Annotated in this window: 38 protein-coding genes (1 of these 38 running past the window's edge); 21 read left to right on the forward strand and 17 right to left on the reverse strand. The window is 61.3% G+C overall.

Annotation, left to right across the window (positions count from 1 at the left end):
• Nucleotides 1–1,070: the 5' portion of a cardiolipin synthase ClsB gene (clsB, locus tag HB675_RS22495; RefSeq protein WP_345945794.1), read on the reverse strand. Its footprint begins 199 nt before the window's first position; only the first 1,070 of its 1,269 coding nucleotides appear in the window; its start codon is at nucleotides 1,068–1,070; its stop codon lies off the left edge, out of view.
• Entirely contained in the window at nucleotides 1,067–1,849 is a 783-nt protein-coding gene (locus HB675_RS22500; protein ID WP_213881352.1) for an endonuclease/exonuclease/phosphatase family protein, read from the reverse strand. The genes clsB and HB675_RS22500 overlap by 4 nt, the downstream gene beginning before the upstream one ends.
• Nucleotides 1,850–1,995: 146 nt before the next feature.
• Between HB675_RS22500 and HB675_RS22505 the strand changes: the two genes are divergently transcribed.
• Nucleotides 1,996–2,595 (forward strand): flavin reductase family protein, encoded by a 600-nt coding sequence (locus HB675_RS22505; RefSeq protein WP_213881391.1) that lies wholly within the window; start codon nucleotides 1,996–1,998, stop codon nucleotides 2,593–2,595.
• 57 nt (nucleotides 2,596–2,652) lie between these two features.
• On the opposite strand, the gene HB675_RS22510 is transcribed toward HB675_RS22505, so the two are convergent.
• The 4 genes from HB675_RS22510 to HB675_RS22525 form a co-directional block, all read right to left on the reverse strand.
• Complete coding sequence (locus tag HB675_RS22510; protein WP_213881353.1) at nucleotides 2,653–3,879, reverse strand: dihydrolipoamide acetyltransferase family protein; 1,227 nt, start codon at nucleotides 3,877–3,879, stop codon at nucleotides 2,653–2,655.
• The gene (locus HB675_RS22515; RefSeq protein WP_213881354.1) at nucleotides 3,880–4,932 is read right to left on the reverse strand and encodes an alpha-ketoacid dehydrogenase subunit beta; all 1,053 of its coding nucleotides are present in this window, start codon (nucleotides 4,930–4,932) and stop codon (nucleotides 3,880–3,882) included.
• A complete protein-coding gene (locus HB675_RS22520) occupies nucleotides 4,929–6,173 on the reverse strand; it encodes a thiamine pyrophosphate-dependent enzyme (protein ID WP_213881355.1) in 1,245 nt (414 codons plus the stop codon). Before HB675_RS22520 ends, HB675_RS22515 begins: the two co-directional genes overlap by 4 nt.
• Nucleotides 6,174–6,344: 171 nt before the next feature.
• Entirely contained in the window at nucleotides 6,345–7,292 is a 948-nt protein-coding gene (locus tag HB675_RS22525) for a site-specific integrase (RefSeq protein WP_213881356.1), read from the reverse strand.
• Between the two features lie 154 nt (nucleotides 7,293–7,446).
• On the opposite strand from HB675_RS22525, the gene HB675_RS22530 reads away from it, so the two are divergent.
• Both HB675_RS22530 and HB675_RS22535 read left to right on the forward strand, forming a co-directional pair.
• Nucleotides 7,447–7,812 carry a GtrA family protein gene (locus HB675_RS22530; RefSeq protein ID WP_213881357.1) on the forward strand — a complete coding sequence of 122 codons (366 nt, stop codon included), beginning with the start codon at nucleotides 7,447–7,449 and terminating at the stop codon, nucleotides 7,810–7,812.
• A complete protein-coding gene (locus tag HB675_RS22535) occupies nucleotides 7,809–8,747 on the forward strand; it encodes a glycosyltransferase family 2 protein (RefSeq protein ID WP_213881358.1) in 939 nt (312 codons plus the stop codon). Before HB675_RS22530 ends, HB675_RS22535 begins: the two co-directional genes overlap by 4 nt.
• A gap of 45 nt (nucleotides 8,748–8,792) precedes the next feature.
• Here HB675_RS22535 and msrA read toward each other — a convergent pair whose 3' ends face one another.
• Nucleotides 8,793–9,296 (reverse strand): peptide-methionine (S)-S-oxide reductase MsrA, encoded by a 504-nt coding sequence (gene msrA, locus HB675_RS22540; RefSeq protein ID WP_213881359.1) that lies wholly within the window; start codon nucleotides 9,294–9,296, stop codon nucleotides 8,793–8,795.
• A gap of 189 nt (nucleotides 9,297–9,485) precedes the next feature.
• On the opposite strand from msrA, the gene HB675_RS22545 reads away from it, so the two are divergent.
• The 4 genes from HB675_RS22545 (at nucleotide 9,486) to HB675_RS22560 (ending at nucleotide 14,540) form a co-directional block, all read left to right on the forward strand.
• Complete coding sequence (locus HB675_RS22545) at nucleotides 9,486–10,493, forward strand: DNA-binding protein (protein WP_213881360.1); 1,008 nt, start codon at nucleotides 9,486–9,488, stop codon at nucleotides 10,491–10,493.
• Nucleotides 10,494–10,641: 148 nt separating this feature from the next.
• Nucleotides 10,642–11,340, forward strand: coding sequence for a response regulator transcription factor (locus tag HB675_RS22550; RefSeq protein ID WP_256737652.1), 699 nt, complete (start codon nucleotides 10,642–10,644; stop codon nucleotides 11,338–11,340).
• On the forward strand, nucleotides 11,337–12,947 hold the full coding sequence (locus HB675_RS22555; protein ID WP_213881361.1) for an ATP-binding protein: 1,611 nt from the start codon (nucleotides 11,337–11,339) through the stop codon (nucleotides 12,945–12,947). Before HB675_RS22550 ends, HB675_RS22555 begins: the two co-directional genes overlap by 4 nt.
• Before the next feature lie 78 nt (nucleotides 12,948–13,025).
• The gene (locus tag HB675_RS22560; protein WP_213881362.1) at nucleotides 13,026–14,540 is read left to right on the forward strand and encodes a nucleobase:cation symporter-2 family protein; all 1,515 of its coding nucleotides are present in this window, start codon (nucleotides 13,026–13,028) and stop codon (nucleotides 14,538–14,540) included.
• 78 nt (nucleotides 14,541–14,618) lie between these two features.
• Here the strand turns inward: HB675_RS22560 and HB675_RS22565 are convergent, their stop codons facing one another.
• Nucleotides 14,619–15,311 carry a murein L,D-transpeptidase catalytic domain family protein gene (locus HB675_RS22565; RefSeq protein WP_213881363.1) on the reverse strand — a complete coding sequence of 231 codons (693 nt, stop codon included), beginning with the start codon at nucleotides 15,309–15,311 and terminating at the stop codon, nucleotides 14,619–14,621.
• 62 nt (nucleotides 15,312–15,373) lie between these two features.
• Here HB675_RS22565 and HB675_RS22570 point away from each other — a divergent pair, with 62 nt between their 5' ends.
• The 3 genes from HB675_RS22570 (at nucleotide 15,374) to HB675_RS22580 (ending at nucleotide 18,661) form a co-directional block, all read left to right on the forward strand.
• The gene (locus tag HB675_RS22570; protein WP_256737653.1) at nucleotides 15,374–17,101 is read left to right on the forward strand and encodes a L,D-transpeptidase family protein; all 1,728 of its coding nucleotides are present in this window, start codon (nucleotides 15,374–15,376) and stop codon (nucleotides 17,099–17,101) included.
• A gap of 30 nt (nucleotides 17,102–17,131) precedes the next feature.
• Nucleotides 17,132–18,133, forward strand: a complete 1,002-nt coding sequence (locus tag HB675_RS22575; protein WP_213881364.1) for a cation diffusion facilitator family transporter — start codon at nucleotides 17,132–17,134, stop codon at nucleotides 18,131–18,133.
• A gap of 114 nt (nucleotides 18,134–18,247) precedes the next feature.
• Complete coding sequence (locus HB675_RS22580; protein ID WP_213881365.1) at nucleotides 18,248–18,661, forward strand: DoxX family protein; 414 nt, start codon at nucleotides 18,248–18,250, stop codon at nucleotides 18,659–18,661.
• Here the strand turns inward: HB675_RS22580 and HB675_RS22585 are convergent.
• The gene (locus HB675_RS22585) at nucleotides 18,658–19,998 is read right to left on the reverse strand and encodes an MFS transporter (RefSeq protein WP_213881366.1); all 1,341 of its coding nucleotides are present in this window, start codon (nucleotides 19,996–19,998) and stop codon (nucleotides 18,658–18,660) included. The genes HB675_RS22580 and HB675_RS22585 overlap by 4 nt on opposite strands.
• Before the next feature lie 175 nt (nucleotides 19,999–20,173).
• On the opposite strand from HB675_RS22585, the gene HB675_RS22590 reads away from it, so the two are divergent.
• From HB675_RS22590 to HB675_RS22600, 3 genes are read left to right on the forward strand one after another with little or no spacing between them, the layout of a single operon-like run.
• The gene (locus tag HB675_RS22590) at nucleotides 20,174–21,328 is read left to right on the forward strand and encodes an L-dopachrome tautomerase-related protein (RefSeq protein ID WP_213881367.1); all 1,155 of its coding nucleotides are present in this window, start codon (nucleotides 20,174–20,176) and stop codon (nucleotides 21,326–21,328) included.
• A 17-nt stretch (nucleotides 21,329–21,345) separates the two neighbouring features.
• A complete protein-coding gene (locus HB675_RS22595; protein ID WP_213881368.1) occupies nucleotides 21,346–22,182 on the forward strand; it encodes an aldo/keto reductase in 837 nt (278 codons plus the stop codon).
• On the forward strand, nucleotides 22,169–23,287 hold the full coding sequence (locus tag HB675_RS22600; protein WP_213881369.1) for an L-dopachrome tautomerase-related protein: 1,119 nt from the start codon (nucleotides 22,169–22,171) through the stop codon (nucleotides 23,285–23,287). Before HB675_RS22595 ends, HB675_RS22600 begins: the two co-directional genes overlap by 14 nt.
• A 34-nt stretch (nucleotides 23,288–23,321) precedes the next feature.
• Here the strand turns inward: HB675_RS22600 and HB675_RS22605 are convergent, their stop codons facing one another.
• From HB675_RS22605 to HB675_RS22615, 3 genes are all read right to left on the reverse strand, one after another.
• Complete coding sequence (locus HB675_RS22605) at nucleotides 23,322–25,322, reverse strand: U32 family peptidase (protein WP_213881370.1); 2,001 nt, start codon at nucleotides 25,320–25,322, stop codon at nucleotides 23,322–23,324.
• A 71-nt stretch (nucleotides 25,323–25,393) separates the two neighbouring features.
• Nucleotides 25,394–25,774: a RidA family protein gene (locus HB675_RS22610; RefSeq protein WP_213881371.1), complete on the reverse strand. Its 381-nt coding sequence runs from the start codon at nucleotides 25,772–25,774 to the stop codon at nucleotides 25,394–25,396.
• 49 nt (nucleotides 25,775–25,823) lie between these two features.
• Nucleotides 25,824–27,449 carry a methyl-accepting chemotaxis protein gene (locus tag HB675_RS22615; RefSeq protein WP_213881372.1) on the reverse strand — a complete coding sequence of 542 codons (1,626 nt, stop codon included), beginning with the start codon at nucleotides 27,447–27,449 and terminating at the stop codon, nucleotides 25,824–25,826.
• Between the two features lie 161 nt (nucleotides 27,450–27,610).
• Here HB675_RS22615 and HB675_RS22620 point away from each other — a divergent pair, with 161 nt between their 5' ends.
• From HB675_RS22620 to poxB, 3 genes are all read left to right on the forward strand, one after another.
• Entirely contained in the window at nucleotides 27,611–28,282 is a 672-nt protein-coding gene (locus HB675_RS22620) for a GNAT family N-acetyltransferase (protein WP_213881373.1), read from the forward strand.
• A 4-nt stretch (nucleotides 28,283–28,286) separates the two neighbouring features.
• Nucleotides 28,287–29,087: a sulfite exporter TauE/SafE family protein gene (locus HB675_RS22625; RefSeq protein ID WP_213881374.1), complete on the forward strand. Its 801-nt coding sequence runs from the start codon at nucleotides 28,287–28,289 to the stop codon at nucleotides 29,085–29,087.
• A gap of 203 nt (nucleotides 29,088–29,290) precedes the next feature.
• Nucleotides 29,291–31,015, forward strand: coding sequence for a ubiquinone-dependent pyruvate dehydrogenase (gene poxB, locus HB675_RS22630; protein WP_213881375.1), 1,725 nt, complete (start codon nucleotides 29,291–29,293; stop codon nucleotides 31,013–31,015).
• Between the two features lie 78 nt (nucleotides 31,016–31,093).
• Here the strand turns inward: poxB and HB675_RS22635 are convergent, their stop codons facing one another.
• The 3 genes from HB675_RS22635 to HB675_RS22645 form a co-directional block, all read right to left on the reverse strand.
• Nucleotides 31,094–31,366: a DUF2790 domain-containing protein gene (locus tag HB675_RS22635; RefSeq protein ID WP_213881376.1), complete on the reverse strand. Its 273-nt coding sequence runs from the start codon at nucleotides 31,364–31,366 to the stop codon at nucleotides 31,094–31,096.
• A gap of 269 nt (nucleotides 31,367–31,635) precedes the next feature.
• Entirely contained in the window at nucleotides 31,636–32,259 is a 624-nt protein-coding gene (locus HB675_RS22640; RefSeq protein WP_213881377.1) for a hypothetical protein, read from the reverse strand.
• A gap of 134 nt (nucleotides 32,260–32,393) precedes the next feature.
• On the reverse strand, nucleotides 32,394–33,011 hold the full coding sequence (locus HB675_RS22645; protein WP_213881378.1) for a TetR/AcrR family transcriptional regulator: 618 nt from the start codon (nucleotides 33,009–33,011) through the stop codon (nucleotides 32,394–32,396).
• 108 nt (nucleotides 33,012–33,119) lie between these two features.
• Between HB675_RS22645 and HB675_RS22650 the strand changes: the two genes are divergently transcribed.
• On the forward strand, nucleotides 33,120–34,325 hold the full coding sequence (locus HB675_RS22650) for an MFS transporter (protein ID WP_213881379.1): 1,206 nt from the start codon (nucleotides 33,120–33,122) through the stop codon (nucleotides 34,323–34,325).
• A 285-nt stretch (nucleotides 34,326–34,610) separates the two neighbouring features.
• On the opposite strand, the gene HB675_RS22655 is transcribed toward HB675_RS22650, so the two are convergent.
• The gene (locus HB675_RS22655; RefSeq protein WP_213881380.1) at nucleotides 34,611–35,093 is read right to left on the reverse strand and encodes a cupin domain-containing protein; all 483 of its coding nucleotides are present in this window, start codon (nucleotides 35,091–35,093) and stop codon (nucleotides 34,611–34,613) included.
• A gap of 268 nt (nucleotides 35,094–35,361) precedes the next feature.
• On the opposite strand from HB675_RS22655, the gene HB675_RS22660 reads away from it, so the two are divergent.
• Genes HB675_RS22660 through HB675_RS22670 form a run of 3 tightly spaced genes read left to right on the forward strand, consistent with a single transcriptional unit; the run spans nucleotide 35,362 to nucleotide 40,248 of the window.
• Nucleotides 35,362–36,615, forward strand: coding sequence for a site-specific integrase (locus HB675_RS22660; RefSeq protein WP_213881381.1), 1,254 nt, complete (start codon nucleotides 35,362–35,364; stop codon nucleotides 36,613–36,615).
• Nucleotides 36,616–36,626: 11 nt separating this feature from the next.
• Nucleotides 36,627–38,147 (forward strand): tyrosine-type recombinase/integrase, encoded by a 1,521-nt coding sequence (locus HB675_RS22665; RefSeq protein WP_213881382.1) that lies wholly within the window; start codon nucleotides 36,627–36,629, stop codon nucleotides 38,145–38,147.
• Entirely contained in the window at nucleotides 38,134–40,248 is a 2,115-nt protein-coding gene (locus tag HB675_RS22670) for a hypothetical protein (RefSeq protein ID WP_213881383.1), read from the forward strand. The genes HB675_RS22665 and HB675_RS22670 overlap by 14 nt, the downstream gene beginning before the upstream one ends.
• Before the next feature lie 481 nt (nucleotides 40,249–40,729).
• On the opposite strand, the gene HB675_RS22675 is transcribed toward HB675_RS22670, so the two are convergent.
• Complete coding sequence (locus tag HB675_RS22675) at nucleotides 40,730–40,999, reverse strand: helix-turn-helix transcriptional regulator (protein ID WP_213881384.1); 270 nt, start codon at nucleotides 40,997–40,999, stop codon at nucleotides 40,730–40,732.
• A gap of 83 nt (nucleotides 41,000–41,082) precedes the next feature.
• Here HB675_RS22675 and HB675_RS22680 point away from each other — a divergent pair, with 83 nt between their 5' ends.
• Complete coding sequence (locus HB675_RS22680) at nucleotides 41,083–41,514, forward strand: hypothetical protein (RefSeq protein WP_213881385.1); 432 nt, start codon at nucleotides 41,083–41,085, stop codon at nucleotides 41,512–41,514.
• The last annotated feature ends 151 nt before the right edge of the window (nucleotides 41,515–41,665 follow it).

Consider the following 41,665-nt stretch of genomic DNA (forward strand, 5'->3'; position numbering starts at 1 on the left):
GTGCAGCTGTGGCTGGCCAGCCCATGGAGGTGTTGATACAGGCGCTCATTGAATGCAGCATCGCGAATGACCAGATTGGCTTCCAGGTTCAGCGACAGACTCAGCGGGTCGAGGTTGCTCGACCCCACCGTGGCCCAGTCCCGGTCGACAATGGCGACCTTGCCGTGCAGTGGCCGGTCGCAGTATTCATGGATCTGCACGCCGTCGCGCAACAGGTAGTTGTAGAGCAGCCGCGAACACAGCCTCACCAGCGGCATGTCCGGCATGCCTTGCAAAATCAGGGTGATCTTGACCCCACGCCGCGCCGCATCGCGCAGGGCACGCAGCAGCCGATACCCAGGGAAGAAATAGGCGTTGGCAATGATCACCCGTTCCCGGGCGTTCTCCAGCGCCTGCAAATAGTGTTGTTCGATGTCACGGGTGTGTTCCTGGTTGTCACGGATACTCAGCAACACCCGGGCCTGGGCGCTGTCGGCATCAATGGGCTCGGCGCGGCTACGCCAGGGGGCTCGGGGACGGGGCAGGGAGCTGGACTCATCGAGCAGCGCCAGGGTGGCCCGGTGCAGGTCGCCAACGATCGGCCCGATGACCTTCACGGCGTAGTCCTGCTTGGCCATGGCACCGAAGCTGGCCAGGTGGTCAGCGCTGTAGTTGATGCCGCCGACGTAGCCCACTTCGCCGTCGATCACGACGACTTTGCGGTGCAGGCGGCGAAACAGGTTGGTGCGCATCCCCAAGAACCTGGGTTGCGGGTCGAACGCCTGGACGTGGACCCCGGCGTTCACCAGATGACGCAGGAACGGCATGCTCAGGTCGGCGGTGCCATAGCCGTCCACCAGCATCTCCACCCGTACCCCGCGGCGCGCGGCGGCTACCAGCACCGCCTGCAACTGACGACCCACCTCATCTTCGAAGACGATGAAGGTTTCCAGCAGCACTTCTTCCCGGGCCCGGCCAATGGCCTCGAAGACACTGGGGAAGAAGTCCTCGCCGTTAATCAGCAGTTGCACCTGATTGCCCTCACGCCACTGTTCGGTAAACGGCAGCGCATCGCGGCTGGCCGCGCTCACAGGTGCACCTCCACGGCGAGCGGCACATGGTCGGACAGATGGGACCACGGCTTGCGTGACAAGGCCCGGGGGGCCGTGGCGGTGGCGTTGCGCAGGTAGATCCGGTCCAGGCACAGCAGTGGCCAGCGCGCCGGGAAGCTGCGGGCCGGCTTGCCGAACGCAGCGCTGAACACCTCCTCCAGGCCGCAGCGCGCCATCAGCCCGTCTGCCCGCTGACGCCAGTCGTTGAAATCCCCTGCGACGATCACCGGCACATCGCCGGGCAGGCTGTCGACCAATTCGCCCAGCAGGCCCAACTGCTGGCGCCGATGGTGCTCGCGCAGGCCCAGGTGGGCGCAGACCGTATGCACTTCGGGTTGGCCCGGCACCGCCAGCACCGAGTGCAGCAGGCCACGCTGTTCGGTACCGTGCACCGACACGTCAAGGTTTTCATGGCGGATGATCGGAAACTTGGACAGCAGCGCATTACCGTGATCACCTTCCGGGTACACCGCATTGCGCCCATAGGCAAACTCCGGCCACATGCTGTCGGCGAGAAACTCGTACTGGGGCACATCTGACCAGTTGGGATAGCGCCGGCCGTGCTGGAGGTGTGCCCCGAGCACTTCCTGGAGAAACACCACGTCCGCCTCGAGGGTGCGTACCGCATCGCGCAACTCGGGCAACACGAAACGCCGGTTCAACGGGCTGAAGCCCTTGTGGGTGTTGACCGTCAATATCCGCAGCATGTGAACCGCAGGCGCCTGCTCGGGCAGTGGCCGAAGGTTTGACGTGGTCATGGGCAGTTCCTGGTGGCGACATAAACGGGCCATCATCAGGCCTTTAGTTTCCGACCCGGTCCAGAGCAGGGAGGTTCCACTGGCCATAACGGGTAGAATCAAACGAACCCTTGAACATGCCAACCCTTCAGCGGACCACGCCTGACATGACCGAACATCACCGCCGCCCCGTCCCCCTCGCCAAATGCTACCGCCTGATCACCCACGGCCCGACCATCCTGGTCAGCGCCAGCCACGAGGGCCAACGGGACATCATGGCCGCCGCCTGGAACATGGGCGTCGACTTCGATCCACCCAAGATCTCTGTGGTGCTGGACAAAGCCTCCTGGACCCGCCGCCTGCTCGAAGCCAGCGGCACCTTCGTGGTGCAGGTACCCAGCCTTGCACAAGTGAACATCGTCCAGACAGTCGGCAACACCTCGGGCCAGCAGTTGAGCGAAGAGCAGGGCACCGACAAGTTCAGCCGTTACGACCTGAAGACCTTCGCCGGTGAACAGCTCGATGCGCCCTTGCTGGAAGGGTGCGTGGCATGGCTGGAATGCAAGCTGCTGGTGGACGCAAACAATCAGAACGAACACGACCTGTTTCTCGCCGAGGTGATCAGCGCCCAGGCGGATGACCGGGTGTTCAAGGACGGCCACTGGGATTTCACCGGCCACGATCAACTGCGCACCCTGCACCATGTCGCCGGTGGGCACTATCTGGTGATCGGGGAGGCGGTGCAGGGTGTCGAAATAGAGGTGTGACCCCACGGCGCCATGCTCTACGGGAGCATGGCCGGCCGCCTGAACGTTTGCCGCGCATCAATCCAGAAACAACATCGCCGGCTGCTCCAGCAGCCCGCGCACCGCTTGAATGAACCGAGCCGCATCCATGCCGTCCACCACCCGGTGATCGAACGAACTGCTCAGGTTCATCATGCTGCGCACCACGATCTGGCCGTTGACCACCACGGGCCGCTCGACGATACGGTTCACGCCGATGATAGCCACTTCCGGGCGGTTGATCACCGGCGTCGAGGCGATGCCGCCCAATGCGCCCAGGCTGGTGAGGGTGATGGTCGAGCCGTTGAGCTCGTCGCGCCTCGCGGTGCCGTTGCGGGCTGCCTCGGCCAGCCTGACGATCTCGGCGGCATTGGCCCACAGGTCGCCCCGGTGCGCATCGCGCAGCACCGGTACCATCAGGCCGGTGTCACTTTGGGTCGCAATACCCACATGCACGGCGTGGTGACGAGTGATCATCTGTGCCTGATCGTCATAGTGGGCGTTGAGTTGCGGGAACTCGCGCAAGGCCACCACCAGCGCGCGCACCAGCAGCGGCAACAAAGTCAGGCGCCCGCGCGATTCGGTCCATTTGTTGTTCAAGTGACGGCGTAGCGCTTCGAGCGCCGTGACGTCGATCTCCTCCACGTAACTGAAGTGGGCGACCGTGCGCGTGGCATCCTGCATGCGCTGGGCAATCTGGCGGCGCAGGCCGATGACCGGGATCTGCTCTGGTTCGGCGCTGTCGTGGCCCACGTTCAACGAGGCAGGGGCCGAGCGCTGAAGAAACTGTTCAAGGTCGTCCTGAGTCACCCGTCCCTGGCGGCCGGTGCCGGTCACGAAGCGCAGTTCGATGCCCGCATCCCAGGCTCGTTTGCGGACTGCCGGTGCAGCCAGGGGGCGGCGTACGGAAGAGGACGGCGCCGGGGTTGCCGTGGGCTCCGCCACGGGCTGCATGACCACGGGCGCCGCTGCGGAGGTCGGTCGCGGCGACGCGGGAGCGGCGCTTGCAGCGGCCTCGCCCTCTGCGTCCAGTTCGATGCAGATCAGCTCTGCGCCTACCGCCATCACTTCCCCGGGCGCAGCGCCCAGGGAAATCACCGTGCCCGCCACCGCACTGGGAATCTCCACGGTGGCCTTGTCGGTCATGACATCGGCGAGGATCTGATCCTCACCCACCCGGTCGCCCACCTTGACGAACCATTCCACCAGCTCGACCTGCGCAATGCCCTCGCCGATGTCCGGCATTCTGATCACATGGGTACCCATTCAAACCTCCATGACGCGAACAAGTGCCGCGCCTACTCGCGCCGGTCCGGGGAAATAAGCCCATTCCTGGGCATGGGGGTAGGGCGTGTCCCAGCCGGTGACACGCTCGATGGGCGCCTCCAGAGCGTGAAAGCAGTGCTCCTGCATCAGCGCCACCAGCTCCGCGCCGAAGCCGCAGGTCAAGGTGGCTTCGTGCAAGACCACGCAGCGACCGGTCTTGTGCACCGAATTGACCAAGGTCTCCAGGTCCAATGGCCACAGGCTGCGCAAATCGATGACTTCGGCATCGATTTGCGTTTCAGCGGCTGCCGCCAGGGCCACGTGCACCGTGGTGCCATAGGTCAGCACCGTGACCTCGCGGCCGGGACGGACAATGGCGGCGCTGTCCAGCGGGACCCGGTAATAGCCTTCGGGGACCACACTGGCGGGGTGCTGAGCCCAGGGGGTCACGGGGCGTTGGTGATGACCATCGAACGGGCCGTTGTACAGGCGCTTGGGTTCGAGAAAGATCACGGGGTCGTCGTTTTCGATGGCACTGATCAACAGGCCCTTGGCGTCGTAGGGATTGGACGGCATCACCGTGCGCAAGCCGCAGACCTGGGTGAAAATCGCTTCCGGGCTCTGGCTGTGGGTCTGGCCACCATAGATCCCGCCGCCGCAAGGCATGCGCACGGTGATGGGGGCGCTGAAGTCACCGGCCGAGCGATGACGCAGCCGCGCCGCTTCGGACGCCAGTTGGTCGTAGGCTGGGTAGACGTAGTCGGCAAACTGGATTTCCGCCACCGGGCGCAGGCCGTAGGCACCCATGCCCACCGCGACGCCGACGATGCCGCTTTCGGAAATGGGCGTATCGAACACCCGTGAACGGCCGTATTTGGCCTGCAGGCCTTCGGTGCAGCGAAACACGCCGCCGAAGTAGCCGATGTCTTCGCCAAAGGCCACGACGTCGGGATCACGCTCGAGCATCACGTCCATGGCCGAGCGAATGGCCTGGACCATGGTCATGATGGCTGTTCGGGTCTGAGTCACAGCGGGATCGTGTGGCATGTTCATGGCTTCAGCCCTCCCATCTGCCGCCGCTGCGTGTGCAGGTGCGCCGGCATCTCCTTGTAGACGTCTTCGAAAATGGACGCTGCGCTGGCCACTTGGCCGCTGACCAGTGTGCCGTACTGCTCGGCTTCCTTCTGTGCCGCCATGATCTGTCCCTCGATCTCGCTCGACAGCTGGCTGTGCCGCTCCTCGGACCACTGATCAGTGGCAATGAGGTGCTGTTTGAGCCGGGTAATCGGATCGCCCAAGGGGAAATGGGCCCAGTCGTCTGCCGGACGATACTTGGACGGATCATCGGAGCTCGAGTGCGGCCCGGCGCGGTAGGTGACCCATTCGATCAAGGTCGGACCGAAATTGCGTCGAGCCCGCTCTGCCGCCCAACGTGAGGCGGCGTAGACGGCCAGAAAGTCATTGCCGTCCACCCGTAGCGAGGCGATCCCGCACCCCACGCCCCGCCCCGCGAACGTGGTCGCCTCGCCGCCGGCGATGCCCTGAAAGCTGGAGATGGCCCACTGATTGTTCACCACGTTGAGGATCACCGGCGCCCGGTAGACATGGGCGAAGGTCAGGGCCGTGTGAAAATCCGACTCGGCGGTGGAGCCGTCGCCGATCCAGCCGGATGCGATGCGCGTATCGCCCTTGATCGCCGACGCCATGGCCCAGCCGACTGCCTGGACGAATTGGGTGGCCAGGTTTCCGGAAATACTGAAAAAGCCCATTGCCTTGGAGGAATACATGACAGGCAGCTGGCGGCCCTTCAGCGGATCACGCTCGTTGGACAGCAACTGGCAGATCATTTCCACCAGCGGCAGCTGGCGCGCAAACAAAATGCTCTGCTGGCGGTAGGTAGGGAAGCACATGTCCGTGCGGTTCAGGGCCAGCGCATGGGCGCTACCGATGGCCTCTTCGCCGAGGCTTTGCATGTAGAAGGACATCTTCTTCTGGCGCTGGGCCGTTACCATGCGGCTGTCGAACAGTCGCGTGGTCAGCATCGCCCGCAGCCCATCATGGAGCAGCTGCGGCGGGATGTTGTCGGCCCATGGCCCCTGGGCGTGACCCTCGGCATCCAGCACGCGAACAAGGCTGTCGGCCAGATCGGCTGTCGCGGCCGGTGCGACGTCGATGGCCGGCTTGCGCACGGCACCGGCGTCGCTGAGGTGCAGGTAGGAAAAGTCGGTGGTACAGCCCGGCCGACCGGAGGGCTCGGGGACATGGAGCTGGAGCGGAGCGTAGTCGTCGTTCACCTGTGCATCACCCTGATTTGTTGTTATGGGTAATGGGCTGTCGCTGCGCTCTTACGCAGCAGACCCTGTGCTAATGCTAGCGAGGGCAAGAAGGAAGGTCTTCGCTCTATGGCGGCCAAAGCGGACGCCCGATGAATGATTCATGCACAAAACGCCGCCGCTGCGGTTGAATCATTCCGTGCTCAGGAGAGCGGGCAGAGCGCCGGCTGCAAGCTGGCCGAACGCCATGGCCGGGTCGATGTAGCGCATGGCGGACTTCAGGTCCTTCCAGCCGACGTAGCTCATCAGCGATTTGACATCCCATCCATTGGCCGTGGCCCACGTGGCAAAGCCTCGTCGCAACGAGTGGCTCGACCACCCCTGGGCCGGCAGCCCGGCGTCCTCGAAGAGGCGTCGCAGCAAGGGCGCCAGGCTGTTGCTGTGCAGGCCGCTGTCGCTCAGGTGACCCCAGCGGTCCAGCTTGCGCAACAGCGGCCCACGGACCAGCCCGGACACGCTGAGCCATTGCTGGTACGCCTGCACCGGGCACAACCGCTTGAGGGCCGGCACCCGGTACTGGGTACCCATGTGCTGACGATCGCCCTTGCTGTGGGGCAGGTACAGGGTCATCCCGGTCCCTGCCTCGACCTGGACGTGTTCGATGCGCAACCGCGCCAGCTCATCGGCGCGAAAACCGCGCCAGAAGCCGATCAACAGCAGCGCCAGATCACGTCGGGCTCGCATCAGCCCGGTCAGGTCGTGTCTGGCACTGGCCACTGCAGCCTGGCGCTCAAGGTGATCGACGCACGTCTGCAACTGGGTGATCAGTAGCGGCGCCGCCTGTTTTTCCTGGGTCGGGTGCAGGCTGCGTATGCCCTTGAGCACCTGACGCACCACCGGGGCCTTGGTCGGGTCGGCAAAACCCTGAGTGATGTGCCATTGGGCCAGTGCGGCAAGGCGTTGCTTGAGGGTATTGATCGAGTGCTGTTCGGCGTGATCGGCCAGGTAGCGGGCAATGCTGTCGGCGGTGGCAGGCAGAAAGCCGCCCCACTTGACCTCGAAGTGTTCGACCGCCGCACGGTAGCTGCGTCGGGTGTTTTCCCGGGTGCCCGCCTGGAGGTAGCGGTCGACGGCGCTCATGGGCGATCAGGCCTGCTGGAAGAAGAAGTGCGCAGTATACCCGGCTGACCTTTTCCTGCCGCCACCGCAATACATTTCGTACAGTGACACAAGCCTACGTATACTACGCCCGGGCATTGATGCCCGGACCGATCATGCATTGCGGGCTTTTTTCATGTTTAAACTTTTCGCCAAATACACCACCGTGGGCGTGCTGAACACCGGCCTGCACTGGCTGGTGTTTTCGATGCTGCACTTTGCCGGCGGCGTGGATCAGGCACGCAGCAACCTGGCCGCCTTTTGCGTGGCCGCCACTTTCTCCTTCTATGTCAATGCGCGCTACACCTTCAAGGCCAGCGCCACCGGGCTGCGCTATGTGCTGTTTATCGGCTTCATGGGCCTGTGCAGCTGGCTGGTGGGCTATGTCGGCGACGAGATGCAGTTGCACGCGCTGGTCACGTTGGTGGCTTTTTCCGCCATCAGCCTGATCGTGGGTTTCGGTTATTCTTCTTTCGTTGTCTTCAGGACCCGCAGAACATGAACATTTCCCTGATAGTGCCGCTGTTCAACGAGGCGCTGACCATCGAGCTGTTCTACAAGGCGGTGCGCTCGGAACCGAGCCTGGCCGAGCATCAAGTGGAGATCGTCTTCATCAACGATGGCAGCGTGGACGCCAGCGGCGCCATCCTGCGGCGTCTGGCCGAGCAGGACGAACACGTGGTGGTCGTCACCTTCTCGCGTAATTTCGGCAAGGAGCCCGCTTTGTTTGCGGGGCTGGACTACGCCACCGGCGACGCCATGATCCCCATGGATGTCGACCTTCAGGACCCGGTGGACGTCTTGCCGCGCTTGATTGCCGCCTGGCAGGAAGGCGCCGAAGTGGTGCTGGCCAAGCGCTTCGACCGCTCCGCCGACGGCTTGGCCAAGCGCGGCTTTGCCGCCATGTTCTACTACCTGCATAACCGCATTGCCTCCACCAAGATCGAAGCGAATGTGGGCGACTTTCGCCTGATGGACCGCAAGGTGGTCGAGGCCATCAAGACCTTGCCCGAGCACGTGCTGTTCATGAAGGGCGTGCTGTCCTGGGTCGGATTCAATACCGTCATCATCGGCTACGAGCGCGCCGCACGTTCGGCGGGCTCCAGCAAGTTCAACGCCTGGAAGCTGTGGAACCTGGCGCTGGAAGGCATCACCTCGTTCAGCACCGTGCCGTTGCGCCTGTGGAGTTACCTGGGCGGGATGGTGTCGCTGGGTTCGCTGGTCTACGCGGGAGTCACTGTGGTGGACAAGTGGCTGTACGGCAACAAGGTGCCGGGCTATCCATCACTGATGACCGCCATCCTGTTCCTGGGTGGCGTGCAGTTGATCGGCATTGGTGTGCTGGGAGAGTACATCGGCCGAATCTACATGGAGTCCAAGCAGCGGCCGCGCTATGTGGTCAAGGAAATCCTCAAGCATCGGCCGCCGCAGGTTTGAACGGCCACATCCCGTCGGTAGCGGCGCTGTCGACGGGGCATTGACTCAGCGCGACGGCAGCTTCCAGCCCTTGCGCACAAAATGGCAGGTGTAGCCGTTGGGTATCCGCTCCAGATAATCCTGGTGCTCGGGCTCCGCCTGCCAGAACGCTCCCGCCGGCTCCACCTCGGTGACCACTTCACCCGGCCACAAGTCGGAGGCATCGACATCGTCGATGGTCTTCTCGGCCACCTCCCGCTGTTCCTCACTCAAATAATAGATCGCTGACCGATAGCTCAGGCCGATGTCATTGCCCTGACGATTTTTCGTGCTCGGGTCGTGGATCTGGAAGAAGAACTCGAGGATCTGCCGATAGCTGATCTTCTGCGGGTCAAACACGATCTCGATGGCTTCGGCGTGGGTGCCGTGGTTGCGATAGGTGGCGTTGGCCACGTCGCCGCCGGTGTAGCCCACTCGCGACGAGATCACGCCGGGATAGCGCCGCAGCAGATCCTGCATGCCCCAGAAGCAGCCGCCAGCAAGGAGGGCGGTTTCGGTGTGGCTGGTCATTCGATACCTCATGCGTCAATGGGCGAGTCAATGGAGTGTATAGGGGCGATTCAGAGCAATTACAAGCGATCACATTCGATAACGCTCCATTATCACAGTATACAAACTTCTGATTATTGATTGGATTATTGCCATTCTGTACGTAATAGTACATGCTACGTAGCACAGTACGTTATTGATGGAGAGCCCATGGCTCGTGCAGGAATCAACAAGGCCGTAGTCAGCGCTGCGCGCCAGGCCGTCATTGCCCGTGGTGACAATCCCACCATCGATGCCGTTCGCATCGAGATGGGCAACACCGGCTCCAAGACCACCATTCATCGCTACCTCAAGGAGCTGGAGGCCCGCGCCGCCACGCAAGCGGTGGTTGCGCCGTCCCTCAGTGAAGAACTGACGCACCTGGTGAGCCATCTGGCGGACCGCCTGCGCGAGGAGGGAGCCACACAGGTGGCCGAGGCTCGCGCGGTGTTCGATGAGGCGCTGGCGGCGGCCGCCCAAGACCTCGAGCAGACTCGCCAGCGCCTGGCGCAATTGGAACAGGCCCATGGCATCCAGACCGCGGCGCTGCAAGCCGAAGCGGCCGAGCGCGTGGCCTGCAGCGCCGCCCTGCAGACTGAACAGACCCGTGGTGCGCGCCTGAACCAGGCCTGCGACGACCTGCAGACCCGCCTCAAAGACAAGGACGAGCACATCGCTTCGCTGGAGGAAAAACACCGGCACGCCCGCGATGCGCTGGAGCACTACCGACAATCGGTCAAGGAGCAACGAGAGCAGGAGTTGCGCCGGCATGAATCGCAATTGCAGCAGCTGCAAGGTGAAGTGCGGCAGCTGCAGCAGAGCCTGCAGGTTCGCCAGCAGGAGGCCACGGTGCTCAACCGCGATAACGAACGCCTGTTGGCGGAGAATCGTCAGGCCATCACCCAGGGCCAGGAAAGGCAGCAAGAGATCGCCGAGCAGACCCGGCAGCTGAGCGCCGCCGCGCAATCGCTGGCCAAGGTCGAAGGCGGGCGTGACGAGTTGTGGCGGCAACTGGGCGAGGTGCGCGCGCGCCTGGATGAGGCGTTGGCCCGTGAATACCAGCATCGCCGGTCCATCGATCAGCTTGAAACTGCCTTGGCCGAGTTGCACGCTCGCGAAGCCGCGCAGCGGCCCGCCGCTGAACCACTGATGGAGAAGGGTCCGGCAGAGGAGGGGTGACTGACGGCTGCGAAAAGTCCTACGACGCCTGTAACAAAAGTCTCACGACTCTCGGAAATTTCCGATTTCTAACTGTGAGTCCTGTTTTTAGAGTGAGCGCCATTGCAAGGCCGCCTGGCCTGGCCTCTTCCTACAGGACTCCTTGACCATGCTGATGCCCATCCAATCGCCATTCGAGGCCATGCTGCTCGACGACCATGCGTTCATTCTCGACGGCATTTCCATGACCCTGGCGGCCCACTCGGACATTCGTGTGGTCGGCCGCTTCACCACCACCCAGGCGTTGTTCGGGGCGCTGCGCGACCATGTTCCTGATGTGGTGCTGATGGACTACTGCCTGCAGCCTGGCGAGATTGATGGCTTGAATCTGGTGCGCGCCTTGCGCATTCGCCACCCAAGGGCGCGTGTGCTGGTGATCTCTGCACAGCACACGCCGGCCACGGTAGGTCTGGCATTGCGTTGCGGTGCGGCGGGTTTCATCGGCAAGGAGCTCGACCCGGTGGAGTTGCCGGATGCCCTGCGCAAGGTGGCCAGCGGCGAGATCTACGTCCATCCGTCGGTGGCTTCGCGCCTGGCCGAAGGGCATCTCGAACTGGCGGAGAGCGAACTGAGCTACCCGTCGAGCCCGTTTCTCAAGCCCGGGGTGACCGCCGCCACCCTGACGGTGCGCGAACACGAAGTGCTGCGCTGCTGCCTGGATGGCTTCTCGGTGACCGACATCGCGGCAAAGTTTTCCCGCAGCGTGAAGACCATCAGCGCCCAGAAGCAATCGGCGTTTCGCAAGCTGGGCGTGCGCAACAACAATGAGCTGTTCAAGATCCGTACCCACCTGGATGAATGGAAATGATCCGCCGCGCAGGGGGGCTGGCGCTGTTTGCCGCAGGCACCGAGGTGGCCGTGGCCAGCGAACCGGCGGCAGCCCCGACTTGGGCCATCGTATATGCCCACTACAAGATCGAGCTGATGCTGGTGTTGATCATTCTCAGCCTGGCGGTCTTGCTGGCCCGTCGCACGTGGCGCCTCAAGCAATTGGCGGAGCGTCGCGAGGCCGACAAGTCGCGATTTCTGGCGGTCATGAGTCACGAGATCCGCACGCCGATGAACGCCATCATGACCTCCATCGAGTTGCTCGGGCGCACAGAACTCGACGGGCGCCAGCGAGAGCTGATGGGCATCGCTCAAGGGGCGGGCAGCAGCCTCTTGCAGTTGCTCGACGGGGTGCTGGAAACCGAGCGTCTGGGTAACGCTGCGGTGCAGCTGCAATCGGAGGCGACGGATATCACCCGCCTGGTAATGGAAGCGGTGGACGTCCATCGCCTGGGCGCTCAGGCCAAGGGCCTGGACATCCGGGTCGAGGTGGCCAGCCCTGTGGATCAAGCCCTATGGGTCGACGGCACACGCCTGCGCCAGGTACTCGGCAACCTGCTCTCCAATGCCGTCAAGTTCACCGACACAGGCAGCATTCGCGTACACCTAGCCGTCGAGCCTGACGGTGAGGGCACTGTGAGCCTGGGCGTCAGCGTACGCGACAGCGGCATCGGGATTGCTCCGTTGCGTCAATCGGCATTATTCCAGCCTTTTGTCCAGGCCGATGCCTCAACCACCCGGCATTACGGAGGCACCGGGCTGGGCCTGGCCATCTGCAAACAGCTGATCACCTTGATGGGCGGCCGCATCACGCTGGAGAGCGTCGAGGGAGAGGGCACTCAGGTCTCATTGCACGTGTCGCAGGTCGGCACCCGGCCACTGTCGGCCGATGAGGGTGTGCGTCCTGAGCTGCTGCACGCCCGCCCAGGCGCCACGGTATTAGTGGTCGACGACATGCCGCTCAATCGCACGGTCGTCCGTCTGCAACTGGAAGAATTGGGCTATCGCTGTCTGGCAGTCGGCAGCGGCGAGCAGGCCTTGCAAGCTCGCGGCGCCGAGCCCTGGAGCGCCGTACTGATGGATTGCTACCTGCCGAACATGGACGGCTACGAAGTGGTCCGCCGTTGGCGCGACCGTGAGGGCGACGCGGGCCGGCGAGTACCGATCATTGCCATCTCCGCCGCGACCGACGAACAGCACCGGCGCCGCTGCATGGACAGTGGCTTTGACGCGGTGCTGAGCAAACCACTGGACCTGCGCGAGCTGAGCCAGTGCCTGGCGCGCCTCGGCCCCACTGCCGAAGGTCAGGCCGACCCCGCCGACCCCAGGCGAGAACTCTGGCAATTGTTCACGGCCAGCTGTGAGGAAGACTGTACCCAGCTGGCCGCGGCGATACTGGCCCAAGACCGTGTTCAGTCCATTCATCATGCCCATCGTCTGCATGGCTCGGCGCTGGTCATGCAGCAAACCGCGCTGGCCCGTGAGTCTGGTGCCTTCGAGCAGCAATTGCGTGACGGCCTGGCGTGGGAGGCGGCCACCCGGCACCTGGGCGAACTGCATGAGCGTATTGCGACACTGGCAAGATGATTGTATACAAAGTAATGGACAATAATCTGACCTAATGGATACATTGAGCAGACAACAACAACAGGGAATTGCTCAACCATGAAAACTCCCGCACCATCCCGGCAACGCAGCGAAGATGAAAATCTGGGCGTTACCTCCAATCTGGCTTACGGCCTGCAGCACGTTCTGACCATGTACGGGGGGCTGGTGGCCGTGCCCCTGATCATTGGTCAGACCGCCGGTCTGGACCCGACCGAGATCGGTTTGCTGGTCACCGCGTCACTGTTTGCCGGGGGGCTGGCGACACTGTTGCAGACTTTGGGCCTACCATTTTTCGGCTGTCAATTGCCGTTAGTGCAAGGCGTCTCCTTTGCCGGGGTAGCGACCATGGGGGCGATCGTCGGCAGCAGCGGTGGCGGCGCGGCAGGCATCCAGACGGTGTTGGGTGCCGTCATGGCGGCGGCCCTCATGGGGTTGCTGATCACTCCGATGTTCTCGCGCATCACGCGTTTTTTCCCACCCCTGGTCACCGGCATCGTCATCACCACCATCGGCCTGACGTTGATGCCCGTCGCCGCACGCTGGGCCATGGGCGGCAACAGCCAAGCCGCCGATTTTGGCAGCACGGCCAATATCGGCCTGGCAGCGTGCACTCTGGTTCTGGTGCTCATGCTGAGCAAGGTCGGCAGTTCGGCAGTGTCGCGGCTGTCCATTCTAATGGCGATGGTGCTGGGCACACTGTTGGCGTGGGCCTTGGGCATGGCGGACTTTTCCCGAGTGGGCGAGGGGATCTGGGTGGGCTTCCCCAGCGCCTTCCATTTCGGCATGCCGAGCTTTCAGGTGGCGGCGATACTGTCCATGTGCATTGTGGTCATGGTGACCCTGGTGGAAACATCGGCCGACATCCTGGCGGTGGGCGAAATCATCAACACCAAGGTGGATTCCCGGCGTCTGGGTGATGGCCTGCGGGCGGACATGCTGTCGAGTATGCTGGCGCCGGTTTTCGGCTCGTTCATCCAGAGCGCGTTCGCTCAGAACGTAGGGCTGGTGGCGGTGACCGGGGTCAAGAGTCGCTATGTGGTGGCCACCGGGGGCGGGTTCCTGATTCTGCTGGGGCTGATGCCGGTGATGGGCCGGGTGATCGCGGCCGTGCCGAGCGCCGTGCTGGGCGGTGCCGGCCTGGTGTTGTTCGGTACCGTGGCGGCCAGTGGCATTCGCACGCTGTCCAAAGTCAAGTATCAGAACAACATGAACCTGATCATCGTCGCCACTTCACTGGGCTTCGGCATGATTCCGATTGCCGCGCCCAACTTTTATGATCATTTCCCCAACTGGGTCGCGACCATCTTCCATTCGGGGATAAGCTCGTCGGCGATCATGGCCATTGTGCTCAATCTGGTGTTCAACCATTTCACCGCCGGAAACTCGGACCAGCAGTCGGTGATCGTGGCCGGCACCGAGCGCGGTTTGCAGTTTCGCGACATTGCTGCCCTGCGCGACGGTGACTACTTCCAGGACGGCAAACTGTACGACCAGCACGACGTGGAGATTCCGGTGCAGCCGGAGCGCACTGGAACACGCACCGCGGCGGTGAGGGCGCTGGAAGGCTCCTGATCAACGCACCCGAGCGTGGGCAGCCCGCGATGAGCCCATGCCCATCGCGGGCTTCCCACGTTCGCACTGACCTGGATTTCAACGCCGCTTGTTGACCGGCTGGTTGCCCGCCGTCATTCCCGCACTGCAATTGATGAACGAGGACTCGCTCAGCCATTGCGGGTCCGGGTAGTAGGAAAACAGCAACTGCCCGTTCTTCATCGAGTCGATCAACTTGTGCGCGATTTCCGGTCGCACGGCGGGGCACCCCAGGCTTCGGCCGATGCGGCCGTTGGAGCGGGCAAAGCCCTCGCTGACATAGGGGGCGCCGTGGATCACGATGTCGCGATCGAACGCATTGTCGTTGAACCCCGGCTCCAGCCCGTCCATGCGCAACGAATAACCGTTATGCCCCAGGTAGGTGGCCTTGGTCCGATACAGCCCCAGGCTGGTCGCCATGCTCTCGTTCTGGTTGGAAAACTGGCTGGCCATGTTTTCGCCGCTGCTGCGGCCGTGGGCGACCAATTCATGAAACAACAAAGTTTTACGCTGTAAATCGAACACCCAGAGCCTTTGTTCGGTCGAAGGCAATGAATAGTCGATAACCGCCAGACGTCGGGCCAGTGGCTGGAACGGTGTCTTGCGACATTCGGCGGCGCGCAATGCCAACGCGATCACATGCGGGTTGGCATCGGGCGCAGCGCGGGTGAGAGCGGCCTGCAGGGAATCAGCGTATGCTGAATCAGCCAGCGGGGCGCTCGCAACCAGCACGGCAAATAGGGTGTATTTCATGGGGCTGGGTCTCGAACGACTCTAAACTTCAATTATCCAGGGTACGGATTAAGGGGCTCTCCATGCGAACAGTGGCCATGCGAACATCGGCAGTCATCCCGATCCTGGGCGCTGCAATTCTAGTGCTGGCCATGGGCATCGAGCCCGGCTATGCCGAAACGTCGCCCGATGCGCCGCCAACCGTACCACAACCAGTGGACAATGGAGCGCCAACCGACCCAGTGGCGCAGGCCATTCAGAAGATTCTGGTTCCTCCCGCCTCCTTGAGCACCGATCCGGTGCCGGTGCCGGTTGCCCTGCACGGGCGCGCCGACATCAATCGGGCCTTGCTCGACTTCTATCTGCAGCGCGGTTTCGCCAGCGCCTGGAGCGATTCGGCAGACGTCGACCAGTTGATGACAGGCCTGGCCCGCACACCCGCCGAAGGCTTGAGCCCCGAGGATTTTCGCGTCGCCGAACTGACCCGTCTGCGCGCCCAGGACCAGTTGCCCACCGTGACCCCGGAGCAGCAGGCCCAGTTCGATCTGGCCGCCAGCCGCACGTACCTCGAAGCATTGCTGGCGCTGCGCCGGGGCAAAGTGGACCCGATTCGCCTGGACATGGCCTGGAACGGTGACACCAGCACCCTGGATCCTCGAGAAGATGTTCAAGGCATGCTGGCCGCGCTGCTCGATCACCACGTGGCGCAGGCCTTCGAGCAGGCGCCGCCCCATGATGCGCTCTACACCAACCTGCGCGAGGGCCTGGCGCGGCTGCGCGCGGTGCAGGAGCATGGCGGCTGGGCGCCGATCGGGACGGCCAACGAAATGTCCGTGGGCAGTGCCGAGCCGGCGGTCAAAGCGCTGCGCGCACGCTTGATCGCGGGCGGCTATCTGGACCCGCGCAAAGGCGCCAGCACGACCTTCGACACACCCCTTGCCGTCGCCGTGCGCAAATTTCAGAAAGAACAGTACTTGCCCGCCACCGGCCGGGTCACTTCGGCGACCCTGGTGGCGCTCAACGTGCCGGTGACCGATCGCATCGACCAGATCCGGGTCAACATGGAGCGTGCACGCTGGCTGTTGTACAAACATGACGGCACCTTCGTGGTGGTGGACATCGCCGGCTACAAGGTCGCCCTGTACCGCGACGGCAAGGCGGTCTGGCATTCGCGAGTACAGGTCGGCAAACCGGTACGCAACACGCCGATGTTCCAGTCGCAGATCACCTACGTCACCTTTAACCCGACCTGGACCGTACCCCCGACCATCCTGACCCAGGACGTCCTGCCGAAAATCCAGAAAAACCCCGGCTATCTGGCCGCCAACCATATCCGGGTGCTCGACCGCCAGGGGATGACCGTAGACCCCGCTACCGTGGACTGGAAAACCGCCCACGGACTGACCTTGCGCCAGGACGCCGGGCCGGAAAACTCCCTCGGCCAGGTGGTGATCCGCTTCCCCAACCCCTATGCGATCTACTTGCACGACACGCCGCACCGTGAGCTGTTCAACCGCGAAATGCGCGCCACCAGCTCTGGCTGCATTCGTGTCGAACACCCCCTGCAATTGGTGGAGTTGCTGTTCAACGACCCGGAACACTGGGATGCTGCTGCCATTCAGGCGCAACTGGCCACCGGCAAGACCACCAACATCCATTTGCCGGTGAAAGTCCCGGTGTTGCTGGCCTATTGGACAGTCGACCCCGGGGAACAGGGCCGCGTCGCCTTCAAACCCGATGTCTACGGCCAGGACCAGGTGCTGCTGCGCGCCCTCAACCGACCCATGGCGTCGCCGTTGGCTGGCTTGTAGTTTCAAAATTCAGAAAACCAGGAATGCTTGATGTCTGACCACCACGATCACCACGATCACAGCCATGCCCATGATGATCACGACCCCAGTGCCCACGCACCGGATCACAACCACAGCCACGCCGGGCATCAGCATGCGACGCCGCCAGCGGGCTTCGACAGCGCCTTCGCCATCGGCTCGGCGATCAATGCGGCTTTTGTCGTGGGCGAAGTGGTTTTCGGCCTGAGCGCCCATTCGGTCGCCTTGCTGGCCGATGCTGCGCACAACCTGGGCGACGTCCTTGGCCTGCTGCTGGCGTGGTGGGCAGTGTCCCTGGGCCGCCGCCAGCCCACCCGCAGCCGCACCTACGGGCTGGGCCGCAGCTCGATTCTGGCGTCGCTGACCAATGCGGTGGTGCTGCTGGTGGGCGTGGGCGGAATCACCGTAGAAGCCCTTCGGCGTCTGGTGGAAGGCGTACCGAGCGGCGAGGTGGGGGGCCAGACGGTGATGATCGTCGCTGCCATCGGCATCGCTATCAACGGGTTCACCGCCTGGCTGTTCGCCCGTGGGCGCAAGGGCGACCTCAACGTACGCGGCGCCTTCCTGCACATGGCTGCTGACGCCGCCGTTTCAGCCGGGGTGGTACTCTCAGGCCTGGTGATCTACCTGACCGGCTGGAGCTGGATCGACCCGCTGGTCAGCCTGGCCATCGCCGCGTTGATTGTGCTGTCGACCTGGGGCCTGCTGCGCGACAGCATCAACCTGGCGCTGGACAAGGTACCCGAACACATCGATGTGGACCAGGTGTCGGCCTATCTGGGCAGCCTGCCAGGGGTCAGCGAGGTGCACGATCTGCATATCTGGGCCTTGAGCACCACGCAGACCGCCTTGACCGCGCATCTGGTGGTGCCGGGTGGCAGCGCGGACGATGGGATGCTGCGGGAAGTCGCGCGCGTACTCAACAGCCGGTACGCGATTGACCACGCGACCTTGCAGGTGGAGCGGGGCGATCACGAAGAGCCCTGCTTGTTGGCGCCGGCCCATGTCATCTGATACTGACGGATAATAAAGCATCTAATATTACGATCAGTTACCCCCATTAAATGCGCTTTTATAAACACATATATCGATCATAATGCGGCCATCTTCAACGAGAGGCCTTATGCCATGCGGTACAACCTGTTCGAAAACCAGAAAGACCTGATTATCCTCGCTGCACGGGTACTGCTGATGATTCTGTTCATCACCGCAGGTTGGGGCAAGATCACCGGCTTCAGCGGCACCGTCGGCTATTTCGCCGCCATCGGCGCGCCAATGCCCAGTGTGGCAGCCGGCGTGGCCATCCTGATGGAGTTCTTCGTCGGCATCGCGCTGCTGGTGGGCTTTTACACCCGGCCGCTGGCGCTGTTGATGAGCCTGTTCGTGCTGGGCACCGCGATCATCGGTCACCACTTCTGGAACATGGTCGAGCCTGACAAGTCTGCCAACACCATTCAGTTCTTCAAGAACATGAGCATCATTGGCGGCCTGTGGTTGCTCAGCGTGACCGGTCCAGGACGGTTTTCCGTGGATCGCCGCTAAGAACGCTGCAGGGCCGTGCGCGCTCGGGAACCGGATGCACCGGCGTTCCCGCGCAGGTTCGGTCCCACGGGACGGGCCGGGACAATCGACAACGCCATCAGCGCCCCGATCACGCACAGGCACCCCGCAATGAAAAACGCCGGCAGATAGCTGGCGAAATGCGTTCGCGTCCATCCTGCCCCGTAGGCCGCAAAGGCCGCACCCAACTGATGCCCGGCAAACACCCAGCCGAATACCACATTGGCCTTGTCCGGGCCGAAGCGTTGGGCAGTGAGCTTGACCGTCGGTGGCACCGTGGCAATCCAGTCCAGGCCATAGAGCAAGGCAAACCCCGAGAGCCCCAGCACGGTGAAATGACTGAACGGCAGCAAGACCAGCGAGATGCCGCGCAAGCCGTAGTACCAGAACAGTAGCCAGCGATTGTCGAAACGGTCCGACAGCCAGCCTGACCCCACCGTGCCGAAGAAGTCGAAGATGCCCATCAACGCCAGCACGCCCGCCGCCGTGGTGGCAGCGATGTTGTAATCGCCACAGAGGCTGACGAAATGGGTCTGCACCAGGCCGTTGGTGCTGGCCCCGCAGATGAAGAAGGTCATGAACAACACCCAGAAGGTCCAGGTTTGGGCGGCTTCCTTGAGCACACGCAGAGGTGTGAAGAACAACTGCCTCAGGTCCCGCACCGGGCCAGGGGCCGACACCACTTCGTCGGCGCCATACAGCGGCAGTTGCACATCGGCTGGATGGTTGCGCATCAATGCCAGAACCACCACGGCCACCACGCCGATGGCGATACAGATGAAGGTCAGCGCCATGCGCCAGCCGTGGTGTTCGGTCAGGCTGGCCATCAGCGGCATGAACACCAATTGGCCGGTGGCCGAACTGGCTGAAAGCAGCCCCACCGCCAGGCCCCGGCGCCTGGAAAACCACCGGGTCGCGACAGTAGCGCCCAGCACCATCGCTGTCAGCCCGGTGCCAACACCCACCACTAGCCCCCATAACAGCACCAATTGCCAAAACTGCGTCATGAACAGCGACACACTCAGCCCGCTGGCCACCAGGGCCAGCGCCGCCAGCATCACCCGGCGTACCCCGAAGTAGTTCATGAACGCCGCCGCGAACGGCCCGATCAGTCCATACAGGGCAAAGCGGATCGCCAGTGCCGAGGATATCTGCTCGGTGTTCCAGCCGAACTCACGGCGCAGCGGTGCAATCAGCACACCCGGGGCGCCCATGGCACCGGCCATGACCAGCATGGTCAAGAAGGTCACCGCCAGGGCGACCCAGCTGTAATGGATCTGGCGACGGGACAGCGAAGCGGCGAGGGCGCTGGCAACCATGGGCAGGGGGTTCCCGTGAGCAAGTATTGATGACAACCGTAATGTAACAGGAGAATTCACCGGAGTGCAAAGCGGTGCGCCTCGGGGTGCAATTTCATGGAACTGACAGCGTGGATCCGTTTCAAAAAATAAATCATGAAACCGGTTTCAATTGCGTCTTTGCCATGGAGTCATCATGAAAACACCGTTGTCATGCGCCACCCTGACGCTCTGCCTGGCCGCGCTCATCGGGCCGGCGAGCGCCCAGACCATCGATCGTAGCCAGATACCCATCGGCTCTCTGGACGAGGTCGCGGCGTTTCAGGGGCCCGGGCCGTCCGGGATCGTCGAGACCCCCGACGGCCGCACCTTTGTCGGCTTTCCCCGGCACGCCATCGACCATCCAGGCATGACCCTGGGCGAGCTGGTCAATGGCAAGCTGGTGCCCTATCCCTCGGCCGACGTCAGCTTCCCGTCCAGCCTGGACGACGCCCATCGCCTGATCTCGGTGCACGGCATGACCCTGGACAGCCAGGGCCGGTTGTGGCTGATCGATGACGGCAAGCGGGCCGGGCATGAGGGCATCCAGCCCGGCGCAGCGAAGGTAGTGGGTATCGACCTGCACACCAATCAGATCGTGACCTCGGTGGTGCTCAAGGACGCATTGCGCCAGGACAGCCACATGAACGATCTGCGCATCGACCTGACCCACGGTGCCAAAGGCACCGCCTATGTGGCCGATTCGTCATTCGGCGAGTCGCCCGCGCTGGTCGTGGTCGACCTGGCCACCGGCAAACAGCGCCGGGTGCTGGCCAATGATCCGTCGGTGCAACCACAGAAGGACTTCGTCACCCAGCTGGACGGCGTGCCCATGCGCTATGAAGGCGCGAAAACCAGGTTCCCCCATGGCGGCGTCGACAGCCTCGCGCTGACCGCCGACGGCTCGCGCCTGTACTACTCGCCCTTGACCAGCCGCCACCTGTGGAGCCTGCCCACTGCCGCACTGGCCGACAGTTCGTTGTCCGACGCGCAGTTGGCCAGGCAGATTCGCGACGAAGGCGAGAAGGTCATGACCGACGGCATGGACATCGACCGCCAGGGCCGTTTGTACCTGACCGATGCCGAACACCACCAGATCCTTCGACGCTGGCCCGATGGCCATTTCGACGTGGTGTTGCGCGACCCCCGGCTGGTCTGGCCGGACGCGGTGTTCGTGACGGCGAACTCGGTGTACGTGAGCCTTGGCCAGTGGGACCGCTTCGGCAAGGGCTTCGACACCCGTGAACCGCCGTACCTGATCGTCCGTGCGCCGCTGGACGGCACGCCGCAGTACAGCGCCCAGCCCAATTGAACGCTCAAGGAGACCTTATGACTGTCCCGCACATCACCCTCAACGACGGTATGAAAATCCCCGCCATCGGCTTTGGCACGTACCAGTTGACCGGCCACCAAGGCGCCGACGACATCGTCCATGCCATCGAGGCCGGCTATCGCTGGTTGGACACGGCGGTCAATTATGAAAACGAAGGCGCCGTGGGCGAAGCCGTGCGTCGCAGCGGCGTGGCCCGTGAAAAGCTGCAAGTGGCCTCGAAACTGCCCGGTCGCCACCATGCTTTCGAAGAGGCCCTGAGCACTATCGAAGAGTCGCTTTATCGCAGTCAGCTGGGCTACTTCGATCTGTATATGATCCACTGGCCCAACCCCAGCAAAAACCTGTACATCGAAGCCTGGACGGCGCTAGTGGAAGCCCGCGAGCGCGGCTGGGTGAAATCCATCGGTGTGTGCAACTTCCTGCCCGAGCACCTGGAGGCAATCATCACCGCCAGTGGTGTGACCCCCAGTATCAATCAGATCGAACTGCACCCTTATTTTCCTCAGCATGAGCAGCTGGCGTTCAACGCCGGGCGCGGCATCGCCACCCAATCCTGGAGCCCGCTGGGCCGCGCCAACCACCTGCTCAAAGACCCGGCCTTGCAGGCCTTGGGCAAGCGGCTGGGCAAGAGTCTGGTGCAGGTCATTCTGCGCTGGCACCACCAACTGGGGGCCATCCCGCTGCCCAAGGCCAGCAAGCCTGAACGCCAGCGGGAAAATCTGGCGATTTTCGACTTCGAACTGTCGGACGCCGACATGGCGATCATCGCCCGGCTGGCCACGCCCGACGGCCGCACCTTCGACCAGGACCCTGCCCACTATGAAGAATTCTAAAACCCTGCTGACGCTGGCCTGCGGCGCCCTGATACCACCGGTGTGGGCGGCTGCCCCGCCGGATTCACCTCAGGTTCAGGTGGCGGCCAGCCTGCAGAGGGAGGCGTCCGGCGTGGTGGTGACCGATGACAATCGGATGTTTCTCACAATACCCCGGGTCGGCGTCAACCACGGCGACCCGTCGGTGGTGGAAATCGTCAATGGCCAACCGGTGGCCTTTCCCGATGCGGCGCACACCGTGCCATCCGACCAACCCCTGGCCGACTGGCTGGTGTCGCCGTTGGGCATGACCCTGGCCGGCAACACCCTCTGGGTGCTGGACGAAGGCAAGCGGGCAGGGGTCGACGGCATTCCCGAAGGTTCCGCCAAACTGGTTGGCATCGACATCCCGTCACGTCAGGTGATCAAGACCATCATCTTCCACAAGCCGTTCCTGCGCGACACCGAGCAGCTCAACGACCTGCGGATCGACCCCAGCCATGGCGCCCAAGGCACGGTGTACATCTCCAATAACGGCTTCAACAAGCCAGACAGTTCACTGATCGTGGTGGACATTGCCAGCGGCAAGATGCGCGAGCTGTTCCACAATCAACCGCAAGTGTCGGCAGCCCCGGGCTACATGACCTGGGTCGAGGGCCAGCCCCATGCCTATAGCGACGCCAAGCCCACCATGCCCCAGGGCGGCGTCAACGGCATCGAGTTGTCGCCGGATAATCAGACCCTGTACTGGACCATTCCGACCAACCCCGACGCCTACAGTCTGCCAACCCGCGTGTTGAGCGACTTCAGCCAGAGCGAAGCGCAGGTGCGCCAGGCTATCCATTACGAAGGCCAGACCGCTTCCAATGGCGGGATTACGGTGGACGGGCAGGGGCGCTTGTATTTCGGCGACGCGTCGCGCTACGCCATTGTCAGCAAGGACAAGACCGGGCAGTTTTCCCTGGTCGCCCAGGACGGCAGGCTGATCTGGCCAGATGGTCTGTATTACCGCAAGGGCTGGCTCTACGTGAGCATCGGCCAGTGGCAACGGGCACCGGGGCTGCACAATGGGCAGGACTTGCGCACGCCGCCCTATCAGGTGTTGAAGGTCAAGGTCGGGCCTTGAACCTGCGCGCGCTCGTTCCAACGGGGTCAGGAAATCAATGCATGCCCCGAGGAATGGTCTTCAACAGATCCTCCGGGGTGATGTGTCCGACCACCTGCTTGACCCCGCTCCCCGGCAACGGCAGGTCCAGAATGTGCCCCTTCATCTTGCCGATCACGTGCATCTCGCACGGTTTGCAGTCGAACTTCAGGGTCAGCACCTCGTCCCCGTGAATCAGCTGCATCGGCGCGACCTTGGTGCGCACGCCAGTGACACCCTTGGCCTGCTTGGGGCACAGATTGAAGGAGAAACGCAGGCAGTGCTTGGTGATCATCACCGGCACTTCACCGGTTTCCTCATGGGCCTCGTAGGCCGCGTCGATCAGTTTGACCCCATGGCGGTGGTAGAAATCCCGGGCCTTCTGATTGTAGACGTTGGCCAGGAACGAGAGGTGAGACTCTGGGTACACCGGCGGCGGCGAGGTCTCCGCCTTGCGCCCGCCACGGGGATGGGCTGACACGCGGGCGGCGGTCAAGGCTTCAATCACTTCGCGGCGCAGCGCCTTGAGCTGGGAGTTGGGGATGAAGAACGCCTGGGGTGCGTCCAGCTTGACCGCCGTGGCGTGGTAGTCGGTGGTGCCCAACTGGCCGAGCAGGTCACGCAGTTGGTCCAACGCCTGACCCGGCTTGTTGGCCACACCGAACGGGCCGTCCAGGGTCACGCTGGCACTCACGCCTTCTTCACTGGTGGCAGTCAGTTGCAGACGCTGCTCGTCCAGGCTGACGGCCCAGACCAGGCCGACCCGACGTTCGGCGGAGGTCCGTTGCAACGCTTGCTGCCAGTTGTGATCGAGGTTGCGATTGAGCGGTTGACCGGGCCGGACTTTCTGCAAGGCCGGCGGCATCTCGTTGGGCTCGACGCGGTAGCGATAGCGCGTTTGGCCATCCTCTTCGTACTCGCCCTGAGGCGAAACGATATTGGCGCGAAAACCCACCACCTCGCGCTTGACCAGCACATTGAGGCCGTCGCCATTGGACAGCGGCTCCTGGGTCACCACTTGCAGATGACGCTTGCCCACCGCTTCGAGTCTACCCACCGGCAGGCCGGTGAAGGTCGGCGTGTCGAAGGCACCGATGTCGATCTTGCGCTCGCTGACGAAGTAATCGGTGCTGCCGCGATGGAAGGTCTTGTCCGGGTCCGGCACGAAAAAGTGCGCCGTGCGCCCGCTGGAAGCACGGGCAAGGTCCGGGCGGTCTTCGAGCACGGCGTCGAGGCGCTGACGGTAATAGGCGGTGATGTTCTTCACATAGCCCATATCCTTGTAGCGCCCTTCGATCTTGAACGAGCGCACGCCGGCTTCGACCAGGGCGCGGATGTTGGCGCTCTGGTTGTTGTCTTTCATCGACAGCAGGTGCTTTTCATAGGCGACCACGCGGCCCTGATCATCCTTGAGGGTGTAGGGCAGGCGGCAAGCCTGGGAGCAATCGCCGCGGTTGGCGCTGCGGCCGGTGTGGGCATGGGAAATATTGCACTGCCCGGAAAACGCCACGCACAGGGCACCGTGAATGAAGAACTCGATCGTCGCGTCCGTGGCCGCGCTGATGGCACCGATCTCGCCCAGGTCCAGCTCTCGGGCCAGCACCAGTTGGGAGAAGCCGGCCTGATCCAGGAATTTCGCCCGCTCCAGGGTGCGGATGTCAGTCTGGGTGCTGGCGTGCAGTTCGATGGGCGGGATGTCCAGCTCCATGATCCCCAGGTCCTGGACGATCAAGGCATCGACACCCGCGTCGTACAGCTGATGGATCAGCTGCCTCGCCGGTTCCAGCTCATTGTCGTGGAGGATGGTGTTGATCGTGGTGAAGACCCGGGCATGGTAGCGGTGGGCGAACGCCACCAGGCTGGCGATATCGCTGACTTCGTTGCTGGCATTGTGCCGGGCGCCGAAGCTGGGGCCGCCGATGTAGATGGCATCGGCGCCGTGAAGGATGGCTTCGCGGGCGATTTCAACGTCGCGCGCGGGGCTGAGCAGTTCCAGGTGATGTTCAGGCAGAGACATGGCTATAGGTCGGCAAGGTCACGGACGAGCCGCACAGTGTAGCGGCTAAACGTCGCACCAGCACCTGCCCGTCAGCCTTTCGCCGCCATGGCGGTGACTTCCACGCGCATGCCGTCGACTGCCAACGTGGCCACGCCCACGGCAGCACGCACCGGCCAGGGTTTGGCAAAAAAGCGCTGGTAGACTTCGTTGAAGGCCAGTCGGTCGGCCATGTCGGTGAGGTAGATGGTCAGGTGCAAAACCCGGTCCAGACCACTCCCGGCTTTTTCCAGGGCGACTTTCAGGGCCTGCAGGGTGCATTCGCTCTGCGCAGTGATGTCGCCCAGTTCCAGGCTGCCATCGGCATGAGTCGGAATCTGGGTGGACACCAGGATACCGTTGAATTCGGCCACGTCGGAGGAGATCGAGTCGGAGTCCGGGTCGGGGGTATAAATGATGTCGGTGTGCGCCATAACGGCCTCTTGGCAAGGGTCAAGAGGCCGATTGTACAGCAAGGTCCGACTAGACCTTGAACCGCGCTACCAACTGATTGAGGTTGATCGCCAGGTTGGACATCTCGTTGCAGGCGCTGGCCGTCTCGCTGCCGGCAGCGGCGCTTTGCGAAGACAGCTCGCGGATGCTGGTGAGGTTGCGGTCGACTTCCCGGGCCACCTGGGCCTGCTCCTCGGAGGCCGTGGCGATGAGCATGTTGCGGTCGTTGATCTGGGTGATGGCTGCGGCGATCTGGCGCAACGACGCATCGGCGTTCTGGGCCACGGCGATGGAGGTGGCGGCCATGTCGGTGCTCAGGCTCATGGCGCTCACGGCCTGGCTGGAGTCGCCTTGAATGGCGCTGATCATCTGCTCGATTTCCTGGGTCGACTGCTGGGTCCGGTGGGCGAGGGCACGAACCTCGTCGGCCACCACCGCAAAACCGCGCCCCTGCTCGCCGGCACGGGCGGCCTCGATGGCCGCGTTCAAGGCCAGCAGGTTAGTCTGCTCGGCGATGGCGCGAATCACTTCGACGACCTTGCCGATATCCTGGGCACGGCTGGAGAGTGCCTTGACCTGGTTGCCGGTCATGGCGACGTTGCCCGCCAGGCCTTCGATGGATTTGAGGGTCTGGGCGACGTTGTCGATCCCGGTGCGGGTGTAATTCTGCGACTCACGGGACGCCTGGGCGGCGGCTTCGGCGTTGCGGGCCACCTCGTCCACAGCGGCGCTCATTTCGGTCACGGCGGTGGCTGCCTGGTTGACTTCATCGTTCTGGCGCACCAGGCCGCGGCTGGCTTCCTCGGTCACTGCGGTCATTTCTTCCGAGGCCGAGGCCAGTTGGGTCGAGGAGTCGGCAATGTGGGCGATGGTGTCGCGCAGGTTGGTCTGCATCTTCGCCAGAGCCGCCAGCAGGCGCCCGGCCTCATCGCGGCCACTGATCTCGATTTCCCGAGACAGGTCGCTGCTGGCAATGCGCTCGGCCACCGCCAGGGCGGCGCTGATGGGCGAGGTGATGCTGCGGGTCAGCAGGGTGGCAAGCAGCACGGTGAGCAGCACCGCGCAGACCACCAGGGTAATCACCAGGGTGGTGCCACTGGAGTAGACCGAGGCGGCATTGATGCCGGACTGTCTGGCACCGTCGTCGTTGAGGGTGGTCAGGTGGGCGATCTGGTCCATCAGGCTGTTGGTCAGCGGGCGGATACCGGTCTTGATCAAATCCTGCAAGGCGGCGGTATCACCGGCACGCATCAGCGGCTCGAAACGGTCCAGTTGCTTGCCGTAGGCGTCGGATGTGTCCTTGAGGGTCTGATAGAGCGCGCGGTCGCTGTCATTCGCCACCAGGGCTTCGTAGCCGCGCACAGCGTCGAAGTAGCCGGCGCGAAGGCCGCCGAACAGGTTGATACTCTCGGTGCGGGTCTGCGGGTCGATGGTAAAGCTGACCCGCATGCTTTCCAGGCGCAGGCGCAACAGGCCGGCGTTCATCTTCCCGGTCTGGCGCACGCTGGCCATCCAATTGGTTTCCACATCTTGCTCGGCCCCGCGCAGCTTGCCCATCTGCACATAGGCCACCGCACCCAGCGCAAAGACCAACAGCACAATCAGGGAAAAAAACACGGCCGCACGTGGGGCCAGGTTCATCGTACGGATATTCATGGGTTAACGCCTCGATCACACGCCAGGCTCGGAAATTGGCCATTAGTCAAAGTATCGGCCCTGGATGAGCGGGCTTCATTCAGGCTGACGAGCGGCGCCGATGGGCCAAGGGCGTGAACCGGCGTATGATCTGCCCTTTGCCTGCTGCCCGAGACCTTTGGATGTTCACCGTTCACGCCTTGCAGACCCCACCCGATGAAGCCCTGGAAAGCCAGGTCACCGAACTGGTGATCAATAACCTCACCGACATCAGCGCGGTCGCCATCGCACCGAGCAACCCCCTGTACCCGCTGTACCAGTACGGGGTCGGTCACGAGGTGCATCAATACCTGCAGACCATCGGTGGCAGTGGGGAAGTCACGGCCGAGCTGCTGGTGGCACTGGATGCCGACCAGCGTCTGCAAGGGTTTGCCCTGTACCTGCCGGTCAAGGGCGATGATCAGGCCTGTGCCTTGACCTATCTGGCGGTGGACGCCCGGCACCGACGCCAAGGCATCGCCCGGGCGCTCCTCGGTGAAATGACGCGCCGCTACCCCCATGCCGAGCTGGCCTGTGTCGTCTCCCGAGTCCCGTGGTTTCGCCGGCTGGGTTTTCAGGTACTCGGCGCGCGGGGCTCCCACGTGTGGATGAACACCCGCGACCAGGGCACCGACGGGCGGGTAGCGGTGCTGGACGTGGCGCCGATCTACCGCTCGCTGGAGGTGCGGCAGATCCACGCGTACCTGCTCAAGCAGCACGGCAAGCGGGCCATGGTCGATGCCGAGAAACACCGCGACCGGCATCTGGACCAGCTCGCCCGGCAGGCGCGGGCATTCGTCCAGGCGCAGGGCTGAGGCGATGTGCCTGGCGTCGATTTTCGGTCTGTTCATCGGTCTGATCCTCGGCCTGACCGGCGCCGGCGGCGGCATCCTTGCGGTGCCGGCGCTGGTACTGGGGCTGGGCTGGACGATGACCCAGGCCGCACCGGTGGCATTGATGGCCGTAGGCGCGTCGGCGGCGGTGGGCGCCATCGACGGCCTGCGTAAAGGCCTGGTACGCTACCGCGCGGCCTTGCTGATGGCGGTGCTGGGCGGCGCCGGCACACCGCTGGGCCTGTACGTTGCCCATCGCTTGCCGCAGACCCTGCTGATGTCGCTGTTCAGCCTGGTGTTGGTGCTGGTCGCCATCCGCATGCACCGGCAATCCCGCGGCGCCGTGGGCGCCGGCGCGGAACACGACTGGGAGCGCAAGAACTGCATGCTCGACCCCGGCACCGGACGGCTGCGCTGGACCCTGCGCTGCTCCCTGACCCTGGCCACGGTCGGCGCCTGCTGCGGGCTGTTGACCGGGCTGCTCGGGGTGGGTGGCGGCTTTCTGCTGGTGCCGGCCTTCAGGCAGCTGACCGACATCCGTCTGCATGGCATCGTCGCCACCTCGCTGATGGTCATCGCGCTGGTCTCGGCCATGGCCATTTTCGGCGCGCTGCGCGCCGGCATCGTCATCCCTGCAACCGGTGTCGCATTCATCGGCGCCAGTGTGCTGGGCATGGTGGCGGGGCGGCTGTGGGCCCCCCATGTGCCAGCGCGGGGGTTGCAGGAGGGGTTTGCCGGATTGTGCGTTGCGGTGGCGGGGTATCTGTTGTGGAAGGTGTGGGGCTGACCGCTCGTTTGTCCAGCAAAGCGCGGGGCCGGCAACGTGGCAAGGTTTTCATGAAACCAATGCCGGCCCCGTCCGTCCAGATAGGACCCGTTCGGCCCGAATAGCCCCCGCGCGCTATTTTTTTTGCCGACACGGATTCTAGATTCCTGCGCTGGCGACCTTTCACTGTAACGGCCCAGCCTTTTCCCTGCGGAGCACACGACATGAGCAGAACAGTGGCGGATTTTCTTGCCCAGGCCCTGGAGCAAGTGGGCGTCAAACGGATCTACGGCGTGGTGGGCGACTCCCTCAACGGCTTTACCGACTCTCTGCGCCAGCGTGACAACATGCGCTGGATACACATGCGCAACGAGGAGGCCGCAGCATTCGCGGCCGGCGCCGAAGCCCACCTGACCGGTGAGCTGGCGGTGTGTGCCGGCAGTTGCGGCCCGGGCAATCTGCATTTGATCAACGGCCTGTTCGATGCGCACCGCAGCCGAGTGCCGGTGCTGGCCATCGCCGCGCACATTCCCAGCAGCGAAATCGGCATCGATTATTTCCAGGCCACCCACCCGGAAAGCCTGTTCAAAGAGTGCAGCCACTACGTCGAGCTGGTGTCCCACGCCGAACAGCTGCCCCAGGTGCTCAAGCGCGCCATGCGCACCGCCATTGCCCGCAAAGGGGTGGCGGTGGTGGTGCTGCCGGGGGACGTCGCGCTGCAGCCGATCAAGGCCCAGGTGCCGACCTGGCTGCTCCCCACCGAGCCGGTGATTCGGCCCCAGGACGAGGACCTCGCGCAACTGGCCGAGCTGTTGAACGGTGCGCAGAAGATCACCCTGTTGTGCGGTGCGGGCTGTGCCGGGGCCCACGCCGAGGTGCTGGCCCTGGCGGAAAAGCTCAAGGCCCCTATTGTTCACGCCTTGCGCGGCAAGGAGCACGTGGAGTACGACAACCCCTATGACGTCGGCATGACAGGGCTGATCGGTTTCGCTTCCGGTTACGGCGCCATGAAGCACTGCGACACCCTGGTGATGCTGGGCACTGACTTTCCGTACCGCCAGTTCTACCCAGAGCAAGCCCGCATCGTGCAGATCGACCTGCGCGCCGAAGCGCTGGGCAACCGTTGCAGCCTGGACATCGGCCTGGTCGGGCATGTGCAACAGACCCTCCAGGCGCTGCTGCCACGACTTACTGAACACACTGATCGCAGCCACCTGGACAGTGCCCTGGCGGATTATCAGGCGACTCGCAAGAACCTCGATGCTTTGGCCGAAAGCGGCCCGCACAGCACGCGGATCCATCCGCAGTACGTCAGCCGAATGGTCAGCGAACTGGCAGCCGACGACGCCATCTTCACCTGCGATGTCGGTACGCCCACGGCCTGGGCCGCCCGCTACCTGAAGATGAACGGCCGTCGTCGACTGATCGGATCGTTCAACCACGGCTCCATGGCCAACGCCATGCTACAAGCCATCGGCGCCCAGGCGGCCTATCCAGGTCGGCAGGTGGTGTCGTTGTCGGGCGATGGCGGTTTCGCGATGATGATGGGGGATTTTCTGACGTTGGCCCAGGTTGGGCTGCCGGTGAAAATCGTGGTGCTCAATAACGGCACCCTGGGATTCGTCGAAATGGAAATGAAGGCCAACGGTTTTGTCGACACCGGCTGCGACCTCATCAACCCGAACTTTGCGGCCATGGCCCAGGCCATCGGCATAAAGGGCATTCGCGTCGAGAAGCCGCAGGATCTGGCCGGCGCCCTCAAAGAAGCCTTCAGCCACGATGGGCCGGTGCTGGTCGATGTCGTCAGTGAAAGACAGGAGCTGATCATGCCGCCGAAAACCACCTTCAATGAAGCTCAGGGGTTTGGCCTGTTCATGTTGCGAGCGGTACTGGATGGGCGGGCCAAGCAGCTGATCGACCTGACCAAGGTCAATTTCCTCGGTCGTTGAAGAGGCAACACAACGAGGCGTTGCTTGATAAGACCAGGTTCAAGCACGCCTTTGCGCCAGCCATGGGCTCATGGTCGATCAGCCGTTCTGGCAGCTGCTGTTGTTAGGCGAGAACTCGAGGTAGCTCAAGGTGTGTTCGGCACCTTTGCTGTCCTGGTAGGTCATGTGGGTTTTCACCGGGTTGCATTCGCCGACGCTGGAGGCATCATGGGTGATGCTGAGCACCTTGGCCACGTCCAGGTGCTCGTAAAGGCTGGTGGGCGCACTGTCCGGGATGCCGTTCTTGGTGTTGCCGGCGGCCGAAGCCATTGCACTGACGAGCATCAAAGCGGCAATCATCGCGTATTTCATGGAAGGTCTACCTCAAGGCGGGATGGGTAACAAGGCAAGACGATCATTCGCTTGCCTTGTGTAGTGATTATGACCTCTGGGGGAAGTTCGCGGAAATTCACCAACGGCATAGTGGCTATTGCTAGCAGCGATGATAGCCCTGTCTACCCTCTGCCGCTGGCCTTGCACCCCCGCCTGTTGCGCGTGCTGGAAGCGCGGCGGGTGGTGCCACTGGGCAGCCCGCTCGGTCCAGGCGCCGAGAATCTCGCCTGGGCGCCGCACGCGACTCCCTAGTGCGTATTCAGAAAATCAATCACACCGTCAGTGACGTCGAGCACCGTTTTGGTTTCGTTGAACAGCACCGCAGACTCACTGTTGACCACCAATTGATAACCCTTGGTGCGCGCGTACCCAGCGGTTGAGTCGAGCACAACCTGCTCGGCTCTTTTGTACAGATCCTGATCAAAGCGCCGACGTTGTTCCTCGAGGCTGTCCAGGCCGGCCATACGGCCCTGCAGGTCGAGGATGAGTTGATCGCCGTCGCTGGCTTTGGCGCAGCGCAGGGTCACCATGTAGTTCGCCGGCAGGCCCGCACTGGTCATGCGCGAGCTGCCAACCGCGGCGGCCTCGGTCGGGTGCATGTCACTGTCGCGGGTTTGCAGGGCCATGCAGCGGGCCATTGCGGTTTGCCTGAGTTCGCTGATCTGCTTGCGCAGCAGCTCGAGATTCTGTCTGTCCTGAGTGGCATTGGCCAGAGCGGCAGGGTAGGGGTTGTCCTTACGCACCCGGTCGCGCGCGGCACTGAGTACCTCGGACTTCTTTTCCACGGCCCAGAGTACCGCCGGCTTTGCGCCGAATTGTCCGTTGCAGGCCACCAGCAGCAGGCAGATCGGGAGTATTTTCAGGGTCTTCATGTCGTTCCTTCGAGGCGGGCGTACAAGCTGGTCATCCCGTACCCATCGGCTTCCCGGTAAAAACCTTTAGAACTGCCAGGCAATCCTGGTCAAAGGCGATGCCAGCTGTCGGACCGAACTTGCTCGCCAAGAAGCTACCGCGTTCTCCCCAGCGCATCCCACATCCCCAAGATCTGTGTCACCCCGGCATCAATTTGCTCGAAAGACACTCCATCCCGAGCCAACACCGAAATCCCCAGCAGAAAACTGTCGAACACCGTCGCCAGCGCCTGCGCCGCCACCGTGGTCGGCAGTTCACCATTGGCCTTCGCCCGTTCGACACAGGCCAGCATGCCGCCGCGGTTCACGGCGCGTGCTCGAGCGAGGGGCCCGGAGATGGCCTTGCTCTCATCCGTGCAGGCACTGAGCAGGCCCAGCGCCACCAGGCAACCTTTGGGATGGTCAGGCTCACACTGCATTTTCGCTGAGCGCCGCAGCGTGCGTTCAATGGCCTCTCTAGGGGCCAGCGTGGTATCGAACAGGCTATCCATCACCCGGCCATGGGTGTCGAGATAGCGTTCGATTACTTCATTGAACAACGCCTGCTTCGAGCCAAAGGCTGCGTAGAAGCTGGGTGCAGTGATACCGCCACCGATGCTGGCCTTGAGCTGGGTGAGCGATGCCGCATCGAACCCATGTTCCCAGAACACATGCAGGGCCTGAGTGATTGCCAGGTCACGATCAAAAGTACGCGGGCGTCCCATCTGGGCCATGTGAGCCTCCTCTCGGTTTAGATTGATACTAGTCGATACATAAGTCATTGACCAGCTCTGCACTCGGCTCTATATTTGTACCGAACAGTATATTAGTAGGGGTAGCGAATGGACAAGAATCAGCAACAGGGAGCCAGGCTTCCGCTGGGGGCCTTGCTGGCACTGGCAATGACGGGGTTTATCTGCATCGTCACCGAGACCTTGCCGGCCGGTTTGCTGCCCGAGATCGGCAGTGGTCTACACCTCTCGGCAGCGCTGGCGGGGCAGACGGTCACGGTGTATGCATTGGGCTCGCTGCTAGCGGCCATTCCGCTGGCCATTGCCACGCAAAGCTGGCGCCGCAGGACGGTGTTGCTGATGACGGTGTTCGGCTTCCTGGTCTTCAACTCCATCACGGCGCTGTCCTCTCAATATTGGCTGATCCTGGTGGCGCGGTTCTTCGCCGGGGTCTCGGCGGGGCTGGCCTGGAGCCTGATAGCCGGCTACGCGCGGCGTATGGTGACGCCACCATTGCAGGGGCGTGCCTTGGCGGTAGCGATGGTGGGCACGCCCATCGCGTTGTCGCTGGGGGTGCCGTTAGGCACATGGCTAGGTGGTTACATGGGATGGCGCCTGGTCTTTGGGTTGATGTCGGCGCTGACCTTGGCGTTGATCGCCTGGGTGCTGATCAAAGTACCGGACTACCCCGGCCAGAGCGCTTCGCAGCGCATGGCATTGCGGCAGGTGTTTGTCACACCCGGCGTGCGCTCGGTGCTGGCCGTGGTGTTTACCTGGATGCTGGCCCACAACATTCTCTACACCTACGTCGCGCCCTTCGTTGCCAGGGCGGGGCTGACCCGGCAGGTGGACAGGGTCTTGCTCGCCTTCGGTATCGCAGCGCTGGTCGGGATCTGGCTCACGGGGCGTCTCGTTGATCGGCACCTGCGCACAGCAGTATTGGTGAGCCTTGCCACATTTGCCGCGGTGGCCATTTTCTTCGGGGTGTTCGCCAGCTCCGCCGTGGCGATCTACGTGGGCGTGTTCATCTGGGGGCTGACCTTTGGCGGGGCGGCAACGCTGCTGCAGACGGCACTGGCAGACGCCGCCGGGAAGGGTGCGGACGTGGCGCTGTCGATGAACGTGGTGGTGTGGAACAGTGCGATTGCCGGCGGAGGCCTGCTGGGTGGGGTGCTGCTTGAGCATTGGGGGGTCAATGCTTTTCCGGGGGTATTGCTGGTGTTACTGGTGACCAGTCTGGCCATTGCGTTTCGGGCTCGGGCGCATGGGTTTGTGCAGGGGCAGCGGCATGGTGCGGCGGGAGTGGTGGAGCATTGAGCGCGGCACCGCGGTTTGTGCTGGCGGTGTAAACGCCGACGTTGCAAACTCAAGAAACTTTAAGAGGCCCACGAGTATTGAAAGTTAACTCAATTAAATAGTCATTTAGTTGAGTTAACCCTGCCGAGTAGGCTCATGAGTTCAGGGAGGAGGCTACTTTCTATACGCGAGCCCGGTTTTTTTACAAATCGGGGGTTTGGCTCAGAAAAGGTTAACTCATGAGGTGGACTCAGGCTATTCAATACCCCGATGGTTTCGGTGGCTCCACACGGATTGGGCACTGACTCACTGATAAGGACGGCCGTCTTTATGGGTGAAATGCCATTGACCGTCCACACCCACAATGGCTTGGATGTCGTCCGACGGATAGCTCACGTTGTCCGACGGGCTGCGGTCACCCACTTCAAGGATGACACAGTCGGCATCCGAGCGGTTTTCCAAGTGGTGCGCCAGGCCGCCGGAAGGAAAGCCCGCAATCATGCCTGGCGCCAGTTGCACTGCCGAATCCCCGCGTAACAAGGTCGGATGGCCCTCCAGGATGTAAATGAACTCATCCTGCCGCGAATGCGCATGGTGAAGCGCCGAGAGGCTACCCGGTGGCAGACGGACCAGATTCACACCAAGGTTCTTGAGATGGAACAGATCGCCGAGTGGGTGTTTTTTTCGGCCTTGCATGCGGGATGCAAAAGGTTCGGGGTAATTGCTGGGGCGGATTCGTTCGGGGGCGTTGGATGCGAGGATTGGGTTGGGTTCTGTGGGGTCGCTCATCGTTACGGTCCTTGGTGATGGGCTTGTGTTCGTGACTGGGTGATCCTAGCGGTTTTTGGGGTGCGGCTCTGTGATTCTGCTGAGGGGTGGCTGGTGTGTGGATTTGTATGGGTTCGTATAATGTATATTATGTTAAACGAGGTGCTATGTTGGAAATGTTCATGAGCCTTGTAAGCCACTGATTGGACAAACCCGCTTAAGACGTCCAACCTCTCGAAGGGCCATGTCCTTCGTGTTCATGACGAGCCCTTGAATGAGGTTGCAGCCGATGAAGCTGATTCAATCCCGATTTTCTTCAGGTCAGCGTGTACCGCTGCTCGTGCAAGCTGGTGACGAAGCTCCGTTGCCCATACTCGTTCCGTTCATCTACGTCCAACTCAAACTCAGGCGCCGCGCCTACAACACGGCTGCAGCACATCTACGCGCGATACAAGCGTTCTACGCCTATGCCGAAACTCGAGGCCTGGATGTCGATGAGGCAATCTTGGCGTGCCAGTTCGAGTCGATTCTGGCTTTGCTGGACGGTTACGCAATCTGGCTCCAAAGCGGACGTCAAGCCGACAACCTGATCGCCCGAATCGGCAAAGCTGAATCGGCACCTTTTCCGCAGATCGATCCGCGTACTCGTGACCAATACCTGCGGCTGTTGAAGCAATACCTGTCCTGGTGTGTCTCCCGGTACATTCCGCGTGTTCGTCAAAACTCAACCTCCCTAATTAGCATCGAGGTTGCATTTGCAGATGTTGCCGACGTCATTGAACGGCGCTTCGAGAGCCATATCATCAATCTTCGCCCCGACCGCACTCGCTACCGCAGCCTGACGGATACCCAGCTTCAGATCGTTCGTGCACTGATTCGCCCGGACGCCACGGAGAATCCGTTTCCGGAACGATTGCAGTTGCGCAATTGGTTGATGATTGAATTGCTGCTGGAGACTGGTATCCGCCGCGGAGAGCTTTTGAAGCTCTACACCACCGATATCAATCAGGGTTCACAGCATGCCTATGTCAGCGTCAACGATCGCGAACATGATCCAGGTGACCCGCGCGCTGAAGAGCCTGCGCTGAAAACGCACGGACGAACCGTAGGTATCTCCGCACAATTGTATGAGGTCTATGAGCGTTATATCCAAAGCGAACGCCGCCCTGTACGTTACGGCAAACCGATGAAATTGCCGTACCGCTATTTGTTCATCTCTGATCGGGGCCGTCCGCTGTCGATTCGCGCGTTGTCGAACGTTTTTGACCGGCTATTTCTGACCATTGAACTGGCTCATTCGGGATTGTTGCCTACACTCTGCGCGCATGACTTTCGCCACACTTTTGCCGACCGCTTTTTGGCTTACCTGGTCGAGCAGCGTGGGTACGACCTCGAGCGGGCTACGGACGAACTTCGACGAGTCTGCGGTTGGTCTGAGACTTCGGCGATGCCACGCCGTTATGCCAGTCGATATCTCGCCGAGTCGGCGAACCTCCACAACGCCCAGCGTGCCTCGGCAGCCTGGAGCCGGATTGACAGCTAAGGAGGTTCGCCATGACCAAATCAGCCGATCAAGAACACGCTTCACCCTCCTCCTCTTTTCCGGCCTACGTGTTCGAGGGCCCTGCTCTGGTTGCGATTCGAACTCGCACTAATGACCAGCCACGATACGTTGATACGCGGATGACAGTGTGGACGTGGTACGACGGTGGAGTAGCACTGAAAATTGACTGGGCCGCGCTTGACTTAACTCCAGAGTTTAATGAAATAGCCAAGGGCTTTATGGCATTTGCTTTGGAAAAATATGCTCCGCAGACAGCCTTCATGTTTGTAAGATCTCTCGTCTATTTATCAAGAACTGCGCTCGGCCGTCACTTCCCTTGGAATTATAATAATTTAATCACTGAATTAGATGATTTGAAGAAATTTAGGCAGCATCTAATTGGATTCCGCAGGCTTTATCGCTGGGCAGTTGACAGAGGGATTAAAGGTTTCGATTCAAGTATCTACCTTAAAATCAAGGACGTGAAATCAGATCGAGTTGACCCGTATGCACGAATTTTTCTCTCGCAGTCTGGCTTGGATTTAGATGAGGAAGTTCGGTTGCTCAAGCGCATTGAACGAGAAGTGTCACCTGATTCTTGGCAAGAAGCTCAGCTTAATATAATGCTTCACATGGGTTTCGAACTCGCACCACGCTCGATTCAATTCCATTCGCTTGACATCGCAGATTTTGAGTTTGTCGAAAGCGCAGATCATGAAAGGTATTACACCCTCTGGCTACCCATGGCCAAAAAAGTCGGTCAGCGCAGACCTGAACGACGGCCCCGTAAAATGACAACCCGGCTGGGGGAGAAAATCTCGCAGCATGTTTCGGAAATGCGATGCCGCTTTGGCGATGACTGCGAACCATTGTTTATAAGTCTTAACGGAACACGCATGTCGGTAACCGAAATCATTACGGGCCTCAAACGCGAACTGTGTGAAGCCGGGATAGACAAGGCAAACCAAGTAACGATGCTTCTGCGTCATCACCTAGGACAAGGATTGGCGGATCAAGGAACGCCCGCAGACATGATCGCCGAATTGCTCGGCCACAATAGCACGGTCGTGGCGCGTGCTTACGTAACGGCAACCCCCAACATTGCGCGGATCAAGGAGAAAGCGCTGGGTAAAAGCCCGGCTTATCAACGCATCATGCGCAGCTTATTAACTGGAGAAATCGTCCAGCGCCGCGATTCTGTTCCAGAAAGAGCCATACGCGGCGTCATTGATACGCAGTACATCGGGGACATCGGTGCCTGCGCCCTCCCGGTTCATACACACTGCCCCTACAACCCCGTATACGCCTGCTACACCTGCAAGAAATTTCACCCCTTTGCTGATGGCCGTCATGAGCAGGTGAAGGAGGCGCTCCAACGGGAGGCTCAACGTTTCATTGATATCGCAGAACAAGGCGGCGACCTCATTCACAACCGACCCCTCGTCCAACATCAGACAACCATTTTGGCGGTAAGCGCTACGATCGAACGCTGCCGGCAGCACACGGGGGATGTCGAAGATGACGCTGTCTAGAGCAAGGCAGAGCCTCGAAGATTTTATTGCGCAGGAACAAACGATTTTTCAGTCGCTACCAATTTCAACTCCGTGGCCGGTACCGGCGTGGAGTGTCGGAGATTGGCTGCCACAGCGGGATAATAAACACGCCCTCACCTTCGAAACTCACAGGCAAGCCCTCGAGAAGTCAGGCTATCCCGCCCCACCTAAAGGGCCTCTACCCTCCACATTCCAAGATTTTAGCAAGGCCTTGATTGTATATCTTCAACGTACCCGGAACCTGAAGCTATCAATGACGGTGGCATATAATATTGCCGCCCGACGGCTTTATAATCCGTTGTTTGAACGCGGTGTATCCGACCCCACAATGTTGACGCGAGGGGATTTCGACCGCGTTGCAGGCTTTCTGCGAGACAGTGGATACAAAAACTTCTATGACGCGATGTCCCATCTTCAAGTAATTGCAGATACGATTGATAAACTGCGGTTAACCGATATAGCCATCCACTTTCAGTACGATGCAAAGCCAGAAAAGCGTCGTCACGACTATGTTTCATTGCATGATCCTGACCGCACGGTAAAGCAACGTAAATCTGATGATCGGTTGCCATCTCGAGAGGCGATGGAGGCCTACGCCTTATGCTCGAACAACCCGTTTAACGAGGGCGAAGAAATCTTGTTGCGCGTCATCGATTTATTGATCGCGACTGGGCAAAGGGGTAATGAGGTATCAGTAATTCCCTTTGACTGCTGGGTCGAGAGGCCGATCAAAGGAGTGGCGGGTGAGGTGGTTATAGATGTCAATGGCAGGCCGCTGGTTGAATGCGGCATCAGGTACTTTGCGGAAAAGCAATTTCAGTCACGTGTTCATTGGTTCGCTGAACGCGACGTTCCAATAGCTAGGCGCGCAGTTGAACGGTTGAAAGAATTAACCACAGAGCAGCGAGAAGTCGCCGCGTGGCAAGAGTGTCACCCAGGGTGTATTTGGAGCTATCCTCCCCGAGCCGTGATCCCCGAAACCACTGTTTTGGAGTGGCTAGGTTTTAGCGAAGGGAAAAGTGCGAAGAGAAATCTGTATCTTTTCCTAACACGCAACGGTATTTATCCGGTCGATGATGAACCCAGTGAGAAGCGTGGGAAATTATTGAATCGTCGTTACGTAGCGGGTGATATTGAACGTTTAATCCTTCTAAAACTTCGTGGGCACGAAGCACTAGTGGAGATCGTCGACGGTAAGCGTCGTACTTTACTCAGAACCAGCGAAGTACTGGCCATCGCTTTTGACGGTCAATTTCGTTTTGGAGGTCGTGATGCGAATATACTCCGAGTGATTCCTCGGCGTGCAACCCTGGTGGATATTAATCGTGCGCTGGGTCATGACGTAAAATATCCGTCCATTTTTTCGCGCCGTTCGTTGACCGAGGCTGATGGAACCCCAATCCGGCTAACAAGTCACCAGCCTCGACATTGGCGGAACACGATTTATCACCTAGCGGGCATGAGCGATGTTCAGCAAGCATTGGCTTTAGGTCGTAAGCGTATTGACCAAAATGTTTACTATCAGCATACGACCATTGAGGAAGATTCCGCCGAACATCAGGAATACTTGGAGTTCAATAGTTATAGCGAGCGCATTGATTTCCTACATACAGGTATAAGAAAAAAAAGTATTCAGGGCGCTTTAACCGACAGCTACCATTCCCTACTGGAAAATAAAGGCGCGCCCACTGCAGAAGCGTTCCTCACCGTACACGCGACGGCGCTGCACGCCACACCGTTTGGCGGTTGCGTTCATGATTTCTCCCAAGCACCTTGCCCTAAACATCTTCAGTGCTGGAATGGTTGCTCGCACCTGCATCTGATGGGTACACCTTCGGAGCGGGCAAACCTTGAGCGCCAGGCGGAGAGTATGGTGAGGGTAATAACCATCATGCGCGACGCTGGAATTGGTGAGGCAGGTAGTGATGTTTGGTTGGCGGATCAGGAGGACAAGCTCAGAAACTTAAAATCCGTCCTCGCACGCGATACCAATGCAGGTGTGCATCGCGTGTTCCCAAACGGGACTCCAATGACGGTAGCAGACGCGGACAAACTACACAGCTCGGTTTCAGATGACTAGGGGCGACCATGACGCGACGACAGATATTGAGGGGCGGCACATTGGACGAGGCAATCGACACCCTCCTCGCCCAAATGGTTAGCCTAGGTTTGGAGCTCGCTCCAATTTCACGCCCCGAAGTGCAGCGTCGATTGGGTCTGACAAGCCGCGCGACTTTGGTAGGTGATCGTGGTCGGCGAATCGAGTCCGCTCGCGTCGCACAACTGAAGGAAAGCGGGAGAGATCCGGACGGTGCCCGCCGTCGGCGGACTTACGAAGAGCGCATAGCTCATTTGCAAGCGGAGAATGTCGCATTAGTTAGCCAACGTGACAGGCTCTACGAAGCCTTGTCCGAGATCGCGCACAGGTGCTTGTTGAAAGGCGTTGACGTAGAAGACGTGATGGACTGCTTTCGTAAGCGGTAGCCAGAGGTTTCCCTGCGCTTCCAGGTAGGGTCTGACCCATACATGGGCACCGCCCCAGAACATTAAAGATCGTCCTATCACCTGAGATCGCTACGGACCCGTTCAAAGATCTCTTCTAGGTTGATGTCTGGATCTTTCTCAAGATAGCAGGCGACAATCACGGAGACTGGATGCACGCCTATGGTGCTGGCAAGCGCGTCGACCTTCTCAACTGTTGCGCCTTTGATACCTCGTTCCAGCGAGCTTAAAAACGTACGGCTGCTGACCAGTGAAAAATCCTCTTGGGTCATCCCTCTTCTAATGCGCAAGGCTCGAAGCGCTGATCCAAAGGCTTTTTTGACTTCCATTTGCTCTACTCACAAATGAGAAGATAAAGCCTTTTTTGCACCCTATAGGGCTACGATCTATAGTGTTCATTTGGAGGAATTTTATGTTCAGAACCTACCAGCGGGATGCGGTGCTACTGACATCGAAGCTAGAGCCGGGCCTTCACCTGTGGCCACGTGTAGAGCAGATAATCCTGCAGCCATGGTTTTATGTCACTGCTCTGAGGCCTGGCGATCCCTGCTCGCGTCACATGCTAATGATTTCCGACGTGCAGGCGTTGGAGGACCTTAGCTTGGCCGGACCAGAGAGCGTGCAAATCGAATCTATTCTGTTGGCCACGCCGCCCGCTATGAATGGCGACAACAGATGGCTGATGGAGCCACTCCTAGAGATAGCGTACGTGCCGAAGTCGAAAAGCGGTGGCCGCCACTACCGATTCAGGGTTGAAGGAGAAACTGAATATGCCAGTTTTAACGACGTTGGATTAGAGGTTGAGCAAGGTTATGTCAGTAGAATTGTGTTCTCAGTAGGCTGATGCTGCCTTTCGGAACTCATTTTTCATGGTCACCGTAGGCTAACCGGCTCCCACTTACCTTTCAGATATCGGTTTCTGAATATCCTGATCGGAATCCAGGCTTGATCAATATTTGCAGATAAGGTGAGACGGTCGTAAGCGGATGGCGAAC

This window comes from Pseudomonas sp. dw_358, assembly GCF_018449655.1.
Lineage (GTDB): Bacteria > Pseudomonadota > Gammaproteobacteria > Pseudomonadales > Pseudomonadaceae > Aquipseudomonas.

Excerpts from the sequence above, each read along its gene's own strand:
- HB675_RS22500 (WP_213881352.1), bottom strand. The coding sequence starts at position 1,849 with ATGACCACGTCAAACCTTCGGCCACTGCCCGAGCAGGCGCCTGCGGTT.
- HB675_RS22505 (WP_213881391.1), top strand. The coding sequence starts at position 1,996 with ATGACCGAACATCACCGCCGCCCCGTCCCCCTCGCCAAATGCTACCGC.
- HB675_RS22510 (WP_213881353.1), bottom strand. The coding sequence starts at position 3,879 with ATGGGTACCCATGTGATCAGAATGCCGGACATCGGCGAGGGCATTGCG.
- HB675_RS22515 (WP_213881354.1), bottom strand. The coding sequence starts at position 4,932 with ATGAACATGCCACACGATCCCGCTGTGACTCAGACCCGAACAGCCATC.
- HB675_RS22525 (WP_213881356.1), bottom strand. The coding sequence starts at position 7,292 with ATGAGCGCCGTCGACCGCTACCTCCAGGCGGGCACCCGGGAAAACACC.
- HB675_RS22530 (WP_213881357.1), top strand. The coding sequence starts at position 7,447 with ATGTTTAAACTTTTCGCCAAATACACCACCGTGGGCGTGCTGAACACC.
- HB675_RS22535 (WP_213881358.1), top strand. The coding sequence starts at position 7,809 with ATGAACATTTCCCTGATAGTGCCGCTGTTCAACGAGGCGCTGACCATC.
- msrA (WP_213881359.1), bottom strand. The coding sequence starts at position 9,296 with ATGACCAGCCACACCGAAACCGCCCTCCTTGCTGGCGGCTGCTTCTGG.
- HB675_RS22545 (WP_213881360.1), top strand. The coding sequence starts at position 9,486 with ATGGCTCGTGCAGGAATCAACAAGGCCGTAGTCAGCGCTGCGCGCCAG.
- HB675_RS22550 (WP_256737652.1), top strand. The coding sequence starts at position 10,642 with ATGCTGATGCCCATCCAATCGCCATTCGAGGCCATGCTGCTCGACGAC.
- HB675_RS22555 (WP_213881361.1), top strand. The coding sequence starts at position 11,337 with ATGATCCGCCGCGCAGGGGGGCTGGCGCTGTTTGCCGCAGGCACCGAG.
- HB675_RS22560 (WP_213881362.1), top strand. The coding sequence starts at position 13,026 with ATGAAAACTCCCGCACCATCCCGGCAACGCAGCGAAGATGAAAATCTG.
- HB675_RS22565 (WP_213881363.1), bottom strand. The coding sequence starts at position 15,311 with ATGAAATACACCCTATTTGCCGTGCTGGTTGCGAGCGCCCCGCTGGCT.
- HB675_RS22570 (WP_256737653.1), top strand. The coding sequence starts at position 15,374 with ATGCGAACAGTGGCCATGCGAACATCGGCAGTCATCCCGATCCTGGGC.
- HB675_RS22575 (WP_213881364.1), top strand. The coding sequence starts at position 17,132 with ATGTCTGACCACCACGATCACCACGATCACAGCCATGCCCATGATGAT.
- HB675_RS22580 (WP_213881365.1), top strand. The coding sequence starts at position 18,248 with ATGCGGTACAACCTGTTCGAAAACCAGAAAGACCTGATTATCCTCGCT.
- HB675_RS22585 (WP_213881366.1), bottom strand. The coding sequence starts at position 19,998 with ATGGTTGCCAGCGCCCTCGCCGCTTCGCTGTCCCGTCGCCAGATCCAT.
- HB675_RS22590 (WP_213881367.1), top strand. The coding sequence starts at position 20,174 with ATGAAAACACCGTTGTCATGCGCCACCCTGACGCTCTGCCTGGCCGCG.
- HB675_RS22595 (WP_213881368.1), top strand. The coding sequence starts at position 21,346 with ATGACTGTCCCGCACATCACCCTCAACGACGGTATGAAAATCCCCGCC.
- HB675_RS22600 (WP_213881369.1), top strand. The coding sequence starts at position 22,169 with ATGAAGAATTCTAAAACCCTGCTGACGCTGGCCTGCGGCGCCCTGATA.
- HB675_RS22605 (WP_213881370.1), bottom strand. The coding sequence starts at position 25,322 with ATGTCTCTGCCTGAACATCACCTGGAACTGCTCAGCCCCGCGCGCGAC.
- HB675_RS22610 (WP_213881371.1), bottom strand. The coding sequence starts at position 25,774 with ATGGCGCACACCGACATCATTTATACCCCCGACCCGGACTCCGACTCG.
- HB675_RS22615 (WP_213881372.1), bottom strand. The coding sequence starts at position 27,449 with ATGAATATCCGTACGATGAACCTGGCCCCACGTGCGGCCGTGTTTTTT.
- HB675_RS22620 (WP_213881373.1), top strand. The coding sequence starts at position 27,611 with ATGTTCACCGTTCACGCCTTGCAGACCCCACCCGATGAAGCCCTGGAA.
- HB675_RS22625 (WP_213881374.1), top strand. The coding sequence starts at position 28,287 with ATGTGCCTGGCGTCGATTTTCGGTCTGTTCATCGGTCTGATCCTCGGC.
- poxB (WP_213881375.1), top strand. The coding sequence starts at position 29,291 with ATGAGCAGAACAGTGGCGGATTTTCTTGCCCAGGCCCTGGAGCAAGTG.
- HB675_RS22635 (WP_213881376.1), bottom strand. The coding sequence starts at position 31,366 with ATGAAATACGCGATGATTGCCGCTTTGATGCTCGTCAGTGCAATGGCT.
- HB675_RS22640 (WP_213881377.1), bottom strand. The coding sequence starts at position 32,259 with ATGAAGACCCTGAAAATACTCCCGATCTGCCTGCTGCTGGTGGCCTGC.
- HB675_RS22645 (WP_213881378.1), bottom strand. The coding sequence starts at position 33,011 with ATGGCCCAGATGGGACGCCCGCGTACTTTTGATCGTGACCTGGCAATC.
- HB675_RS22650 (WP_213881379.1), top strand. The coding sequence starts at position 33,120 with ATGGACAAGAATCAGCAACAGGGAGCCAGGCTTCCGCTGGGGGCCTTG.
- HB675_RS22655 (WP_213881380.1), bottom strand. The coding sequence starts at position 35,093 with ATGAGCGACCCCACAGAACCCAACCCAATCCTCGCATCCAACGCCCCC.
- HB675_RS22660 (WP_213881381.1), top strand. The coding sequence starts at position 35,362 with ATGAAGCTGATTCAATCCCGATTTTCTTCAGGTCAGCGTGTACCGCTG.
- HB675_RS22665 (WP_213881382.1), top strand. The coding sequence starts at position 36,627 with ATGACCAAATCAGCCGATCAAGAACACGCTTCACCCTCCTCCTCTTTT.
- HB675_RS22670 (WP_213881383.1), top strand. The coding sequence starts at position 38,134 with ATGACGCTGTCTAGAGCAAGGCAGAGCCTCGAAGATTTTATTGCGCAG.
- HB675_RS22675 (WP_213881384.1), bottom strand. The coding sequence starts at position 40,999 with ATGGAAGTCAAAAAAGCCTTTGGATCAGCGCTTCGAGCCTTGCGCATT.
- HB675_RS22680 (WP_213881385.1), top strand. The coding sequence starts at position 41,083 with ATGTTCAGAACCTACCAGCGGGATGCGGTGCTACTGACATCGAAGCTA.